This window comes from Pseudomonas sp. PS02290 (genome assembly GCF_029960075.1).
Lineage (GTDB): Bacteria > Pseudomonadota > Gammaproteobacteria > Pseudomonadales > Pseudomonadaceae > Aquipseudomonas.
Genome location: NZ_JASCOY010000047.1, coordinates 1 through 42,086, shown reverse-complemented (window position 1 = coordinate 42,086; position 42,086 = coordinate 1). Strand labels below are relative to the sequence as shown.

Sequence of the window (42,086 nt, the reverse complement as noted above, 5' to 3'; positions counted from 1 at the left end):
GCTGAAGCCGGTCCTACAGCGGGATTGCGTGCATTCAGTAGGACCGGCTTCAGCCGGGAAGGCGTCGATAGGCACACCGCAAAGTTGATTTTTCACCCCGCAACATAACGGCCCCAGCCCATACGAGTACGGCCCATGCTTTTTGATGCTTCCACCCTGGACACCGCGCGCTTCATCGCCCGCCAACTGGCCAACGGCGCACTGGTCACCCTTGAAATCACCTTCTTCGCCCAAGTCGTCGTGGTGGTGATGTCGTTTGTCATCGCGCTGATGCGCCTGTCGCCGTGGCGCGCGTGGCGCTGGATCGCGACGGTCTACGTCGAAATCCTGCGTGGCATATCCGCCCTGGTGCTGCTGTTTTACCTGTTCTTCATCCTGCCGCTGTTTGGCATCACCCTGGCGCCGATGACCACCGGCATTCTCGGCCTGGGCCTGACCTTCTCCGCCTACGGTTCGGAAATCGTCCGCTCGGCCCTGAACAACGTCGCCCGGGGCCAGCGCGACGCGATCAAGGCCCTGGACTTCGACGCGATCACCGCGTTTCGCCGAATCATCCTGCCCCAGGCACTGCCGTTCATGCTGCCGCCGATGGGCAATCAACTGGTCGAATTGCTGAAGACCACCTCGCTGGTGTCATTGATCACCCTCAGCGACCTGACCTTTTCCGGCGGTCAACTGATCACCACCCTGGGTCAGCAGACGCTGATCTGGAGCATTGTGCTGGTGTGTTATTTCGTCATGGCCTGGCCGCTCAGTTGGCTGGTCAAGCGCTACGAGCGACGGGTCACCCACTGGCGTCGCGGGGTGGCGCCATGAACTTCGATTACGCCTTCGCCTGGTCCATCGTCCCCGATCTGGTTCAGGGGCTGCTGGTGACGCTGCAAGTGGTGATCCTCGGCTTTCTGCTGGCGGTGCTGCTCGGTCTGCTGCTGGCCATCGCCCAGCGCTCGAAAAAAGCGCTGGTGCAACGACTGAGCGCCGGCTACCTGAGCTTCTTTCGGCACACGCCGCTGATGGTTCAGCTGTACGTGCTGTTCTTCGCCCTGCCCCTGGCCGGCCTGACCCTGCCGCCGATTTCCACCGGAGTGATCGGGCTGGGGCTGTACTACGCGGCCTACATTGCCGAAGCCTTTCGCGGTGCCATCGACGGCGTGCCGGCCGGTCAATGGGAAGCGGCCAGGGCACTGGATTTCGACAGCGCCACCACGTGGCGGCGGATCGTCCTGCCCCAGGCCCTCAAGCCGATGCTGCCGGTGCTCGGCAATTACCTGATCGGCATGTTCAAGGAAACCCCGCTGCTGGCGGTGATCACCATTCCCGAGCTGTTCCAGGCGGCCAAACAGATCGCCGGCATGACCTACCGCTACAACGAGCCCTACACGGTGATGGCGCTGATGTTTCTGGCGATCAGCGTGCCGACCTCCCTGTTGTTCAACTATTTCGAGAGGCGCAGCCATGTCTGATCTCGCACACGCTCTGCCCGGCGCTTTGCCGCAGATCATCCTCAAGCAAGTGGTGAAAAACTTCGGCGCGACCCGGGTCATCGACCACCTGGACCTGAGCATTCCCGCCGGCCAGAAAGTCGCGCTGATCGGCCCTAGCGGTTCGGGCAAATTCACGGTGCTGCGCCTGATCAAGGGCCTTGAGGCCTATCAGCACGGCAGCATCGAGGTGGCCGGCGCGCCGGTACCGGCCAAATCCGGCGGCTGGCACTGGCCCGGCGCGAAAAAGCCACCGGTGGTGCACCGGGTGGGCATGGTGTTTCAACAGTTCAACCTGTTCCCGCACCTGACCGTGCAGCAGAACGTCACCGAAGCGCCGCTTCAGGTGCTCAAGCTCAGCCGCGAAGAGGCCCTGGAGCGCGCCCATCAATACCTGGGGCTGGTCGGTTTGAGCCACAAGGCCGATGCCTATCCCGCGCAGCTTTCCGGCGGCCAGCAACAGCGCGTCGCGATCGCCCGGGCGCTGGCCATGCGGCCCCAGGTGATGCTGTTCGACGAGGTCACCTCCGCGCTCGACCCGGAGCTGGTCGGTGAAGTGCTGGCGGTGATCCGCGCCATCGCCCACGAGCAGCAGATGACCATGCTGCTGGTGACCCACGAAATGAAGTTCGCCCAGGACATCGCCGACCGCGTGCTGTTCATGGAGGCCGGGCGCATCGTCGCCGATGGCTCGCCGACCGAGGTGCTGGTCGACCCGGACAACGAGCGCACGCGGCGATTTCTCAATCTGGTGGAGCAACGTTGATCGGCCGCGGGTCAGGTTCGTGCGCCGTCGAAAAAAACCGAACTCGCCGACCGCTCACACATCCAACCTTCATACCCCACAGCGAGGATGAATCCATGAGCAATGACACCCCAGTCGACCCACGCAACGTCACCCAGCCCGACGCGCCAACCCTCGACAGCGCCGGCAAACCCGTCAACGTCGTACAGCGAGACCTCAACGACACCGACGACAACACCCGCGCGGTGGACGAAGTCATCACCCCGACCTCCATTCGGGAAAAGGAACAGGACGCCGAAGAGCTGAACAAGAAATCCGCCGAAATTGAACGCAAGGTTGCTGACGGCCGTTGAATCAGTCCGGGCGGCCTTACAGCCGCCCTGCTCTCCTGAGCGTGTATCCACTCCCGGCAACATCTGCCGCGCCGCAATATCGATTGTGTCCGCATTGGCCGTTTCCCGGCTGAAGCCGGCCTAGGTGCCCAGCAGCGCGCGCACGGAGTCGAGCACGGCGCTGATCTCGAAGGGCTTGTCGAACACCTTGCTGAACAGATCGGGCCGGGCGATGCCCAGATGGGACTGCGCACCGCTCATCAGCACAATGGGAATCTGCCCCAGGCTCTGATTCATGCGAACCGCTTCCGCCAACTCGATGCCGTTCATCCCGGGCATCATGTAATCGGTGATGATCAGCTGCGGGCGCTCGCGTTCGAGAATGCCGAGGGCCTTCAATCCGCTGCTGGCGGTGACGGTCAGGTAGCCTTCGTCTTCCAGCGCGAAGCTCAGTATGTCGGCGATGAGGTATTCATCATCGACAATCAGAATCGTGGTCATGCAGCCCTCCGCGCGAACGAGCGATCATCGGCTCGATGACGACTTCTACGCCGTTGCATTGCCTGAATCGTCGAGGGCATGAAACGCAGCCTTTTTCACAGTCAGACCCTGCTCGCCAATCAAGACGTCCAGCAGGGCCGGGTCGTAGGGGTTATCGCGGATTTTGAGGATCGACAGTTGCCGGGTCAGCCCCGCTGTCGATTGCGCAAAGCGGATCAGCATGAGGTTGTCGACAATGCCCGACATGTCCGGGGCCGGGGCGTCGATCTTGCCGCCAATCAGGCCGCGGATTTCCCAGCTGCAGACCACCGTGACGCCACGGGCGCGAAGCTCGCTCATCAGGGCACTGAAGAGGTCGAGAATCCGCGATTGATCGGCCGAAGCGCGGGCCATGCCACCGAGGCTGTCGAGGAACACCCGCTTGATGCCCTGCTGCTCGACGATCCGCAGCAGGTCGAGGGCAAGTTTGTCGATCAACTCGGCGCTCGCCGATTTCCAGGCAATGTGCAGCGCACCGGCGCGCTCCAGCGCTTCGAAGTCCAGCCCGAGCGCCGCCGCCTTCACCCGAAGGCGCTGGGGCGACTCGTAGAAGCCAAACAACAACCCGGGCTCGTCGGGCGTCGAGCGAGCGAGGAAATTGAGGCCGAATGTGGTCTTGCCAGTGCCCGACGGGCCGAGGAGCAAGGTCACCGACGATTCCACCAGACCACCGCCAATCAACGGATCCAGCGTGTCGATGCCGCTGGGGACGACACTGAATTCTGCGCTGTCGCGCAGTGCCGAGTGGGTGATGGTGCTTTCGAGGCGCGGGTAGACGACCAGGCCGTTTTCCGTGATTTCGCATTCGTGGGCGCCGGGGATGGCGCCGCTGCCGCGGGTCTTGCGCGCCTTGATGCGGCGTACGGAACGGTTGCCGACCAGTTCTTCACCCATTTCCAGCACGCCGTCGACCATGGTGTGTTCGGGGCTGCCGTCATCCAGCTGGGAGCTGGTCAGGAAGAACACCGTGCAACCGGCGAAGGCGGCATGGCCCTGCAATTCGGAGATAAAGCGTTTGGTGTTGAGGGTGGATTCGGCTTTGGAGCGGGCATTGAGCAGCCCGTCGAGGATCATCACCGTGGACTTCTGGCGGACGATCTCCCGGCGCAGCAGCTTGACGACTTCATCGAGGCCGTCGTTTTCCATGGTGTCGAACGCGCTCACGAACTGGATCTGGTCGCCGACGCGGTCCTTGTCGAAGAAGCTCAGCGTGGAAAGAAATTGAAACAGCCGCTCGTGGGGTTCGGCGAGCAGGGTCGCGAACAGCACTCGGCCGCCATTGCGGATGTGATTGAAACCGATCTGGTTGGCCAGAATGGTTTTTCCGGAGCCCGGTCGGCCCTGAATGATGTACGAGGATCCGGCAACGAAACCGCCCATTAGCAGCTCATCAAGCCCTTCAATTCCGCTCTGAAGGCGTTTTAGCTGATTCAAATTTGCTTCCTCCGCCACCATATTGGCGTCGTGAATATTGCGAGTTAAGTCCGCGACTAATCGCGGATTATTGAGTTTTTAAGGAAGCTTTCCAAGGGCAATCATCAATTCTCATGACAGATTCACACGCATTCGCCGACAGACATCGCTGCAAACCCATTCGAACGGGTATTTATCACTCGACCGAATCGGATCCGGGTTCCGGGGCACAGCCGTCCGTCTCGGCCTGGGACTGCTCGGTGCGCCGCTCGGGATCGTCGGGCTTGATGGGGGCGGACAACGGGTATTCAGGCGTGTCGTCAGGGTCAGCCGGTTGATCGTCAGCAGCCCCGCGAACGAGTGATGAGCGGTCTGGGCACATGGTTGCAGGTCCATTGAGGGAGGCAGGTGTTGGAGCGCACCGGCAGGCACTCGTGCGGTTCACCGGACCAATGGAGTGAACGGTGTCGTGTGCACCGAGCTGGATTGGCTACGACCTCGACTGTAGGACCGGCTTTAGCCGGGAAGGCGTCAATACCCCCACTGCAAAATTGAGACTGTACCCACTGGCCTCTTTCCGGCTAAAGCCGGTCCTACTGCCGGGAAGGCGTCGGCCGTTACAACGCAAAACGGAGGGCGCTCACACCCGTTTTTCCCCGGCCTCATCGAGATTCAGCAACACGGTAAAACAGCATCCGCCGTCATCGCGGCTGGTCAGGGTCACGGTCCAGTGCTGATTGGCGCAGATTCGCTGAACCAGCGACAACCCCAGGCCCAGCCCTTCCCCGCGTTGCTCATCGCCGCGCACGAAGGGCTGGAACATGGCCTGCTGTTTTTCCAGCGGGATGCCGATGCCGCTGTCCTCGACGCTGAAACCATCACTGCGCAGGGTCAGCTGAATGAACCCCTGATCGGTGTAATGCCAAGCGTTGCGCAGCAGATTGCCCATCACCGAGCGCAGCAAGGGCGCGTTGTAGACCTCACCGTCGCCGTCGTGGCGCTGATAGATAAAGCGCAAGCCTTTGGCTTCGATGGGCGTGCGCCAGGTGTCCACCAGCTCATCGGCAATCAGCACCAGCGAAGAACGCTGACCCTGTGGCGTGTTCTTGCCCTCCGTGCGCGCCAGCAGCAGGAAGGTTTCGACCAGCTGGTTCATCCCCGCCGTGGCCTTGCCGATGCGCTTTACCTGCGTGCGAGAGCGGTCGTCCAGCGCCGGGTATTCCATCAGCAATTCGCAGGACGTCGCCAGCACCATGAGCGGCGTGCGCAGTTCATGGCTGACGTCGCTGGTGAACAGCTTCTCGCGGCTCAATGCGGCGCGCAGCCGGCCCAGGGTTTCGTCGAATGAGCGGGCCAGCGCACCGACTTCATCGTTGGCGTAGTCGCTGGCGAGCACCGGCGCCATCTCCAGCAACTGATCGCGATGACGCACCTGGCCGGCCAGGCGCGACACCGGCGTGATCACCCGGGACGCGAGCAGCCGACCCAGCAGCACCGCCAACAGCACGCTGAGAAAGAAACCGACCAGCACCACACCGAACAGAATGCGCTCGCGCTTTTCGAATTTGCGCTGATCACGCAGCAGCACGTAGTGGCGCCCGTTTACCTCGGAGACCATGGCGTAATAGGCTTTCTTGCCGCGAAAGAACTCTTGGAATCCCGGGCGCAGGCCCTTGAGGTCGTCGCTCATGGCGAGGTCGCCAACGCCCTCGTCGGCGTAGAACAACTCGTCTTTTTCCGGCCGGTGGCGCCAGTCGTTGACGCTGTCCACGGCCAGCAGCCGGTGCAGATTGCCGCCCAGGCTCATGATCGTCAGGCGCTTTTCGACCACGTGCACGGTGGCGATGATGCCGACGGCGAATACCCCGGCGACCAGCGCGCTCATCAACGCAAATACGATGACAATCCGTTGTTTAAGGCTGTGTTTGATGTCCATGAAGGTCCGTGCATGGCGGTACTCGAATCCGGGGCGTGGCCCCACCGGCGGCGATTATCCGGTGCGGGATGTCATGGTTTTGTCAAATGCCGCGCTCTTTCCGGCTGAAGCCGTTCCCGTTGGAAATCAGCGGCCGCATGAGCAACATGCCGGCCGCGCACCCGCCCATCAGCAGGCAGGTGACGATGAAGACCACCGGCATGCCGAAATGCCCGCCCAGGTATCCCCCGGTCAGTGGCCCCAGCACCTGGCCGATGTACTGGCAGGACGTGGAGTAGCCGAGCATGCGCCCGGCGACGGCGTCGGGCACCGAATGGCGGATGATCGCCGCAATGCACGGCAACAGGCCGCCCAGGGCGATGCCCATGAGAAAACGCAGCAGCACCAGCTGCCAGGCATGGGTGACGAACGCCTGGGGAATGAGCAAGACAGCCGCCGCCGTCAGACAGCCGATGACCACTTTCCAGTGGCCGATGCGGTCGGCGAGCTTGCCGATCCGCGAGGCCGACAACACACTGGCCAGTGCAGTGGCCGACATCACCAGCCCGGCCATCAGCGTGACGTTTTCGCTGTGCATCTGGGTCAGGTACACGGTGATGATCGGCTCGATGGACATGATCGAAAACATCACCAGACAGGCCACAACCAGCATGGTCAGCACCGGTTTCCTGTCCGCGATGACGTCCCAGGCCCGCACAGCCGGCGCTTTCGCCACGCCAGCCTGACGCTTGGGCCGAGGTGCCTCCTTCATCAGAAACAGCGTGGCAAGGAAGGTCAGAAAGATCACGCCCCCGGCCAGGAAGAACGTGCTGCGGATGCCGATCAGCGGCGGCAACAGCCCGCCAATCAACGGCCCGGTCAGATTACCGGCCATGATTCCCGACGAGAGCATGCCCAGCGCCCAGCCGGTGCGCGCCTTGGGCGTCTGCGTGGCCACCAGAATGGTCGCGCCGGAGGCATAGCCGCCGAGCAACCCCGCCAGCAAACGCAGCCCGACCAACTGGTAAATGTTCTCTGCCAGCCCGATCAGCGACATCGCCACCGCCATGCCCAGGCTGGCACGAATCAGCATGAGCTTGCGCCCGTAGCGATCACCCAGCCGCCCCCACAGCGGCGCGGTCAGCGCGGCAGACAGAAAGGTCGCGCCAAACGCCACCCCTGACCACTGCACGATGGCGGCCTGATCAGTGACGCCCAGGTGCTCGACATACAGCGGCAGAAACGGCAGCAGCAACGTCATCGCAACGATGGTGGTGAACGCGCCGAACACACAGACGGCCAGGTTGCGCCTCCAGTGTTCTTCGACGAGGGATGGCTGAGATTGAGAGGGCGTGGTCATGACGGCTCTACCGTGAACGGAATACGCTCACGGTAGAGGGGCGACGGCCATAAATAAAATTCATGTTTTTCATGCGGGGGATTCCAGTCAGGAATAACCCCCTGCCGCTAAGGCGGTCGCACCCGATTCAAGACGCCATGGACGCGCGCGGTATCGTGAAACGGAATTCGCTGCCGACGCCCTCTTCACTGGTGGCCGTCAGTTCACCGCCGTGAACCTTGACGATCCCTTGGGAGATATAGAGCCCAAGGCCGGTGCCACTCGGGTTGCCTTCACGTCTGCGCCAGTAGCGCTCGAACACATGGGGCAACTGATCGCTGCCAATACCCTCCCCGGTATCCACCACGGAGAACACCACATGGTCGCCCGCACCTGCCGCCGTGACCTTCACACTGCCAGCCTTGGGGGTGAATTTGATCGCATTGCCCACCAGGTTGGACAGCACCTGAAACATGCGCTCCGGATCGGCGAAAACCGTCAGCTCGGGTTCGGCGTGGAAGGTCAGGTCGATGAATTTGTTCAGTGCCAGTGGCGTGAGCAGTGACCAGGCGTCTTCGAACAACTGGCTGACTTCCAGCCGCTCGGCGTCGATGAAGTAGCGGCCGGCTTCGATCTTTGACGTATCAAGCAAATCCTCCAGCAGGCTGCTCATCCGCGAAGACGCGCGCTGCAGGATGTCGACGGCAGAGCTGAGTCGTTTGGTAGATGCTGTGGCGTCGGCGTTGATCACCCGCTGCATCATGCCGCACTGCATGACGATAACCGTCAGCGGGCTGCGCAGGTCGTGGGACACCACGGCCACCAGTTCATCGCGGGCACGCACCGCCTCTTTCTCGCGCAGCACCTGCCGTGACAGGTCTGCCTCCAGCGCAGAGCGACGCAGATCGGACACCGCGTAGACCTCACCGGCGCTCCAGGTTCTGGCCTTGCCCTCGACCTGCTGTTCCCACAGGGCAAAAGATTCCCGTGGTTGCAGGCGATCATTGACGACCCGTTTGGCCTGTTGCGGGTTGCCACTCCACTCCACGCTGCCCCTGACTTCGGCGCGAAACCACAGCACCCCGTTGGCCACCGGCTTGGGCAAACTGAACGCCAGCAGTCCGCTGGCCACGCGTTGATACGCTTGCGCGTCGGGGAACACGGCACCAAGGCTGGACGTCTCGAACACCGATCCGGGCCGGTTCTGCAGCCATTGCTGCAACGCGCTCACTTGCTCGGTGCTCGGGCACTGGCCGATCAGGTGTACCTGACCGTCGATGATCACCGCCGCACCGGAGGCGTCGACCAGTGTCAGCAGCGCCTGGGCGTGTTCAAGCAGCCCGTTGTAGACGTCGTCAGCGGACTCGTTCATCGCCCTGGACAGCCTGTCCAGCATGTGATGCTTGGCCAGTCGCTGGCGCTGAGTCTGCTGATCTTCCAGCAGGCTGATCTGCATCGACAGCACTTGCCCGATGGTCTGGCAGGCCGAGCGCAGCGTGTGCGGCACCTGCAGCGGCTCGCGATTGCCGCAACTGATCAGGCCCCAGAGGCGTTCATCCTTGAGCAGGGAAATGCTCATTGATGAGCGCACGCCCATGTTGTGCATGTACTGACAATGGATCGGCGACACGCTGCGCAGCACCGCGTGGCTCATGTCCAGCGGCTCGCCGGTATCCGGGCGCAGGGCCGGGACCAGAGGCGCCGGCACATACGCGGCGTCGGGGATGATGCGCAGCCAGTTCAGGCGGTACAGCTCGCGGGCCTGCTGCGGGATGTCGGTGGCGGGGAAAAACAGCCCCAGGTAGGCGTCCAGTTCGGCCGTCGCCGACTCGGCAATGACCTGCCCGTGACCCTCCTCTTCAAAGCGATAGATCATGACCCGGTCGTAGCCGGTCAGTGCACGGATTTCCGAGACGCTGATGGCGTACAGATCGTCCAGCGATTTGGCCGATTGCAGGCGACGCAAGGTGCGCGTGAGGCGCGGCCCCAAGTGCTGCATCGATGCCTGTGTGGCGACGGGCTCAAGTTCCAGAAACAACAGGCCGTCGTGGCGATGCAACAGGCCATCGAATGCCTGCCCGGCACATTGCATCGGCAATGGATCGAGGCTGTGCAGATCCGCGTCTTGAACGGCGTCGCGCAAGGCCTCGGCCTGCGCCTCGCCCAGCCAGCGTACCAGCGAGTCGCCAGCCTGCACGTCGCCGGGGATGCCCAGCATCTGCCAGGCATTGGCGCTGGCCTGTTGCACGGTCCAGTCGGTTTCGAGCAGGGTCAGCAGAGCGCCGTGGGGCTGAATGGCGCCGGGGATACGAATGGGTTCATTGGCACAGGTGTCCAGCAGCTCATCCATGTTCAGCGTGTGGTCAAGCGTCATTCAACACTCCCGTTTGCTCCAGCCAGGTTTGAAAGCAGTGGAAAGTGGCACAGGCCGCCTGCACCACCTCGGCGTTGTGCAGCGGCGCATCGAACTCGGCCAGTTGCTTGAGGAAGGCCTTCCACAACCGCCCGGTGTCGCGGCCGTACACGTCCAGAAACTCACCGCCGCTGTCGGCATCAACGCCCAGCCTGTTGGCGATGATCCGGCGCAGCACCTGCCCCCCCAGCGTAGCCCCTTCCATGACATACATCACACCGAGCAACTGCGCGACGCTGTCGATGGCGGGCAGTTCGGTGCACAGCGGCAAGGCCTGAATCTGCAGGTCGTCCAGGCCGAGGGCGTGCAGATCCTTGATCAGCGCGGGGATTTTCTGCCGGGCAGGGTCGATGGCCTGGGGCGCAAGAAAGCGCTCCATCGATTGTTGCAAGGGCAGATGGAAACCGTAGTAGGCCGCGATGATCCGTTTGTAGGTGCCGAAATCAAGCTGGGGGTGGGTCAGTGGCAGTCGGGCTTCGAGCGTCGAGTGCTGGACGGCGGTAGCCGTTCGCAATTGCTGAAGGACACTGGCATAGGGGGCCGGGACGCAAGGGTCGCGCAACGCAGGGGTGATTTCAACCAAGGGCGAAAGTGTCCGGTCTGAGCGGACGTGCCTGAACATGCGGCAGCCGCTGTTGAGGCAGATGATGCGCGCACACTAATGGAGACAGTGCCCGGCTGTAAATATGGCTGACGGGGAAATGCCGACGTTCGGCCGGGCGGTACGTTCTCTGCGCGACCTTGGCCGTCGGCAAGCCTTGATACACGGGTATTGTCACAGCCAGGCCAATGCGGCGAGCAGGCCGAGCAATCCGCCGATGAGTAATCCGATCCACATCGCGGTGCGTTTTTCTGCAGTGACCTTGATGTCGGTGGACGTTGGCTGCGTGGCTGCAGAGTTTCTCTGGGTTGGGATGTTTCTCTGGGTTGGGGTGTTTCTCTGGGTTGAGGAATGAGTCCCGATGTGCAGCGATGGGGGCGGCATGGCGTTCGGCGCGACCAGCACCGCGGCCTGAGCTTCGCGCTCGATCCGCGACGCCCGTTGCTCCACCTGCGTGCGCAAGCCTTCCAGGCTATTGATGGACACAGGAATCCGCTCAAGCAGCGTCCGGCGCACGTGCTCAAGCTGCACGCAAAACAGACCGAGGTCCGCCAGATCGCCGACATTGATCTGCAGTTCACGCAGCACCGCTTGCCAAGAGCCGAACAGTCCATTGAGGAGTTCCGCCCGCGCCGACACCCCTCGGGGCCAGGGTTGGGCGTCTGCCCGCAACAGGGTTTCCAGGACCGACAGGCCTTCGTACATCCCGTTCAGCCCGGCCAGATGACTGCGCGCCAGGGCGTAACCCGCCGCCGTTTGCAGGTCCGCGCCATTGCGGGCAAAGACACCCAGGCAGCACTGCTCGAAGTGCCGCCAGTCGACATCAGGACAGGCGGGATGAGCGAGCCTGGCCATTTCGGTGCGCAGCATGCGGTATTCGGGCAGCGCGCGCGGATCGCCCCCAGGCTGGATGTCCAGGCCCGACCGCCTTTTTGCCTGGCCGCTCACGTTCGGCCCTGCACATCATGGCGCCTGAGATGACGCACCACCGCCCTTCCCTCCGGGCTCAAGGTCGTGCCGAACGTCGCGGTGCGGTTCCCTTCAAGGGTGGCGTCGAGGGCGTAGACCAGATGGCCCGGCTGGGTCTGGGGCAACAATTCGATGTCCAGCGACAACAGGCGCGGCTCGTACTTGAGCAGCGTGTCGGCGATGGTCCGCATCAGCCCATGGGCGGCAGAGGGCAAGCCTTCGAGCACAGCGCCCATGTCCGGCAGGCCGTAATCGGGCAAGTGCGCGAGGGTGCCCGCGCGGCTGTTGAGCACACGTTGCACATTGTCCAGCACCGAGAGCACGTATTGATCGTCTTCCCCCACCCGTGACAGGTCGAGCTCGCCGCTGAAATTCTGCAGCAGGGTTTCGTACAGCGAAGGGTTGAGCTCGCTCATGGCTCAACCCTCGGCCAGGGGGCGCAGGGTCAGCCGGCTTTCGCCCAGCTCGATGACCCGGGGCCGGTCCGGGTCGAGGTCGTCGCGGGTGAGCAGCAAGCGCCATTCATTGAGCTGCAGATCGGGCTCGCGGAATAACCCGACCACGGCGACCACTCCGGCGTTTTCGTTCAGCGGTACATCCAGCGGCGCGCCCTCGCCGGGCTTGATCACCAGCGATCGCTGATCCAGCAGGTCAGCGCCGAGCACCTGGTCGGCGTCCCGCAGCAGGTCGTCGTAGGTGGCTTTGCTCGCCGACTTGCCATCGCGCAGCTGATACACCCGCACCATGACCGGCACCGACAGCGCGCGCATGTCCGTGCCGTCGGTGTTCAGGGCCAGGCGGCCGTCGAAGTCCAGACGCAGGGTTCTGACCTGTTTGTAGAAAATCGCCTGGGTCATTGCTGCGGTGGATTCGGACACGCTCTGCGTCACCCCGCAGCCACTGACGAAGAGGCCGAGGGCGATGACGGACAACGCTTTATAAAAAATAGGCGACATGGGTGGGTTCTCTTTCCTGAGGATTGATGTGGAGCCCCTGATAACGGCCCAGATGGATAGTGATGATGTCGTTTATCCCGGGAGCGCTGCCCTGCAACCCGAGTCCGGCGGTCATGCCGAGCAACACACCTCGTCCGCCGAGCGCTGACACCGGCACGCAGCCGATGGGCAGCGACAGGCGCAACCGCGCGGTACAGCGCCAACCGAGGTAAACCTGCAACAGCACCCGCAGGTCGCTGTGCAAACCACCGCCGGGGAGCCATCCCCGCGCCTCGTCGTGGTCGGCGGTGAACAGCGTCAGCAACAGTTCGCTGTTCACGTCGCGGCCGACACTGCCCAGCGGCGTGCCCTGGGACAGACTCACCGGCCGCGCGGACGACAGGCTGGCAGGCGCGTCGAGGGCAATGTTTCGCGGCCAGTGCGGCTTGATCGACGCCTGAGTGCGAGACGCCAGCAAATGCACCAGCGCCGAAATGCCCTCGGCGTTGCGGGTTGGCAGACGCATCACGCCGAGCAACGCCAGAAAACGCGACAGCGGCGTGGCGATGCGTTTCGCGGTGCCGGGTATGCCCAGCCCGATCAGCCCGAACAGGCACTGGGAGGTGGGGTCGGCCCCAGCGGGCGCGAACGAGGCCGGGTAGGAATACTTGCGCCAGATCCGGTAGAACTGGGTGAAGACCCGGTGGTTGAAAATGTCGAGAAACCCCTCCAGCGCCTCGTGGCCTTCCCGCTTTTGCGCGATGTCGTCGAGGTAGCGCGTCGGCATCGGTGAATCCACGCCGTAGAGGCCGGGCAAACGGGTGCGCACGGTTGCAGGTAGCGACTGATCCTCAGACGACCACTCCACTGCTTTCAGTTCACTGGCCGGAAAACCCATGCCGGGATCGGGCCGGAAGCGCACCGGATCATCCGCCGGATCTTCCGAGCTGCCCAACGGCGGCTGCTCCGGCGCCGCGGCTTCCAGCAACTGGCAGAAGCGGTAGACGCTCGCCTCGGCCACCCGCCCCTGCACGGCACCGAGCCATTCGGCGACCCTTAACCGGGAATCCGCTGGCTGTGGTTTTCGCTCCATCGCAGGCTCCTCCCGGTCGGTTGCAGAATCAGGGTGATCTGGGTGAACAGATGGATGTCGGCGTACAGCGCGAAGAACCGGTTGAGCATTTCGCCGAACAGGCAGATATCGCCCTCGCCGGCAAAGCCGTTGGCATCAAGGGTCACTTCGATGTCCACGCCGCGCAGCAGAAAGCCCTTTTCGAAGCGCTGGATGAGGTGGTGACGCACCTCCACGATGGCTTCCAGACGCCGACGATTGAGCTCGCTGCCGGTCCAGTCGTACAGCGCCAGGGTGCCACGCAGCACTTCGGCGTTGTCGAGCATTGGCAGAAAGTTCGAGCCCAGGTGGCTCAACACCCGCCAGTGAAAGCGGTCGCGGCTGGGCGGATAACACGGCAGGGTCGGCGCACACAGGTTGCGCACCCGCAGACCGGACTGGGTCGTGTGCAGCGGCGTATCAAGGATCGTGCTTTGCAGCGCTTTTCTCGGCAGTTGCCCATTGGTGCCGGTAAGGCGCAGTGACAGGCACGGCCGCTCGGTCAATCGATCGAGGTCGGCGCCCTCGCCGCCCAGTATCAGCCAGGTGTCGTGCAGCCCGTTCGCGCCGCGCTTGAGGCGGGTGTGGAAATAACGCTCGGGCGCCTCGTCACGGAGCATGCCGCCCTTGTGCCGGAAGCTGGAAAACGGCACGTATTCTTCCCGTCCGGAATCCCGGGACGCCGTTACCCGGTCGACAGAATAGATTTCGGTGTGGCCGTCCTGCAGGCGCATGGGCCGCAGCAAATAGTCGGTCTGTAAGGGATCAAGGGACAGCGGGTCGGCCTCCAGCGGAAACAGATTGATCACCGGCACGGCGTGCAGGCGAATGTGCTCGCTGCTCAGCGAAAATGCATGGGGCCAGGGCACTCTCAGGACAGCCTCGAGTTCGAACCACGGCGCGTCCGGCGCGATGTTCATGTTTTCGAGCCCGTGCAGGGTCACGAACATGAATTTCTCGCGAAAACTGAAGTACTCCAGCAGCAACTGATAGCCACTGAAGGCGCTGTCGCCCTTCGGCCAGAGCCGGTCGTCATCGCCGAAGCCCTTGGGCCCAAAACGTCCTTGCAGCGGTTGACGTTGCGCGTCCCCGGGCTGACGCACATAGAGGGCCTGAGTGCCCAGGGTCAGCGCGTGATGCAACGCGTTGGCCACCGCCGGGGTGGCGTTGAGGTACAGCGGGATGCGGCGCAAATCCAGCTGGCCCCAGTTGCTCAGCGCCCCGCAGGAAAACCGTAGGCGAATCACCGAGCGCCCGTCCGGTTCCTGAGCCAGGCGCACCGAATCCAGCGCCAACGGACGCAGGGTCAGGTCCTGGGTGGTGGTGTAACTGCAGCGCGTGCGCTGGGGGCCGATGGGTTGCGACTGTATTTCAAAGCCGGTCGCGACCTGCTCGCTCTGCTTCATCTGGTGCACGTCGGGCTGCAGCTCGACGATCGACAGCGACGGAATCGTGCGCAGGTAATGGGGCCACAGCAGACTGACCAGGCCTTCGGTCAGCTCCGGCAGGTCATCGTCGAGTTTTTCCCGTAGCCGTCCCATGAGGAACGCGAAGCCTTCGAACAGCCGCTCGACGTAGGGATCGTGGGCGCCGGGCTTGTCCAGATTCAGCGAAGCGGCGCGGTCGGGAAACGCCTGGGCGAACTCCTTGCCGGCCTCGCGCAGGTAGCGCATTTCCGCATCGAAGTAGCGCAGGGTCAGATTGTCCGTGTTCAAAAAAACCTCCTGGTTGAAAGTGTCAGCCGCACAGCACTGCCGCGCGCACCGGGTCCATAGCCACCAGAGCCGCCAGCAGCGGCTCCATCCGTTTGCCCAGCGCAGCCTTGTCGGCGTCGCTGCGCTGGGCTTTCATGCGCAGCAACTTGAGCAGCCGCGCCTTGACTTCAAACACCCGCGCCGGCTCCCACTGAGCGAGCACATGGCGCTGGGCCGTGGCGTCCAGTTCGCCGAGGACGTGCAACGCCAGCTCGCTTTTGCCGTACTGTTCGGCGACCCGCGCCATCAGCAGGCGCAGTAGCCAGCGCTGCCGGCCGCCGTGAATGTCGGGGCGCGTGTCGAGCCAGGCCAGCGCCACCTCGACACCGTCGCGATCGGCCTGGGCCAGTGCCTCGCTTTCGAGGGCCAGAATGTCGGCTTCGTCTGCGTTGGAAGCGGCCGTCGCGGGCAGCCAGGCAGCCACGCTTTGAGTGCTGACGTGCTGATCGATCCACTCGCGGGAGGTCTCGTCGGCAAAGGCCGAGCCGTCGTCCCAGCACAAGGTTTCGAGGCCCGGCAGTCGCTCCAGGAGCAGGCCCAGATCCTCTTTGACGATGCGCGCCCAGCCCTCGGACGGCGCCGGTTGCCGGCTCAGCGCCTGGTACAGAAACCATTGCAGGTCGAGCCAGAAATGGTTCACGCCCTCGGCGAACATGCGCTCCACCTGATCGAGCAACTCGTTCCAGCTCTGTTGCAGGTACAGCCGCTTGAGTTGCGCGCGGTATTCGGATCGGGGCGGTGCCAGGCGCGTACGGCCAGTGGCGTCCTGGGGCGGCGACTGGTGCACGGTGTCCCAGCGCAGACTTTTCATCAGCCGATGGGCCGCCAGCCAGCCCTGGGGTTGTTCACGCAGATAGCTGGCCAGGGCGCGGCCGTTGTCCAGCAGGTCGCGGCCCGAGCGGATGGTATTGGGCAGGGGGCCGGCGCCGTGGGTGGCGGCTTGTTTGGTGGTTTGAGGGTTCGCAGCGTCATGGCTGGCACTGAATTGCGGCACCACGGCATCGAGTCCGCCGGCCTGGGCCAGCCGTGCCGACAGCGCCGAGTACAGTGTGCCCAACTCAGGACGCTGGTCGACGGGCCATTGTTCAAGCACGTCATCCAGCCAGGCGAGCGCGGCGACCGTGCGTTCGGCCTCGGCCTTCACCACTTCCGGGTACAGCGTCAGGCTGTCGAGGACTTTGGCGCTGGCCAGCCACTCCAGCGCGACCTTGCGACTGTTGGGCCGCGCCGGCAGCACCTCGGCGCTGTAGCGATCAACCATGGCGGCCAGCAGATTCAAACCGTCCGCCAGCCCCGCTTCGCCGTCCCGCTGCAGGCGCGCCCACAGGTAATAGGTGAGCACGCGCAGGTCCTTGCAGGTGCCTTTGAGGAGTTTTTCCGCCAGTACGATGACCCGATCGGCGTCCGCCCCGGACAGCTTGTTGACCTCCTCGCGCATGCTCTGGAAATCATCGTCATAGCCGGGGTCTTGACCCACATTTGAGTCACCACTGATCGGCGCCAGCCACGCTGCCCAGTGTTCAGCGTGGGCCTTGGCGAGGGCCACCGCGTCGCGCTCACCCAATGTCGTGGCGATCAACGCTTGCAGGCTCATTCCATCACCTCGGCGCGCGACGCGGTTTGCGCGCTGGCGATGCCGTTGAGGAAGATCTGTCGCGGCAGTTTGAAATTGCGCAACGCCAGTAGGCTCATCGGTCCCGCGCCCAGCTCGGTGCGCATGTGCCAGGTCAAGTCCAGGCCGTCCGGCGCCGGCACGCTGATGCGGTAGCGGCTGTCGCTGTCGTCCAGCGCGGTGACCGTGGCGGCGTCCAGCAAACGGATCAGCCCCCAGGCGCCCTGAAAGTCACCGTACAGACGCTCGCCGCTGCGCACGCTGGTCCATGTGAGGCTGGCGCCGGGGTAATCGCTGCTGCCGGGCCAGGCAAAGCGCTGCCAGCTCTCCTTCTGATTGAAGTACTGATGGCGCGCGCCATTGAGCACGAAGGTGGTCTGTACCACGTCGCGCACCGCCTTGCCCTGCAGCTCGAAGTTGATGCCCATGCCGCCGTCGGTGTAGAGCACGTCGGCCAGGTGGCTGAGCTGATTGACCGCCGCGAGAAACCTGGGGTTGATCTGCAGGCCCTGACCGTGGGCCGGGTCCACCCCCCAGCGACCGCCGTCCTTGCGCAACACGCCGGTCAGCTCCCGCTGCAAGAACTGCTCAATGCGCCCCGAGTCCGCGCGGATCATCTTGCCCAGCATCGTCAACGAGGCGTCGCTGCCGGTGGCGGCGAAGGGATAACGGCCGAGAAATGCCTTGTCCCATTCATCAACCACCGCCTGCTGCCACTGCCGGTTCAGTGCGATCGCCGAAGGTTCCAGGACCTTGCCCCACGCCTGATCCAGCGGCTGCACGAACAGCGCATGGGCCACGCCGTCCCACTCCTCGCCGAGACTGGCCGCCAGCAGTTCGCCGTAGGCCCGAGTATCGGTAAGGTCGATGTTCTTGCCCTGAAAGACCGTTTGCGCCATGGCCTGGGTCATGCCCTGGGGATCGGCGGCATGGCTGACCTGTTGAAGCTTCAGGCGCACCCGCGTCACGCGGGTCAGAAACGCTTGCAGGCTGAGGTCGTCATCGCCGCCCTTGCCTTCCGCGTCCTTGCCCAGCAACCCCAACAGTGGGCCGAAGGTCGGATCCAGCGGCCCGGCCGGCGTGTCGAGCTGCTGGCTGATGGCAGGGACCTGCGACGGGCGCTCGCTGCCCATCAACTTCTGCGCCGACTGCATCAGCGAGTCTTTCAGACCCTGACTGCGATGGCCGGCCTGACCCTGCCACGCCAGGGTGTTCATGAAGGCAATCAAGGGTGACTGGCGGACGTCGCTCATCAACGTCAATTGATCGATGACGTCGGCCAGGCTGTCGGCCCGTCGCCACTGCACTCTGTTGAGAAACGCCAGCCAGGCGCCGGAGTAATCATGGAAGTAGCGCTCGGTCAGGCGCGCTCGTAGCTGTTCCGGCGAGGTATTCGCGACGCCGCTGTTTTCCCGGTCGCTGAGCACCCAGTCGATCTGCTCGCGGCGGGCCGCGACGATGTCGTCGATCGCCTGACGCACCTGCCCTTCCCACGCCTGCCGCGTGAACACACCCGGCACACGCGCCTCGGTGAAAAACAGCGGCCACGCCTCTTTGTCATCGACCATCTGCTCAACCCCGAGATCGGGAGCGTGAGTCGCGGCGGCCTCCAGCACCTGCTGATACAGGCTGGCTTCGCCATTGCGCTGGCCCAGTTGCACCAGCAACACCTGCCGCGCCTGGGCCACCAGCGCGTTATCCGCCTCGATGCGCCACTGGGGATTGGCCTTCAGTTGCTCGGCGTAAAACTGCCACAGCGTCGGTGAAAGCCCTTTCCATAAACCCGGCGACACGCCCATGCGCGTCGGCTCGGCATGACCGAGGGCCGTGACCAGAAACCCGGCGTCCACTTTCTCCGGGCGGGCCATCATCAGATAGGCCTTGAGCTGCACATATGCGTTGTGCGCGCCCTTGGCACGCCGAGGACTGTCGGCGGGTGATGCCACCAAGGCGGCGAGCTGGCGCTTGAGGTTCTCCGCCGCCGGGTCGCGCATCAGCCGGTTATTGGCTTCCACGTAGCGCGGCCACATCGTCGCGAGCAAGGCATCGTTCTGACTCAGCCCGAAGCGCTGAAACCATGGCTCGCCACTGCGTGCGCGGTCCTTCAGCCGTCCCATTTCGAGGATCAGCGCGTTGAGGGCGAGCAACGGCTCATCGCCGTTGCCCGACGGCGCCACGGCCGCGAGGGACGACTTGATGTCGAGGATCTGCGCGCGGTGGGTGGAAAACGACAGCAGTTGGCCGGTTAACCCGATCAGCATGGCGCCGAGGGCAAGGGCGTAGCTGATGCGCGTGACAGGCCAGCCCAGGCGCCGGGCGTCGCGAGGTGTGCCCGCGAGAACACCGGCCCACGCCGGACCCGGCAGCCACAGATTGCCGACGGACTCGGTCGGTAGCGCCGGCAAACTGAACCACAGCCCGCGTAACGGCACGCCCCGCGCGAACTTGCCCAGCAACGGCGTCAAGGCCTGGTGCCAGCGGGCGATGCCCTCTGCTTTCAGGTTGGAGGACAACCGGGAGAGAAAGTCATGGTCAGGGTAGACCGCCAGCTCGGCCAGGCCCATCTGATGCAACGAGTCGTCGATGGGGGCCAATATTGTCTGCAGTTGCGAGCCGCTGAAGCGCGGGGGCAGCAGCGACCCAGCGGGCGCGCGTGCGTGCTTTTGCTGCGTCCGATTGCTCTCGCAGACCTCCCACAGGTGCAGCGGCAACTGCCAGCCCAGGGTTCGCGCGAGTTGCTGCAGACCGGCGACGCCACTGCCCATTGTCGCGGCGTTCGCGCTTTGCTGCTTATCAAGGGCCCAGACCACGCCGTCCAGACCGCGCCGCTGGGTTACCGCGTGCCAGCGGGTGGCGGTTTTGCAGAGCTGGGATTGCGGGCTGCCGCCCCAGAGCAGCACGGTGTTCTGGGATTCAAGCCACTGGGCGTCGGCCAGGCCTGGGGCGATGGCTTCGATCTGCTTGGGCTCCCCGACGACCAGAATGAAGCGGGTGCGGGTGCGCTGGAAGGCGGTGTATTGGTGGTGGAGGTGCTCTTTAAGCGCATCGGCGATCTGTAGCGCCTTGTCCTCGCCCGGTCCAGTCCCTTCGGCAGACGCTGGCTGGGGAGAGATTTCACTGGCTTTTCTGAGATATTCCGCCCGCCCCAACCGTTGCGTCAGCCACTGAAAACTCACTGCGCCCGCACAGGCCGTTATTGTGGCGGCCGCAACACCCAGCAGCCATGCGGTTTGTTCTTCGCTGCCGGCAGCGATGCCCATGAGGTGAGGGAACAGCCATATCAGAATTATCAGGCCGAAGCCCACCACCAAAATGGCTGTGAGAACAACGAACCCGATAGAACGTGGAATACGCATAAAAAAGCTCCTGCTAGGGACGCGCGGGGACGGGCGTCAAGACCATGCCCCAGAGTGCGGTTTCACCCGAACCCTCCCCGGACAAAACAAATTGAGGTTTGGCTTCGTGCTGCAGATTCAGCGCAGCGGCGGCGATGGCCAGCCACGGCGCGGCAGGTCCGGCGTGGCCCAGCAACGCGTCGAGATCGATCAGCTCCGGTTTAGCGTCCGCCGTCGGCAGGGCCGCTGGGATCTGTGCAGCAATTGTGGCGTTGCGCGCCCCATCGACACCTGCGCGCCAGACCTGACCGACCTGCTCGGGCTGCAGCGGCACCCAGTCCAGCGCTTGACGCATTGCCCGGATCAATGAGGTGTCGTCTTGCTCGCGCTCTGGTTCAGGACGATGAAGGCAGGCAAGCGTCGTTACACCGCTATGGTTCGTGGGGTTTGCAAGCAGCAGCCCAACGGCGGCCTCAGCCGTTGCATCGGCGTTCGAGGGGGCGATCTGCAGCGCGATGACCATCAGTGGGCTCTGGTCCGCAGCGCGTTGGTCGAGCCATTGGTCGACAGCGGCCATGCCTGTTTCGGCAACGGGCACTGGGGCGTGCCGGATGCCTGACTGTTGCCACGCCTGTTTCCAGATGTCTTGAAGCGTTTCCTCGGGTACACAGGTCTCAACCGTAAGCAGCAACGCAATCGGGCTGTTTTGTGGGAACTGCGCCAATGCAGGTGCCAGATCACCGAGCACTCTGCGCAAGGCCCCATCCAGCACATCCTCAGGCGCTTCGGCTACATCCCCAGGCAAGCGACTGTGACGTGCCACACCGCCAAGTCTTGTTACCTGGGATTTGATGGCGGGTTCGTCCCCGAGCATCAGATCGAGCAGAGGGTGTGTATCCGAGTCCGGCGCTCGCAACGCGGTGTGCAGGCTTGCGCCCAATACGTCAAGCGAGCGGCGACCACAGCTGATCCGCTGAGCCAGGTCCTCTTCCCGCACCTCATCCCAGCCATCGGCGGAACGCTGCTGGCCGGCGAAGATCATCGCCCTCAATCCGGCAAGGGCAGCCCAGATCATGGCCGACAAAGACACCGCCGGCCCCAGGATGCTTGGCCGGCCCTCCTCCGCTGCCGGGATCAGCAGCGCCTGCGCGACCAGGCCTGCCATGACCAGCAAACCGAGTGCGCCAATCCACAGCCACACCCGGGGCCGACCGGGTCGCTGAGCAACGGGCGGCACTTGATCCAGTCTGACCGGCATGACTAACGTGCGCTCGCTTGTGGCATGGACGAAATCAACAGGCATCCGCATGCGCAGCGATGGCCGTGAAAGGCAACCGGAATACCGTTGTCATTGAAGGCGGCGTGCCCTTCGGCCACGAACGTCGGGCCATGCCCGGGCAGCGGACAAAAGACAGGATCGTTCAGCCGGGCGACGCCAATGCCGCCGAATTTCATGACCCCGGAACCCGAAAGCACCTGGCCGCCTCCGGTGTGTGTGTCGCCTATGCGGATGATGTTTTTCATGATGTTTGTCTCTTGATGGCAGAAATAAAAGTTGATCGAATCCACCCGACTTCATAGAGGTCGGGGATGTAACAGTGCTTTGCACAAAAAAGTGCATTGCAGGAAAAGCCCTTCAGAACGTGCGTTTGGTAGTCCTTCAGGAGTGTTTAGATGCCTCTGAAAACTGCCTATGGGTAGCGCTTGCTCGTGCGCCCGCACCCAGGTTTTATTTGGATTTTACGGCATCTATTGACGGCCATTTTTGTCAGTTTGTATTCTGTTAACCGATCTAATAAAAACGGATCATGAGAGCGGATAACGTCTAGATATACCGGCTTATCCGGCTGAGCCTTGTTAAAAACCAGGAAGGCCTGCTTTTGTTTGAAGTAATAACAGCCTGACGACGTTTTTACGTATTTCTCGGGCTTTGCATTCGACAGATCATCCATGGAGGCATATCGATCGTATACCTCAACCTTGCCAATTTTTCCCAGGAGAAAGTCTCCGCTAGTTTTATTGCTGATCATTGGCCATGTGTCGAATGCGTAGACCGAATGCATCCAAGTATTAGCGAGCTCCTGTGCAATGCTCTGAGAGTCTTCGTCGATCTTTGCATTGAGACCGCACATCCCCGCAAGCACTCCAGCGCCATTTCTAGAGTTTCTGCCATCGGCATACGCGCAATCGATATACGCACCGCGCGCATCTGCCTTTAAAGTGTAGTAATAACTGTCTCTTCCGAAAGCGAACAGCGCGGGCGCATTATTGATGAGCTTTACGCCTGTCGATAAGCCATATCGATCGCCGATAATATTGGGATATTGAAACTCCTGAACGCTAACATGTGCTGTCAGGGTTCCATCTTTGTCGTTGGAAGAAATTGAAAAGGCTGCGTTCACCCCGGTTGCCATCGACAGGCACATAAGCCCCAGTAACACCTTCACGATTTTCATAGCGATTTCTCCGGACAGCCTTCGTGACTGCTTTAATTTTCTTCTTAAAAGGTCCCGCGCATCGGGATCAATTATTTGCTAGCCGTAACTGTCTTTATTTGCACGCGTCAATGCCTTAGTGCCGTTCCTGTTAACGGCACTTTCTGACGGCCATTTTTGTTAATTTTGCTTCTGTTAACCGATCTAACAAAAATGGATCGCGAGAGCGGATAACGTCTAGATACACTGGCTTATCCGGCTGAGCCTTTTTATATACCAGGAAGGCCAGCTCCTGCTTGAAGTAATAACACCCCGACCCAGTCTTTATATATTTTTCGGGCTTGACCCCAAATAGCGCATCTACCGAAGGATATTGATCGTAAACTTCAATCTTGCCAATTCTCCCTAGAAGAAATTCCGCACCAGTATTATGATCGAGCATTGGTCTTGTATTAAAACCAAAAACCGAATCTTTCCATTTGTTTGAGTAATCCTGCGCGATCGACTGAAAGTCTTCGACAATCTTTTCATCGAGATCGCACATGCCAGCGAGCACTCCGGCTCCATTCATGGGGTTTCTGCCATCGGCATACGCACAATCGATATATGCACCATGCGCGTCTGCTTTTAAAGTGTAGTAGTAACTGTCTCTGCTTAAAACATAAAGCGCTGGTGCGTTATTGATCATCCCATCAGTCGTCCAAAGGCCATATCGGTCACCAATGATTTCGGGATAAGTAAATTCACGATCATCAACATGCGCTGTCAAGGACCCATCATCGGTGTTCGATGATAAAAAAAAGGCGGCGCTTAGCCCAGTTGATATCGAACAACAAATGACGACCAAAAACGGCCTTCTGAATTTCATGTTTATCATCCCTGTAATTTTGACGATTGGGTTAGCATTTTCTCAAAACGTTCTGCGTAGGAAGCAATCAAAGTTGCGGCATCGTTACCATTGATAATCTGCCTAGCAGACAAATAGTCATGCCTCTCTCCCGCAAAAAAACTAGAAAGCTTCTTTCCCGTAAACAGCCCTTTCGCCATGCCCATAATCATGATAGGGACGGAGTGTTCGACTTTGGCCGCCGCATCCGGATCAGCAACATAGTCAAACCCCGTCAAATCCGAAAACTTCTGATAGTTGACCTTCCATGTCAAATGCACGCAACCGCGACCTCGGTATTTAAATCCATCGCCCTTTTCGACATTGCCGTAAAGAACAGCTTTTTTTCGCTGCCTGGGTTCGGGAGCAAGTACAGGGTCATATTGATCAAAGTAAGAAAGCTTTCCATACTCAGGCTTTTCGCTGAAAAATTCACTCGTTGGGTAGTAGTAAGTTTCATGCCTCACCGTTGCCAACATATAAGCAACTTCGTACACGCTCGCAACGTCGGTCGAGTCCTCGTAATACTTGTTGATCGCCAGGACGGTCCTGCGCAGATTTTCTCTTGAACCCGCCGTAAGCGCAGGCGTGCCCGGAGCGAAGCGAGTGTGTTCCGCGGCATACAACGTTAAAAATGCTTCGACATCTATTAGCCCACCTGTCTTTTCAAAACACCCGATCAACCCGATCGGATGCAGATGATGCAACTTCCCATCTGCGGGCAACCCAAGCTGTCCGGCCACCTCTGCCCACCAAGTCAACTCTCTGATCCGTTGCTTCTCTGCCAGCCAGTTGCGGTTAGGCGTCGAGCCGCCATGCCCCAGGAGGTCGTCCAGTGCATCCCACTTGCCCGGGACGTGATGCCATTCGCTTTGGTAGCGAACAATCAGTTGGGAAATCGACTGCGCGTGGGCTGGCAGTCTTAGCGCGGCTTGTATCTCGCTACCGCTCAGTTTGCCGTCACGGTTGCGGTCAATGATGTCGAACAGGCGCTTTTTGATCGGGCCTTGGTCGGCCTTGTCAGCGGCCGCGCCATGGCGTGTGATCTCGTCCTCGTTGAACCGGCCTGATGCACGCATAAAAGAGGCGAGCATGCTCCGCGGCGAATCGTAGTCGGCGAGGGTCTCGTAGCCTTCCCACGACCAAGGACTGAGCCACGGCGTCACGCCGACTTCTTCACGCACCCAGCCGTCGAGCAGGTTGTTGTCGGCGTCGTGCAGCAGCCCATCCAGGCGATACCAGTTGCACGCTTTGCTGTCGGCACTGGCAGGCACCGCGATTTTTCGTTCGACCGGCAAGCCGTCGATCAGACTTTTGGGAAGCAACAACTGCGCGGCGCTGAACGTGCTTGCCGCCTTCAACGTCGGCGGCTTTTTGCTGCTGAAAGTCCCCTGATGCGCGACCACGGGATTGCCTTTCGCCAGCTTCAGCCAGGTCCTGCTGCTGGCGGGCAGTTTGTCTGCCCAAAGGCGGCTCAGGCGCAGGAACGTTTTCACGTCGCCCGCGCTGAACACCTCCAGGTGCAGACGATTCTCCGGGTAATCGACGGCGCCTTCGTGATATCGGCCCATGTGCCCGATCAGTTCACCGGCCTTGATCGCAACCGGCTTATCCAGAACGACAACGCTGCCCCGCGCTTCCGGCTCGACCGCGCCGCTCTGCAACGAAGCGAAGTGCACGTATTGATTGACCTGCTCCAGCTTGCGAAACCGGCCCGTACCACTGACCGTCACCTCGGTGCCTGGATACAGCGTGCCGATCTCGTTGCCTTTGCGAACCATTGGATGAGCACGGACGTTCAGGGGCGTCTCGGAAACGACCCGATGCTGCTCGCCCGCCAGGGGTCGCAGGAAGTCGGCGCAGACATAACCTCGCAACGCACCGCTGGCGTCTTTCAGATGATCGGGGCCGGGGGTGTTTTCAAGCTTGCGATAAGTGCCTTCGCCGCTGACCTGGACTTCCGCACCACGCGGCAGCCAGCCGATGATCGCGCCCTTGCTCGCCTTGTTGCGCACGTTCAGTCCGCGTTGCCCGGGGTAGTCCCCATGGATGTCGTTAACGTCGACGCGAACTTGAAGGGTCGATCCGGATTTCCATAATCCTGGCCTGACGACAGCAGAGTCTTTTTCGTACGCCGCCCAATCCCGCAAATGCATGTAGAGACTGTAAATAATCAGACTCGGCGGCGTGTCCGTGCTGCCCTTGATGGCAGGCGGCTGCAAGCGGTGTCGCACCAGTACGAAATTACGCGAGAACGGCTTTAAAACGAGCTGTTTATTGACGAAATACGTCGTGTCAGGCGACTGCTCATCAATGCGATAGGCCACCACTTCACCGTCCGCGATGCAGTGCACGCTCGACTGGTCCAGCGTGCCCGCCGTTCCCGCATCAAAATGCACACCGCCATGCCAGAGCCCGCTGCTGCCGAGGGGATAGCTGCCGCTTGCGGCGTTTGCCAGATGGGTCAGGTGCTGGAGCGAATCGCGTTTATCGCGGAAGGGATGGCTCCAGTTTTGGACGGGTTGCAGTAGGTCGGCATCTCGCTGCGCGTCAGCAGATGAACGCGGCGGCAAGGTGTCCGGCGTTGGCAGTATCGGAGACTGGGTATCTTCCAATCCGAACGGCAAGGCAAATTGAGTATTCATAGCGTTATTCGCTCCTGCGATGACGGCGCGGTGCGCCCATGAAGTCCATCCGCCCTTTTTCAGGCGCGCGAGAGTAGACGGGCCTGGCGGGGAGCCGGGTCTTGCTCGTTAAGGATGTAAGCCGGAGCACTCGGTAAATTGCAGTTGTGGCTGAACAGCAAATTATTGGACGCGCTACGACATTGAGGTGCCCGCTGGTAAGTCTTGACGCTGCCGTTAGGTGGCGACGAAGGTCTGTTACGCCCATGGTCAAATTACCAACTGCCATAGGGAATACCGTGCTGGTCAATCCAGGCCTGTGCCGCTGGATTTGGTGCTCTGTAATACAGCCCCTTCTTGTTCAGATAAGGGCCGCGAGGTTCGACTTCGGCCTGAAAGCGGCCTACCTCTTTAAAGCCCAAGCAAGATCCACCTACCCATACTTTTACGATTCCTCCGGGTGCCATCCCCAGTGTGATCATTTCTCGATAGTCGGTCTTCCACTGCTGATTCCATTGGCAAAGCACACGCTCGGGCCTAACCATCTCATCACGTACCCACTGTGGTATCTGAATTTTTAACTTGTAAGCCTGGGGCTCAATCAGGGACTGCCAGCGCAGGAAAATCTGGTCGGGCAGATCGACGTTATTTATAGGTTTCCCGCCCGACACCCCTTGGTGCCAGCCCTCCACTTTCCCGGTGTAACTGGCGACGCCGCCGTGAACTCGGAAGAATGCAAGTCCACGTTTGTCCAGCACATCAACGGTCTCAACCCAGACTTCCATGTGTTTTGGGGCGGCGAAACCTACGTACCAAGCCGGATACGGCAGCTTGGGGGTTGGGGGTAATCCTGGGCCGCTCGCGCAGGCGCTGAGGCTTAGTGACAGACCGGCTGCGCAAACCAGCCTTTTCAGGCGGAGAAGCAAGTCTGCAGCTGAGCCCCTTGAGCCAAGCCGCGATTTCGCCTGCGGTTGCGTGCACTGGTAGTGCTCGGGCGCACTCATGGCTGGGTTACCAACTGCCATAGGGGATGCCGTTTTGGTCTATCCAGGCTTGTGCCGCTGGATTCGGGGCTCTGTAGTAAAGCCCTTTATCGTTCATATAAGGGCCACGAGGTTCAACTTGGGCCTGAAAGCGGCCAACTTCTTTGAAGCCCAGGCATGGCCCACCCACCCAGACTTTCACAATGCCTCCCGGAGCCATTCCCAGCGTAATAGCGAATCGGTAGTCGTCTATCGATTCTTTTGAACTGCGGCAATAAACTCGCTGTGGCGTCACCATTTCATCACGGACCCACTGCGGTATCCGGATGCTGATTTTGTAAGCCTGAGGCTCCACGAGGGACTGCCAGCGCAAAAGGATTTGTTCTGGTAAGTCGACGTTGTTGATAGGTTTCCCTCCAGATGTGCCCTTATGCCAGCCCTCGGGCTTACGCGTGTAGCCGGCGACTCCGGCATGCACGTTGAAAAAAACGTATCCCCGCTGATCGAGCACATCGACGCCTTCCACCCACACTTCCATATGCCTCGGCGCGGCGAAGCCTACATACCACGCCGGATAAGGCAGCTTCACAGGTGGAGGTACTGAGCCTCCCTTTGCACAGGCACTCAGGCTGATTAGTAATACCGCTGCAAACACCAGACGTCTCATTCTGGATAGCCTTGTTGCGGACGGTTGAGATGCACACTCCTACGATTCAGCGGTGCTGGCTTGTTAAGTAAGAAGGGGCCTCGTGGGGTCCAATGCGCGGACAGGTGGATATACCGCGCTCGTAGCAACGCCTCTTCCTTAGGTTCAAGTCGTACCAGCCGGTCAGTCATTACCCGCTGCAAGATTCGCTTGGCGATAGGCAGAAGTTCATCTGGTAACTTGAAGCGTTTATCCGTCTCGGTAATAACGTCGAATGGCACTCCATGGCGCACGCAGAGATCGCGCATGACACGCAATGCAATCAGGCTAAGTTCGCCATGCACTGGGCGTTCGAGCAGCACTGTTATCCAGTAGTCCTGCACGACCGCCTTAGCTTTGCCGCGAGGGTTAGTTGCTGCAGGCCAGGCTTTCACCGCAATGTAGCCATCGCGAGCCACGCCTGATTCGCGCAGTACTTTGGCGTCTGCCTCTGCACGGGCCCAGGCGGTGTGGGACTCAACCCTTTGACCGGTCGGAACGCTGGCCTTGCAGGGCTGCGTCATCCACAACTTTTCTCGCGCTCGTGGGAGATAGCCCCCACCGACATCGGAGTGAGCGCCCGGCAGGCCTATCTGAAGGTGCGTGTGGTGAACATTATTGAGAGAAAAGTCGGCGCGATATTCGTCGAGCGCTTGAAGGTGAATAACTTGCCGAGCGCAGTCGGGTGGCAGGTATAAATTGACTCCGCGATTCATGTCATCGCCGGGACTAAAGTCACCACGGGACGGGGTCGAGATTGCCGCAACGGTATCGAATATGGCGATTAAGTTGATGAACACGTCTGTTGAAGCGTCGAAGCTGTTTCGCAAACCAAGACTTCCGGCCGTAAGGATTTCGCCAAATACACCGCACTGGGGTTTGAGAAACTCATTGGCGCAATGACGCGCCGCCGCTGCACCACGACTGAAACCAAAGATATCGACCTCTATCTTTTGGATCGACATGTCGGGGTTAGTCTGCTCAAAAAAGCGTAGCTGTGCTTTGAGTAGGGCTGGCGCCTGCTTTACCCGAGCTATTACGCCAGTTTCGCCTTGGCCAAGGCCCTGCCCGATCAAGATGGCATCCTTGCCACCGCTGCGGGTGCCTATACCGTCTATGTACGCCTTGATGTACCCGGTTTCTGCTTCAGCCGCTATGCCATCAACCGCGTTGTCCGGATACAGCTGATACAAATACGCCACGTTACTCGGCGCATTCCCATAACTGTTATTCGGCGCGCTGTTAAACGCACTCCCGTCAAACTCCCCAAACCCATACTGCTTGCACGTCGCCGCAATACTCTCCAGCTCTTCACGGCTGAAACTGTCCAAATCCGATTGTCGGCACTGTGCGGTCGCCGCCGCATTACTCTGGTTATTCCCGGTCCCGTCAAAGAACAACCCGATGCGCAAGGTGATGCCTTCGGTGATTTCCTCTTCCTCTTCTTCCTCCTCAAGTGGCTCGGGCTGTTTAACCGGCGCAGCATTTTTAATCATGCTCCGTTCGTAGTGAATGTTGCCGCCGCTGAAGCTGGGCCAGAACTCGTGCAGTTCCGGCGGAATATCCAGCAGCGGTGGCAAGGCCGGCAGTTCAACCTCCTGTGCGGCTTTCGGTCTGAAGTCGAAGTGCGCGGCTTTGATGAGATAGTCGCCGGCGGTGCCGGATTCAATACTGCATTGTTCGATCGCCACGTAACTTCCACCCGCGTTGAGGACGATCCGCTTCTTCGCCGTGATGTGAATTTCATCTTCGGTGCTGGTGATGTTTATGCCCCGGCGAGCGAGTAATTCCAGATCATTGTTCTGTGCCTGGATGCTCACCGGGCCTTCGTTGGAGATCAGTTTCAGGCCGACCTTGCGAACGAACAGGCTCAAGCCCTGGCCGATACCCATGAACAGTTTCTTGACCACGCTGATGTCGGCGTGGCCGCCCGCGTTGAGCATCAGGTTGTCTTGCGCGGCCAGTTGCAGATGTTTGCCGCTGGTCAGGGCAATGCCGTCCGGAGCGCTGAGCAGCAACACCGAGGATTTGAGCGCGTCCAGATCCTGTTTGAGCAGATCGAGTTGCGCCTGGACGCCAGCGGCATCGGCGTGACTAATGTCAGCATCTGCGGAGATTGTTTTCAGCTGCTCGCCGGCACTCTGCAAGCGACCGATTGCGGCACTCATGTCGAGCTGCTTGCCCTGCGCTTTGGCCTGGCCATCCGCGCTGATAAACACCCCACGCCCGGCCCGAATCGCACCCCAGCCATCGGTGCGCAATTCAAAGCCTTCGCCGCGCCTATCCTTCTCTTTGTCGACCAGATGCCCAAGGTTTAGCTGGCTCTTGCCGCTGTGTTCGGTGCTGAGCTTGATGTGCTCTTTGCCGCGATCGTCTTCCATGCGCAGCTTGTTATTGGCTGGCGTGCGCAGGACGTTGCGCTTGTAGTCACTGCGCGTGAGGGTGACGTGATCGGGATGGCGACTGTCATGAAGGGCGTGAGCGATGTACGGCCGATCCGGGTCGCCCTGCTCAAACACGATCGCCACCTCGGTCCCGCAAATCAGCGGCAGGTGCAGGCCGTGGGTATCGCCTGCGTACGGACGGGCGAGGCGCAACCAAAGGCTTTCCTCACCCAGTTTCCAGCTGTCTCGGTCAAACAGAAAGCTGACCTTGTAACGACCTTCACTATCAATATGGCTATACGGATCGTTGGCCAGCGAACTGGTGACCCGCGCCGGAACAGTCCCGGCTATTTGCGGTTTCGCCAGCAACGGCGGCCGAAAACACACGCTCTCGGAATACGGAATCGCTTCAAAGCTCAACTCAAAACTGCGATCCCGCGCCGCACGCAACCGTAGCCTTGTGAGCACCGCTCCCGGCTCAAACGCCTGAGGCGCACCACCGGAAATCGCCAGCACCTGCGCCAATCCCAACGAAGCGCTGCTGCTCACGCCACTTAAGCGAGTCTGATCATTCAGATACCGCTCATGCCGCAACCGCCCATAGAAAAACCCGCTTTCCCCTTCTAAATCCTCATCCTGATCCAGCTTGTCGCCAAGCACCTTGTACGGCTCGGCATAGTGGTAGGCCTCGCCGTAGGTCGTGGAATCCCCCCGCGTCTGATCGACATCGCCATCCAGCCACGCACTCGAATCTCTATGGTGGTAAGCCCGAAAATGAACGCTCTGCTCCACCACCTCATGGCTGACCTGCAGCCCCCAAACCCCATCCTGACCGCTGCTACCCAACCCCGACTGAGGCCGAAACGGCAAGCTCACCCGAGGCCGAACGTAATGCCGCTGATCATCATGAAACTCGACGACCGCAATCCCCAATCGCTCATCGTTAGTGAAGCGATACCAGATCCCCACCTCAGCCAACAGCCGCGAAACAAACGCGAGATCACTCTCGGCGTACTGCATCACCTGCTCACGCTTCGGGTACTCCCGCACCAACGTGAACAGAAAATCCTGCCCCTCAAAATCGTGCCGCGACCGCAAGATACTCTCGACAATCTCCGGCACCGACTGATGCTGATAAATCCGAAACTGCCGTCCACGGGCCAGCAACGCCAGGCGCGGTTCGAGCGTCACTTCATAGCGCGCCTCGTCAGCAGAACCCGACAGCCGTTTAAACCCGGTAATCACCCCATGCAGCGTCCGCAGCGCCTGAACCTTAGGCACCGCCAAGCCACGAATCGCCACCGGCAACGTGTGGGCCGCCGCATGCAGACTGAACTGCGCATCCTGTCCGAGCATCCGCTCGGCGCCGATGTCCCGCTCAACCGAGGTAAATTCCACCCGGTAATGAAAGGGCTGACTCAGGCGTTCTTCACCCTCAAACGCCAGCACATCAAGCGCGACAGGCAGGTTAAGAACGGTCAGCTTGTGACGGCTATGGTCGAAAAACACCCCAATGGAATCGTTCATCATTCACCCTCCACCGAAGCCAGGGCTCCGACGAACTCAAGGGTGATGCCCTCCTCCTCGCAGTGCCCCAGCACCACGCCCCGCGTAGCCAATCGCGCGGCCTGGCGCTGCAGCAGTTGCTGACTCAGCACCGGCAAAATCTGCTGATTGAGCAAGCTGTCGATGTTCCGCGCGCCGCTGTCGGGGAGCAGGCAGGCCTCCACCAGCGCGTCATGCAGGCGCTCGTCGATCCGGCAGTCCAGCCCGTAATGCCGGCGCAACCGCTCCGCCACTTTGCCCAGCTTGAGCGCGACGATGCGTTTGAGCGCAGGCGCCTGCAGCGGCCGGTAAATCAACGTCTGAAAGCGCGCCAGCAACGCCGGCTGAAAGTGCTCGCGCAGCACCGGCCGCAGTTGCTCGTGGACCTCCCCGTCGAGCGCTTCGGGGTTCCCCAGCAGGTAGTCCTGCAACAGGTCGCTGCCCAGGTTGGAAGTCATGACGATGACGGTGTTGCGGAAGTCGATTTCGCGCCCTTCGCCGTCCCGCATGAAGCCCCGATCGAAGACCTGATAAAACAGGTTGAGCACGTCGCGGTGGGCCTTTTCCACTTCATCGAGCAGCACGACGCTGTAAGGTCGCTGGCGCACCGCTTCGGTGAGCACGCCCCCTTGTCCGTAGCCGACGTAACCGGGCGGCGCGCCTTTCAACTGGCTGACGGTGTGGGCTTCCTGGTACTCGGACAGGTTCAGGGTGATCAGCGATTCCTCGCCGCCAAACAGGATGTCGGCCAGCGCCAGGGCGGTTTCGGTCTTGCCGATCCCGCTGCTGCCCACCAGCAGGAATACGCCCAGCGGAGCGTTTTCTTCAGTTAGTCCGGTTTTCGCGGCGCGCAGTCGTTGAGCCAGCGCCGTCAATGCGCGGTCCTGCCCGATGACGCGGGATGCCAACGACTGCTCCAGCGTCAGCAGGCTGGCCTGTTCGTCCTTGAGCAGGCTGCTCAGGGGCACGCCGGTCCAGTCGGCGATGACCTGGGCGACGCTGCGATCGTCGACGTCCAGCGACAACAGCGGTGCGTCGCCCTGAACCGCCTTGAGCCGGGCCTGCAGATCCGCGCAGATGTCGGCGTCGAAGACCTCACCATGGCGGGCCGCGAGCAAGGTCTGCGCGAGATCAAGTTCGTTGGCATGCTGGTCCTGCAGTCGCGCCAGCTCATCACTCAGGGATAACAGCTGCTCGGCGATGACCGCCATACGTTCATCGGCGTTGCGTCCACTGATGCGCCGATCGTCTTGCAACGCCAGACGTTCCTGCTCCAGCGCAGACTGCCGGGCCTTGCTCGCGATCAGCGCCTGGGGTTGGCAATCCAGGCTCATGCGCACCCTGGCGCTGGCGGTATCGAGCAGGTCGACGGCTTTGTCCGGCAACTGGCGGCCGGGCAGATAGCGGCGCGACAGCACCACCGCGGCCTGGATTGCGGCGTCCTCGATGTGCACGCCGTGGTGGCTGGCGTAGCGGGCCTTCAACCCGCGCAGCATGACCATCGCGGTGGCGTCATCCGGCTCGTCGACCTTGACGGTCTGGAAGCGCCGCTCGAGCGCCGGATCGCGCTCGAAGTACTGCTTGTATTCGCTCCAGGTGGTTGCGGCGATGGTGCGCAGTTCGCCACGGGCCAGGGCGGGCTTGAGCAGATTGGCAGCGTCGGCGCCTCCCGCCTGATTGCCCGCGCCGATCAGCGTGTGGGCTTCGTCGATGAACAGCAGCACCGGGTGCTCGGCCTGCTGCACGGCCTCGATCACGTCTTTGAGGCGCTGTTCGAATTCGCCCTTGACCCCGGCGCCGGCTTGCAACAGCCCGAGATCCAGCGTCCGCACGCTCACCGGTTTCAGGCTGGCCGGCACGTTGCCTGCGACGATGCGCAGGGCCAGCCCTTCGACCAGCGCGGTTTTGCCGACGCCCGGCTCGCCCACCAGAATCGGGTTGTTCTTGCGCCGACGGCTGAGGATGTCGATGACCTGACGAATCTCGTCGTCACGGCCCAGCACAGGATCGATCTCGCCGTTGCGCGCTTTCTCGGTGATGTCCTGGGTAAATCTTGTCAGCACAGGGTTGTCCGCAGCAGTCGTCATCGAATCCACGGGCACAGCATCGGGAGCAACATCCAGCCCTTGTCCCGCCTGCGCACGCTCATCGGAATGCTCGTCCAAAAACGGCAGCAAATGGCGCAACTGCACCTCGCTCAAACTCAGCAACGGCCAGGCCTCTACACACGCCAGCAAGTCGGGGCTTTCGATCAGCGCCGCCAGGACGTGGGCGGAGCGCAGTTGCTCGTTGTCCTCGTCCATCGAGGCGCGCACCCAGGCGTTCTTGATCAGCCGCTGCAATTTTTCACACAGCTGCGGCTTGGCCTGGACGCTGCGCGGCAGGCGATCAATGTGGTCGAGCAAGCCGGTCCACAGCGCTTGGATGTCCCACTCGTAACGCCGGCCGATCAGCACCAGATCGCCGTCGCCCTGCCCCAGCAGTTTCAGCAGCCAGTGCTCGATGGTGATGTGGCCGTGGCCGCGACTCTGGCACAGCGTTGCCGCCGCGCTGAGGGCCTGGGCGCAGAAAGGGTTGAGGCGGCGAAGCAAACGGGAGGAGCTCTGTGCCATGGGTTATCGTCCTTGAACGGAAGGAGTAATTAGCGCCGACGAGACCGTTGAGCGGTCGGCGCCTCGCTGTTTTTTCGGGGGAAACGTGCCGTGTAGATGTGCTTGGCGCAGCGGCAGCGAACGGCCGTTCAACCCAGCACACCGCAGCCGGCAGACAGCCATGCAAAAGCCTGCCTGCCGGCCTTGCAGCGTCAGGCGGTCTGGCGTTCGTTCCACGAGTCGGAGTGGATGATGTTGCCGTCCTTGTAGGTCCAGGTGACCTTCTCGTAACGCAGCTCGACCATCTCCAGGTGGTTGTGCTTCTCCTTCGCCGGGTCCTTCACGTCGTGCATTTTCGGCGCGACGCGCACGACCTTGACGTTCTCCAGCAGGGTGTTGAAGTACTCGACTTCCTGGCCGGCGTCGTCGATGCGGTACCACTTGAACTCGGCGCTTTTCAGGGGCTGGCCGGTGCCGACGGCCTTGTACAGGTACGGGCTGCTGGCATCGATTTCCTTGGTGAACAGGAACGGCGTGTGCACCCGGGCGCCGGTCAATTTGCCGGTGTTGTTGTCGGTGGGGATGTACACGCTGTGGTCCTGGGCGACCACTTCGACGCTGCCTTCCCGGGACTGCACGTTGACCGAACCTTTGATGTCAGCGCCGCCGTCATCTTTGAGCCAGAGGTAAACGGGAATTGCCATGTGAAACTCCTTGCTTGGGTTATCGAGTGCCGCGAAATGCGACGGGGGTAGCCGGCCCGGCCCCGGCAGAAAGCGACCCGCAGGCTCCCTCTTCCGGCACCAGGCGGATGTCGACGCGGCGATTGGCCCTGCGTCCGTGTTCGGTGTCATTGCTGGCGATCGGTTGACTGGCGCCGAAGCCCTGCACGGCAAAGCAACTGCCGGGAATGCCGCCCATGCGTTGCATCCAGTCGCGCACCGAGGCGGCGCGGTCGCGGGACAGGCGCAGGTTCTGTTCTGCACTGCCGGTGGCATCGGTGTGTCCGGTGACGACGATCAACCAACCGGGTCTGGCCTTGATGCCGACCAGTGCGTTGATCAGCACCTGGGTCGATTCCGGCTTCAGCTCGGCGCTGCCGATGTTGAACAGCGACAGCGTGTCCAGACGCACGGGGCCGGCCGCCTGCACCGTCTCGGTTGGCGGTTGGTAACGGCCGATGGCGTGCCAGACCCTGATGCGCAGCTGTTCGGCGCGGTACAGGCCGAGGCCCAGTGACCGAGGCTCGCCGTGGCGGTAGTAGTCATCCAGCCGTCGGGCGTCGTCGTGCAGGACGGTCAACGCCGCTTCGCGCAGCGCCACCGCCCGCTGGTCCTCGCGGGCGGTTTCGTTGATCGAGGCATAGCGGCGCAGGTCGTCACCGACCTGGCGGATCAACAAGGTGTTCTGCCGGGCCGAGCTCGACATCGCGATGACGGCGGCGAAAGCCGTCAGCCAGATGCCGATGACACTGGCGCGCCGTGCGGCGGTGTTGCCGGTGTGTCGGGGCAGCAGCTCCAGCAGGCAATCCGGCACGGGCAAAACACCGACCGTGCTGCTCGTCAAATGGGTCGGCACCAGCGCAGTCTTCGCCTGTATCCAGTGCTGCCAGACGCTGCCCGGAACCTGTTCCGGCAAACGAGGCACGCGGCAGATTGCGTAGGCCACCGGCAGCCGCGCGCTTTGACGGCCAAGGCGGGAGAAGTGCGGGGCCACAGACTGCTCCAGCCACGCGCCGTGGGTATTCATCTGCACCGCGATGTGCACTCGGTGAGTGAGAGCGGCGCGGTCTTGGCGTTGCCAGTCCTCGACGCTGGCGCAGGTGCCGTTGCTTCTAACCCGCGCCGAGGGCCTGCCATTTTCCCAGCTGAACCACACAGATGGGTCGCTCGAACCGGCCTCTTCTCGGGTGAAGCCGGTCCCACAAACATCGCGCGTATCCTGGGACGCTTGCTGATAACTCACGACCCACAGCGGTAACGTCAGCGCGCGCTTGCGGACCACGGACAGCTGATGGGTCAGCGCACGAAGCTGGCCATCCAGTTTCGAGCTGTCAGTGTGTTGAGACGGATTGACCACACACATGACGCTCATCTGCGCACGCCATTGCGAACGCGCTGCCAGCAGCGCTGCGACCAGACCGGGCAATCGCTCAATATTCGGCACGCTGACGTAACACCCGCTCGCCGTCGTCCGCACGGCGGTTTGCTCGGCGATATCAACATTTAGATCAGCAGCAAAAAGCGCCGACGATCCCTGCCCGCACACCAGCACCACGGGCAGGCGGTACTCACTGCCGGGCAAGGCTCGAAACTCATCCAGCCTTGGCGGACCACCGAGACGGGAAGAACCTCGACCCGCCAGCAGCCAGCCCCCGGCCACCAGCATCAGGGCGCCCACCACAGACAGGGCTTGAGCGACTAGGCTCAGGGGCAAGACGCTGATCACCATCAGCGCCATACATCCCGACCACAGCGCAAGTGCACGCATCAACTTGAGTGTCATGGGCGCGTCACACCCGCTCGGTCACAAGGGAGGCCACCAGAGCCGCCAGATGCGAATCCAGCACCCACCAGACGCCCGCCAGCAGCACACCGGCCACCAGCAGATGCAGCAAGGGTGCGCGCAACCATCCCGGCAAAGGCTTGCGGCCCCGTGCGTCGATCCACGTCGGCAGCGGCTGATCCAGGGTCACCGGTGCAACCCGGGTGGTCAACTCAGCCATCAGTTGCTGACGCTCGGGGTGATTCGGCTCTTTGTAGCGACCAAGAAAGCCCAGCATCAGCACGCGGTGATACACCCGCAGCACGCTCGGGTCCGGGGACGGCTCGTGCAGCACTTCGCGCATTTCTTCGTAAAGAAACTGCCCCGCCTGATGACGTCCGAAGTAATGCGCCTGAAGCGGTTCGTGGGTCCATTTCGCGCGGGCACTGGCATCGGCGTGGACCAGCACGGTTTCGTCCAGCAGCGCGCATTGCGCGTGACTGATGAAATCGACATTGCGCTGGCTGACACCGGCTTGCGTCAGCGCATCGCGGACCCCCACCACCTGCCGGGTGCACACCTCCCAGAGCGCGTCGCTGTCTGGAGCCGACGCGCCGTGGCGCAACTCGACCACCAACAGGTAACTGTCCTGCATCAGTTGATCTACATCGACGGACCCGGGAGCCGCTTGGCTTTTGATTGGCCGGCTCATGAGCGCAGTACCGCAAACAGCTCAAGCTTGACGTCCGGCAGCGTTGCCGGGACGTAGAACGCGCAGACCCCTTCGGCGAGCACGGCCTGACCGCTCGGATGGGCAAAATCGAGGGCGAAATACTGGTTTTCGAGACGCAGCGGGATCGCCGCCGGGACGTGACTGAGGGGCTGCAGCGGAACACCGTCCAGCGCGGCATTGATCAACTGATCGACGTCGTCCGGTGTGCCGATTTTGCACAGCCGCGGGAACTGCGCCTGCAATTGGGCCGGGGCCTCGCGGCAGCGCACCGACAGATAAAAGTCAGCGGCGTCGGCTTCGCGCAGGCGCGGGTCGTTGAAGGTCACTTGCCAGCGACCCGGGATCACCCGCTCCAGCTCCAGGGCAATCACCCGAGACGGCAGACTGGCTTCGAGCAACGTCGAGATCATCTGCATCAACGGCGGCAACACGGTTTCCAGGTCGTCGTGGCGGTAGGCCGGAATGGCGTCAACGTCGTGTTCGAGGGAGAACGTCAGCAGAGCCCCCGCCAGTTTCACCAGTTCCTGATACACCTGCTCGGGATGGCGCGCCGGGCTGGCCTTGAAATCGGCGAGCACGGGTTGATAGGTGTTCAGCGCATTGAGCAGCCAGAACAGCGAAACATCGGCCACCGCGAAGTCGGCCATGCGCTGATTGCTCTCGCGGCGCATGCCCATCAAGCGATGGCGCTTGGACGCCAGTTGGGTCAGCAGATTGTCCAGTTGGACCTGCAAACCGAGGTGCCCGGCGAAGCTCAACAGCGGCGGCACGAAGGCTTCGTCCAGGCACGCGCGTCCCTGCCCGTCACGCACCAACCGGGCGACCGGACAAGTCAGGTAATCAGCGTTGTCATCGCTGGCCAGACGCAGGCTGAGCATGTGCTCGAGCACACCGATCGACTGTTGATCGTCGCCGTACAGATCCTGCACCTCGCGCCAATTCTGGCGGTAACGCACGGGCCGGTCGGCGCGGGCGCTCTCGAACAGGCAATTGCCGCCGTTGGCCTGCTCCAGCGGCAGGCACAACAGCACCGTCGCGCCCTGCCCCGAGTCGATCGGGATCTGTTCGAGGGCCAGCGCGGCGGGCAGCCGATCAACGCTGTCGGTGTCGATCAGCGTGCCATCCGGCAACCGCACCCGCAGCGCGGACGCCTTGAGTTTGCCCAGCCGCAACGCCTCAAGATCAAAGGTCGCCCTCTGCACACCCCACGGATGAACCCGCGACAGATGCGCAATGCATTCGTTGGTCCAGGCTTCCCAGCGCGCTTGCTGCTGGAATTGCTGCTGGGATAACAGCGCCCCGGCAGCCCAGAGAGGTCGGTCGATTTTCATGTTGTGCTCACCTATGGCCGACGTCAGGTTTTGGCTTTGGGCATCTGGGAAACCAGCGAAAGGTTCACGTCCATGCCTTCCACCTGGAAATGCGGCACGGCGTACAACTTCACGCGGAAGAAGCCGGGGTTGTCGTCGATGTCCTCCACCGTCACCCGGGCGTCTCGCAGCGGATGGGAGGCCTGCAAATCGTCCCCCGGGTCAGTCATCTCGGTGACCAGCCCGCTGATCCACTTATTCAATTCCAGTTCCAGCAGACGCCGGTCTTTGGTGGTGCCGATGTTTTCGCGCTTAATCAATTTCAAATAATGCGCAATGCGCGACAGTAGAAAGATGTAAGGCAGGCGCGAGTTGATCCGGCTGTTGGCCGTGGCATCGGCGGTGTCATACAGCGCAGGTTTTTGTGTTGAATTGGCGGAGAAGAAACACGCGTAATCGCGGTTCTTGTAATAGGAGAGCGGAATAAAGCCCAGATTGGCGAATTCAAACTCCCGGGTTTCCGGGATCATCACTTCCGACGGAATCTTCACCTGACTGCCGGTGCCGAGGTCATATAAATGAATGGGCAGATCCGTCACTGCACCACCGGACTGTGGCCCGCGAATTTGTACACACCAGCCGTTATTGACGAAACTCTTCACCATGTTTGCAGCGAAGGCAAAAGAAGCATTGGTCCACAGGTATTTGCTGTGATCGGTGCCTTTAACACTTTCCACATAATTGAAACTGCGCACCGGAATCGTGTCCGGCCCATAGGGCAGCCGTCCCAGCACGCGCGGCATGGTCAAACCGATATAACGGGAATCGTCGGTGTCGCGGAATGACTTCCATTTGATGTATTCCGCGCGATCAAAGTAATTACCGATGTCTTTGATGGCGGCGACTTCTTCCATGGTGTCCTTGCCGAAGAAGGCCGGCCCCACCGAACCAATGAACGGCATGTGCGCTGCCGCCGCGACCTTCGATATGTTGCGAAGCAGCGCGATGTCTTGCGGGCTGCGATCAAACTCGTAACTGGAAACAGCCGCCGCAATGGGTTCACCGCCGGGCGTGTCGTACTCCTGGGTATAGGTGTGCATGTACAGACCGCTTTGAGCGATCTCGGGGGCGTCTTCGAAATCCTGGACCAGATGGTCCTTACTGATGTCCAGCAACTCGATGCGCACGTTCTGCCGGAAGTCGGTCTGATCGATCAGCGACTTCACCCCGCGCCATGTGGACTCGACCCGCTGGAAGTCCGGGTGGTGCATGACGGCATCAAGCTGACGGCTGATCTGCGCGTCCAGCGAGGCGATGTGTTCGTCGAGCAGGGTTTTGTCGAGACGCTGCACCTTGCGCGACGAGCCCTTGAGCAGGTTGAGGAACACGCTGACCGCCGCGGTCACGCGCTCATCGGCGGAGATCTCCGACAGCGCCTCGTTGTTCTGAAACGCCTCGATATCGCCGAGGGCTGAAACCGGGTTGAGGTTTATTTTTGAAAACAGCGCGTTATAGACGCCGGTGCTTTCTTCGGACAAAACGGTGCCACCGCCTGATACTGCGGAAGAGTGTTTCGAGGACATGTTTGATACCTGCTATCAGAGACCCGGGTGATTAACGCTCTGGGGGTGCGGCGAGTACGGCCAGTTCGGCGCGCAACTCATCACTGAGCGTTTCGTCTTTGACGATGCGTTCAAGTTCGTGACGGAAGGTCGCGTTGTCGAGCAGGTTTGATTTGAGATCACGCAACAGGTTGCGGGTCGCCAGCAACGCGCGCAGTGACGGTATTTGTCTGGCGACCTGTTCTGGCTCGAAGTCTTTCATTTTCTGGAAGTTCAAATCCACGGAAGCATCCGAACCGTCGTCGGCGAAGGTGTTTTCAACGGTGAGTTTTAATGCAGGGGAAAATTCCGCCAGCACACTGTCGAAATTGTTTTTATTGATATTGATTTTGCTGCGTTCGGACAATGGCCGATCTTCCTGGCCGTTGCTGTAATCCCCGAGCACCATCAATTTGAGCGGGAGTTCGACTTTTTTCTGCGCACCGCCCGTGTGCAAATCAAGTTTTATATTGACCCGCGCTTTGGGCACTTCATTTTGAAAGCTGTTTGAAGCCATAACTCCTCCGTCGAAAATGCCACACGTCACAAAGGGGAATATCTGGATCGCAGGGCCTTTTTATCAGCCGAGCGTCCGTGACCCAAGCGATCAAGTTTTAACAAGTGTGAGCAGCGAATGGGTTGATGAAGTTTTCATCGAATTCGGGAAGCGGCAAGGCTAATTCCCTACGAATAAAAACTCTACCCACCAAAGACAGGAAGAGAGGTGTCCTACGGAAGTCTAGAATCCTTCCTACAAAATAATCCCGGACAGTGGAACGGCTGCAGAATTAAAAGGCGTACGCAATACAGTGGCGGCGGGGTTTAAGGTACAGATATAAAAAACTGCAAGCGGTTGAACAGCATCAGCTGTGCAACACGCCTGCGGCTATTTCGAGCAAATGAATCAGAAGATGTAATCGGTGGTCAGGAACGTCGATTCGCGGTTATGGATGATGTCGCTGATCAGCGCCTTGTTGCTTTCCTGGAACTTGGTCGCCACCAGGGTGCGGATCGAGAACACGCGCAGCGCATCGTCCACCGACAGCGTGCCTTCGGCCGAATTCTTGCGGCCGTTGAACGGGAAGCTGTCCGGACCGCGCTGGCACTGAGCGTTGATGTTGATCCGCCCCACCTGATTGGCGAACGCGTCGACCAGACGCCCGACCTGCTTGGAGTCGTTGCCGAAGATACTCAGTTGCTGGCCGAAATCGGAATCCAGCACGTACTCGATCACCGTTTCCAGATCGCGGTACGCCACCACCGGCACCACGGGCCCGAACTGTTCTTCGTGGTAAACGCGCATGTCCGGCGTGACCGGGTACAACACGGC

General features: G+C 61.3%; 34 protein-coding genes. 4 read left to right on the top strand and 30 right to left on the bottom strand.

All coding sequences use genetic code 11. From position 1 onward, the window contains the following. Window positions 1–135 precede the first annotated feature (135 nt). The 4 genes from ehuC to QMX88_RS18875 all read left to right on the top strand — a co-directional run bounded on the left by ehuC (window position 136) and on the right by QMX88_RS18875 (window position 2,579). Window positions 136–816, top strand: a complete 681-nt coding sequence (gene ehuC / locus QMX88_RS18890) for an ectoine/hydroxyectoine ABC transporter permease subunit EhuC (RefSeq protein WP_282371827.1) — start codon at window positions 136–138, stop codon at window positions 814–816. Further along, window positions 813–1,463: an ectoine/hydroxyectoine ABC transporter permease subunit EhuD gene (gene ehuD / locus QMX88_RS18885; protein ID WP_282371826.1), complete on the top strand. Its 651-nt coding sequence runs from the start codon at window positions 813–815 to the stop codon at window positions 1,461–1,463. The genes ehuC and ehuD overlap by 4 nt, the downstream gene beginning before the upstream one ends. Next, entirely contained in the window at window positions 1,456–2,247 is a 792-nt protein-coding gene (locus QMX88_RS18880; RefSeq protein ID WP_282371825.1) for an amino acid ABC transporter ATP-binding protein, read from the top strand. Before ehuD ends, QMX88_RS18880 begins: the two co-directional genes overlap by 8 nt. Before the next feature lie 95 nt (window positions 2,248–2,342). Beyond that, the gene (locus tag QMX88_RS18875; protein ID WP_282371824.1) at window positions 2,343–2,579 is read left to right on the top strand and encodes a hypothetical protein; all 237 of its coding nucleotides are present in this window, start codon (window positions 2,343–2,345) and stop codon (window positions 2,577–2,579) included. A gap of 120 nt (window positions 2,580–2,699) precedes the next feature. Here the strand turns inward: QMX88_RS18875 and QMX88_RS18870 are convergent, their stop codons facing one another. The 30 genes from QMX88_RS18870 to QMX88_RS18725 all read right to left on the bottom strand — a co-directional run. Next, window positions 2,700–3,059: a response regulator gene (locus QMX88_RS18870; protein WP_282371823.1), complete on the bottom strand. Its 360-nt coding sequence runs from the start codon at window positions 3,057–3,059 to the stop codon at window positions 2,700–2,702. 45 nt (window positions 3,060–3,104) lie between these two features. Then, window positions 3,105–4,532: an ATPase domain-containing protein gene (locus QMX88_RS18865; protein ID WP_274605507.1), complete on the bottom strand. Its 1,428-nt coding sequence runs from the start codon at window positions 4,530–4,532 to the stop codon at window positions 3,105–3,107. A 175-nt stretch (window positions 4,533–4,707) separates the two neighbouring features. Further along, window positions 4,708–4,893, bottom strand: a complete 186-nt coding sequence (locus tag QMX88_RS18860) for a hypothetical protein (protein ID WP_192172258.1) — start codon at window positions 4,891–4,893, stop codon at window positions 4,708–4,710. Between the two features lie 258 nt (window positions 4,894–5,151). Further along, window positions 5,152–6,447: a sensor histidine kinase gene (locus QMX88_RS18855; protein ID WP_192172259.1), complete on the bottom strand. Its 1,296-nt coding sequence runs from the start codon at window positions 6,445–6,447 to the stop codon at window positions 5,152–5,154. An 82-nt stretch (window positions 6,448–6,529) separates the two neighbouring features. Next, entirely contained in the window at window positions 6,530–7,786 is a 1,257-nt protein-coding gene (locus QMX88_RS18850) for an MFS transporter (RefSeq protein ID WP_282371822.1), read from the bottom strand. Window positions 7,787–7,913: 127 nt separating this feature from the next. After that, window positions 7,914–10,139, bottom strand: coding sequence for an ATP-binding protein (locus QMX88_RS18845; RefSeq protein ID WP_282371821.1), 2,226 nt, complete (start codon window positions 10,137–10,139; stop codon window positions 7,914–7,916). Further along, window positions 10,129–10,761: a biliverdin-producing heme oxygenase gene (locus tag QMX88_RS18840; RefSeq protein ID WP_282371820.1), complete on the bottom strand. Its 633-nt coding sequence runs from the start codon at window positions 10,759–10,761 to the stop codon at window positions 10,129–10,131. The genes QMX88_RS18845 and QMX88_RS18840 overlap by 11 nt, the downstream gene beginning before the upstream one ends. A 192-nt stretch (window positions 10,762–10,953) precedes the next feature. After that, a complete protein-coding gene (locus QMX88_RS18835) occupies window positions 10,954–11,727 on the bottom strand; it encodes a type VI secretion system ImpA family N-terminal domain-containing protein (RefSeq protein WP_282371819.1) in 774 nt (257 codons plus the stop codon). Continuing rightward, window positions 11,724–12,164 (bottom strand): type VI secretion system baseplate subunit TssE, encoded by a 441-nt coding sequence (gene tssE / locus QMX88_RS18830; protein ID WP_282371818.1) that lies wholly within the window; start codon window positions 12,162–12,164, stop codon window positions 11,724–11,726. Before tssE ends, QMX88_RS18835 begins: the two co-directional genes overlap by 4 nt. A gap of 3 nt (window positions 12,165–12,167) precedes the next feature. Beyond that, window positions 12,168–12,704: a type VI secretion system lipoprotein TssJ gene (gene tssJ / locus QMX88_RS18825; RefSeq protein ID WP_282371817.1), complete on the bottom strand. Its 537-nt coding sequence runs from the start codon at window positions 12,702–12,704 to the stop codon at window positions 12,168–12,170. Further along, window positions 12,685–13,776, bottom strand: a complete 1,092-nt coding sequence (tssG, locus tag QMX88_RS18820; RefSeq protein WP_282371816.1) for a type VI secretion system baseplate subunit TssG — start codon at window positions 13,774–13,776, stop codon at window positions 12,685–12,687. The genes tssJ and tssG overlap by 20 nt, the downstream gene beginning before the upstream one ends. After that, a complete protein-coding gene (tssF, locus tag QMX88_RS18815; RefSeq protein WP_282371815.1) occupies window positions 13,740–15,509 on the bottom strand; it encodes a type VI secretion system baseplate subunit TssF in 1,770 nt (589 codons plus the stop codon). The genes tssG and tssF overlap by 37 nt, the downstream gene beginning before the upstream one ends. 22 nt (window positions 15,510–15,531) lie before the next feature. Further along, entirely contained in the window at window positions 15,532–17,142 is a 1,611-nt protein-coding gene (tssA, locus tag QMX88_RS18810; protein WP_282371814.1) for a type VI secretion system protein TssA, read from the bottom strand. Beyond that, the gene (locus tag QMX88_RS18805) at window positions 17,139–20,516 is read right to left on the bottom strand and encodes an ImcF-related family protein (protein ID WP_282371813.1); all 3,378 of its coding nucleotides are present in this window, start codon (window positions 20,514–20,516) and stop codon (window positions 17,139–17,141) included. The genes tssA and QMX88_RS18805 overlap by 4 nt, the downstream gene beginning before the upstream one ends. 13 nt (window positions 20,517–20,529) lie before the next feature. Continuing rightward, window positions 20,530–21,753: a hypothetical protein gene (locus QMX88_RS18800; protein ID WP_282371812.1), complete on the bottom strand. Its 1,224-nt coding sequence runs from the start codon at window positions 21,751–21,753 to the stop codon at window positions 20,530–20,532. Window positions 21,754–21,755: 2 nt separating this feature from the next. After that, window positions 21,756–22,019: a PAAR domain-containing protein gene (locus QMX88_RS18795; protein ID WP_192172271.1), complete on the bottom strand. Its 264-nt coding sequence runs from the start codon at window positions 22,017–22,019 to the stop codon at window positions 21,756–21,758. Between the two features lie 167 nt (window positions 22,020–22,186). Beyond that, a complete protein-coding gene (locus tag QMX88_RS18790) occupies window positions 22,187–22,951 on the bottom strand; it encodes a hypothetical protein (RefSeq protein ID WP_282371811.1) in 765 nt (254 codons plus the stop codon). A 130-nt stretch (window positions 22,952–23,081) separates the two neighbouring features. Further along, window positions 23,082–23,798: a hypothetical protein gene (locus QMX88_RS18785; protein WP_282371810.1), complete on the bottom strand. Its 717-nt coding sequence runs from the start codon at window positions 23,796–23,798 to the stop codon at window positions 23,082–23,084. 5 nt (window positions 23,799–23,803) lie between these two features. After that, complete coding sequence (locus tag QMX88_RS18780) at window positions 23,804–26,461, bottom strand: hypothetical protein (protein WP_282371809.1); 2,658 nt, start codon at window positions 26,459–26,461, stop codon at window positions 23,804–23,806. A 254-nt stretch (window positions 26,462–26,715) separates the two neighbouring features. Next, window positions 26,716–27,444, bottom strand: coding sequence for a DUF2931 family protein (locus QMX88_RS18775; RefSeq protein ID WP_282371808.1), 729 nt, complete (start codon window positions 27,442–27,444; stop codon window positions 26,716–26,718). A gap of 7 nt (window positions 27,445–27,451) precedes the next feature. After that, window positions 27,452–28,090: a DUF2931 family protein gene (locus QMX88_RS18770; RefSeq protein ID WP_282371807.1), complete on the bottom strand. Its 639-nt coding sequence runs from the start codon at window positions 28,088–28,090 to the stop codon at window positions 27,452–27,454. Then, a complete protein-coding gene (gene vgrG, locus QMX88_RS18765) occupies window positions 28,087–32,019 on the bottom strand; it encodes a type VI secretion system tip protein VgrG (RefSeq protein WP_282371806.1) in 3,933 nt (1,310 codons plus the stop codon). Before vgrG ends, QMX88_RS18770 begins: the two co-directional genes overlap by 4 nt. After that, window positions 32,019–34,649 carry a type VI secretion system ATPase TssH gene (gene tssH, locus QMX88_RS18760; RefSeq protein WP_282371805.1) on the bottom strand — a complete coding sequence of 877 codons (2,631 nt, stop codon included), beginning with the start codon at window positions 34,647–34,649 and terminating at the stop codon, window positions 32,019–32,021. Before tssH ends, vgrG begins: the two co-directional genes overlap by 1 nt. Before the next feature lie 191 nt (window positions 34,650–34,840). Beyond that, window positions 34,841–35,332, bottom strand: a complete 492-nt coding sequence (locus QMX88_RS18755; protein ID WP_282371804.1) for an Hcp family type VI secretion system effector — start codon at window positions 35,330–35,332, stop codon at window positions 34,841–34,843. A 19-nt stretch (window positions 35,333–35,351) separates the two neighbouring features. Next, window positions 35,352–37,133, bottom strand: a complete 1,782-nt coding sequence (locus QMX88_RS18750; RefSeq protein ID WP_282371803.1) for an OmpA family protein — start codon at window positions 37,131–37,133, stop codon at window positions 35,352–35,354. A gap of 7 nt (window positions 37,134–37,140) precedes the next feature. Then, the gene (gene tssL, locus QMX88_RS18745) at window positions 37,141–37,824 is read right to left on the bottom strand and encodes a type VI secretion system protein TssL, short form (RefSeq protein WP_282371802.1); all 684 of its coding nucleotides are present in this window, start codon (window positions 37,822–37,824) and stop codon (window positions 37,141–37,143) included. Then, entirely contained in the window at window positions 37,821–39,176 is a 1,356-nt protein-coding gene (gene tssK, locus QMX88_RS18740; protein WP_282371801.1) for a type VI secretion system baseplate subunit TssK, read from the bottom strand. Before tssK ends, tssL begins: the two co-directional genes overlap by 4 nt. Before the next feature lie 23 nt (window positions 39,177–39,199). After that, a complete protein-coding gene (gene tssC, locus QMX88_RS18735) occupies window positions 39,200–40,738 on the bottom strand; it encodes a type VI secretion system contractile sheath large subunit (protein WP_282371800.1) in 1,539 nt (512 codons plus the stop codon). Window positions 40,739–40,769: 31 nt separating this feature from the next. Beyond that, window positions 40,770–41,273, bottom strand: a complete 504-nt coding sequence (gene tssB, locus QMX88_RS18730; protein WP_282371799.1) for a type VI secretion system contractile sheath small subunit — start codon at window positions 41,271–41,273, stop codon at window positions 40,770–40,772. Between the two features lie 387 nt (window positions 41,274–41,660). Then, window positions 41,661–42,086 (bottom strand): aldehyde dehydrogenase family protein (locus tag QMX88_RS18725; protein WP_282371798.1); only part of this gene is annotated, 426 nt, incomplete at its 5' end.

Excerpts from the sequence above, each read along its gene's own strand:
- ehuC (WP_282371827.1), top strand. The coding sequence starts at position 136 with ATGCTTTTTGATGCTTCCACCCTGGACACCGCGCGCTTCATCGCCCGC.
- ehuD (WP_282371826.1), top strand. The coding sequence starts at position 813 with ATGAACTTCGATTACGCCTTCGCCTGGTCCATCGTCCCCGATCTGGTT.
- QMX88_RS18880 (WP_282371825.1), top strand. The coding sequence starts at position 1,456 with ATGTCTGATCTCGCACACGCTCTGCCCGGCGCTTTGCCGCAGATCATC.
- QMX88_RS18875 (WP_282371824.1), top strand. The coding sequence starts at position 2,343 with ATGAGCAATGACACCCCAGTCGACCCACGCAACGTCACCCAGCCCGAC.
- QMX88_RS18870 (WP_282371823.1), bottom strand. The coding sequence starts at position 3,059 with ATGACCACGATTCTGATTGTCGATGATGAATACCTCATCGCCGACATA.
- QMX88_RS18860 (WP_192172258.1), bottom strand. The coding sequence starts at position 4,893 with ATGTGCCCAGACCGCTCATCACTCGTTCGCGGGGCTGCTGACGATCAA.
- QMX88_RS18855 (WP_192172259.1), bottom strand. The coding sequence starts at position 6,447 with ATGGACATCAAACACAGCCTTAAACAACGGATTGTCATCGTATTTGCG.
- QMX88_RS18850 (WP_282371822.1), bottom strand. The coding sequence starts at position 7,786 with ATGACCACGCCCTCTCAATCTCAGCCATCCCTCGTCGAAGAACACTGG.
- QMX88_RS18845 (WP_282371821.1), bottom strand. The coding sequence starts at position 10,139 with ATGACGCTTGACCACACGCTGAACATGGATGAGCTGCTGGACACCTGT.
- tssE (WP_282371818.1), bottom strand. The coding sequence starts at position 12,164 with ATGAGCGAGCTCAACCCTTCGCTGTACGAAACCCTGCTGCAGAATTTC.
- tssJ (WP_282371817.1), bottom strand. The coding sequence starts at position 12,704 with ATGTCGCCTATTTTTTATAAAGCGTTGTCCGTCATCGCCCTCGGCCTC.
- tssG (WP_282371816.1), bottom strand. The coding sequence starts at position 13,776 with ATGGAGCGAAAACCACAGCCAGCGGATTCCCGGTTAAGGGTCGCCGAA.
- tssA (WP_282371814.1), bottom strand. The coding sequence starts at position 17,142 with ATGAGCCTGCAAGCGTTGATCGCCACGACATTGGGTGAGCGCGACGCG.
- QMX88_RS18805 (WP_282371813.1), bottom strand. The coding sequence starts at position 20,516 with ATGCGTATTCCACGTTCTATCGGGTTCGTTGTTCTCACAGCCATTTTG.
- QMX88_RS18800 (WP_282371812.1), bottom strand. The coding sequence starts at position 21,753 with ATGCCGGTCAGACTGGATCAAGTGCCGCCCGTTGCTCAGCGACCCGGT.
- QMX88_RS18795 (WP_192172271.1), bottom strand. The coding sequence starts at position 22,019 with ATGAAAAACATCATCCGCATAGGCGACACACACACCGGAGGCGGCCAG.
- QMX88_RS18790 (WP_282371811.1), bottom strand. The coding sequence starts at position 22,951 with ATGAAAATCGTGAAGGTGTTACTGGGGCTTATGTGCCTGTCGATGGCA.
- QMX88_RS18785 (WP_282371810.1), bottom strand. The coding sequence starts at position 23,798 with ATGAAATTCAGAAGGCCGTTTTTGGTCGTCATTTGTTGTTCGATATCA.
- QMX88_RS18780 (WP_282371809.1), bottom strand. The coding sequence starts at position 26,461 with ATGAATACTCAATTTGCCTTGCCGTTCGGATTGGAAGATACCCAGTCT.
- QMX88_RS18775 (WP_282371808.1), bottom strand. The coding sequence starts at position 27,444 with ATGAGTGCGCCCGAGCACTACCAGTGCACGCAACCGCAGGCGAAATCG.
- QMX88_RS18770 (WP_282371807.1), bottom strand. The coding sequence starts at position 28,090 with ATGAGACGTCTGGTGTTTGCAGCGGTATTACTAATCAGCCTGAGTGCC.
- vgrG (WP_282371806.1), bottom strand. The coding sequence starts at position 32,019 with ATGAACGATTCCATTGGGGTGTTTTTCGACCATAGCCGTCACAAGCTG.
- tssH (WP_282371805.1), bottom strand. The coding sequence starts at position 34,649 with ATGGCACAGAGCTCCTCCCGTTTGCTTCGCCGCCTCAACCCTTTCTGC.
- QMX88_RS18755 (WP_282371804.1), bottom strand. The coding sequence starts at position 35,332 with ATGGCAATTCCCGTTTACCTCTGGCTCAAAGATGACGGCGGCGCTGAC.
- QMX88_RS18750 (WP_282371803.1), bottom strand. The coding sequence starts at position 37,133 with ATGACACTCAAGTTGATGCGTGCACTTGCGCTGTGGTCGGGATGTATG.
- tssL (WP_282371802.1), bottom strand. The coding sequence starts at position 37,824 with ATGAGCCGGCCAATCAAAAGCCAAGCGGCTCCCGGGTCCGTCGATGTA.
- tssK (WP_282371801.1), bottom strand. The coding sequence starts at position 39,176 with ATGAAAATCGACCGACCTCTCTGGGCTGCCGGGGCGCTGTTATCCCAG.
- tssC (WP_282371800.1), bottom strand. The coding sequence starts at position 40,738 with ATGTCCTCGAAACACTCTTCCGCAGTATCAGGCGGTGGCACCGTTTTG.
- tssB (WP_282371799.1), bottom strand. The coding sequence starts at position 41,273 with ATGGCTTCAAACAGCTTTCAAAATGAAGTGCCCAAAGCGCGGGTCAAT.